Here is a 53,715-nt window from a genome sequence, read left to right as displayed (position 1 = left end):
GTGGCGACCCCGATGCTGACGGTGACGGTGCCCTTTTCGCTGCCGGCATGCGCAAGCCGAAGGTCGCGCACCTTGCCTCTAAGGGTCTCGGCGATGACGAAGGCGCCTCTGGCGTCGGTCTCGGGCAGGACGAGCGCGAACTCCTCGCCGCCATAGCGGGCCGCCGCGTCGGCCGGCCGCCGCGCCGTCGCCTCGATGCAGCGGCTGACGGCGCGCAGGCATTCGTCGCCCGCCGGGTGGCCATAATGGTCGTTGAACCGCTTGAACCAGTCGACATCGATGATGAGCAGGCTGAGGGGTATGGCGTTGCGCCTGCCGCGGGCGAATTCACGCGCCAGCGCATCGTCGAAGGCCCGCCGCGTCAGCAGTTCGGTCAGCCCGTCGCGATGCGCCAGGAGGTTCAGCTTCTCGTTGGCGGCCAGCAATTTCGCCTCGACCTGCTTGGCCTCGGTGATGTCGGAGAACACGCTCAGGCTACCGCCATCGCCGGTCGGCCGGGTCCGCACGTCGAGCCAGCGCCCGTCGGCGAGTTGGACCTGGCGGTGGCTGGCGACCTTCTGCGAGGCCATGATTCTGGCGATCCAGTCTTCGACCGCGTCGGGCGGCGTGATCCCCTCGCCGCGCGCCGCCGAGGCGCGCAGGATATCGCGGTAGTCGGCACCGGGCACCCGTATGTCGGCCGTCTTCGGAAACATGGCGCTATACCGGGCGTTGCAAAGCACCATCTTGTCGTCCGGGTCGAACATCACCAGGCCGTCGGCCATGTGCGTCAGGGCGTCTCCGAGCCTGGCCTGGCTTTCCGCCAGTTCCTCCTCCAAGTGCTTGCGTACGGTGATGTCGCGATTGTGCGTAATCAGCCCGACGATCGCTCCGCTTCTGTCCCGAAAGGGCGCTTTCAATGTCGACAGCCAGCCATTGGTCCCGTCGTCGTGGTGAAGGCGCTGTTCGATGGTGGATGAGGCGCCCGAGGCCAGGACGGCAAGCTCGTCCTGGCGGTATCCCTGCGCCGTTTCGCGTGGAAAGAAGTCGAAATCCGTCTTGCCGATCAGCGCCTTCGCGTTGGCCGCATGCATCAGTTCGGCGGTTGCCGGGTTGGCGGCGATGAACCGTCCTTCGAGATCCTTGACGTTGAGGCAATCGGGCAATGTCTCTACAACGGCCTTGAAGATGCGTCGGGACTGCAATGCATCGAGGCGCCGCCGCTCCTGGTAAAGCGTAAGCCCCGACAGTGCCACCGAGACGAAGATGAGCAAGGTGGAGGGAAGCACCACCTTTGGCAGAACCGTCTGCAGGACGGAATGCGGCAGGACGCTGAGGCCGAGCAGCGATCCGGCCGCGGTCGCCGCGCCAAGGATCATGATGTCGGCCATGGTGGGCGCGCGGCCCCTGAGCGCAAGGTTGCCGCCGACACCGACCAGCATGGTGGCCGCGATCCCGACCGCGCCGGCGAAGGCGCCGATGCCGCCCTCGAAGGTCCGGAAGGCACCGGCCATGACGCCGGCGACGATACCGGCGACGGGACCGCCGAAGAAGCCGGCAATGGCGATCATCGTCGCCCGGAGATCGACCAGCACGCCCGGCTGCAACTGCATGGGAGTCAGCATCAGGACGATGGCGCCGGCGCCCATCAGCAGGCCGAAGGCCGCGGCCTTCACCGGGGCCGGCCTGCGATCCAGCCACACATGCGTGTGGATCCAGACCGAAACGAACATCGCAACGACCGCGAGATTGGCCAGCAATTCGGACCAGGGCGAACCCATGCTTCACGCGTCCATGATGCGTCGGCCAAGCGCGACGCGGCCTCCTGTGGATATGCCGGGCATGGAAACAAACCGTTACAGATCGCGTTTAGATTGTTCGAAAATCGGCTTCCAGAGGTTGCTGGACCTGTCAACGGACCTCATTTGGGTGTGCCATTAGACATCATCGCTATTTCATCACGGGTGGAGCGCAGTCTGGATCGGTGCCCCCTTCACTGACACCGGATTTTCTCATCCACTCGAGAACATCGATCCTGCCGATCAGCGTATATATCCCGCCAGAGCCACAATCGCCGTGCCGCGGAAAAAATTGCTGGACAGGCAACGCGCGGGAAACGATCCCAACAGGGATCAGATTACCCTCAACGACGGCAAAGGCCGGCCCGCCACTGTCACCTGCACATGTATCTCTGACCATCCCATCTGTGGGTACAGCGCCGGCGACAAACTCCTTGAATGGCTTGCACATGAAATGCCGAGCTATGGGATCCGCACAGGCAAACGAGTTTACATCGACGATGGTTTCTCTCTGCAGGCCAATCGAACTCTCCTCGTCGCCTTCGAAGCCGTAACCGGCAACCGTAACGCGACGTGGGAAATTAGGGTAAAAATCGCCAGCACGCTTGATATCACTAAGCAAACCATAAGAACCGCAAATGGGTTCTCGGGCCGAATTGAGGAAAAGATCGATCTCCTTATCAATCACCACCAGCGCCAGATCATCACCCCTTGGTGGGTATGCGTTACAATCGTAGTTGCCAAAACGAGAAACGAACTTGCCGTGGACCCAACGATCCTCAGAAAAAGGGCTATTGGTGATGTCGAAATCACGATCTCCACAAGTGCAATGCGCAGCCGTAAGGACAAATTTTTTCGATACGAGCAGGCCACTGCAAGCACTAAGCTGACCTTTTTGGTAGAATCTCAATCCAACCACCTGGCGGCGGCTGCTCGGCCAGCCTCCAGCTACTTCGATGCCCGTATTGGTCCTATCTGGCGGCGTCACTTTTACGCCGGCAGGCCACTTACCGGGCATAAGCGGACCTTCTCGAGCCGACATCATGGACGTCGAACACAGAAGAACCAGCGCAATCAGCAGAAGCCTAAAGTAAGCTTTCATCAGTGGTTCTCTTGCGCATAACACCGATCACGGGCCAACGGCCAGTATTTGTTACAGTAGGCTATGTCGGCTGTGGTGAGGGCTGCATCCCTGGACCCGTTGCCGCCACTTAGCAGTGCTTGCTTGTATGCCTCCGCATCAGCTGACCCTTCCGAACTTGCGAGCTTCGCGGCAGCAACATTCGCGAGATTGGCCTGGCTGTTCGACTTGGCGGCATCCGCATTTAGAGAGGCGGATTTTGCTCCGGCCGTGCCGGCTGTCGCGGAATCGACGACGGCGCTCACAATGGCAAGCGGGAGTTTTACGGCGGCCAACACCTCGGACGGCTTGTCCACCATCACACTGATGAGTGCGCCGTCCTCGAATTTTATCTCTGTGGAGCGTGTTACGAAAGCAGATCGGTTTATGTCGATCCTATATATTGGCTCGTCATTCGCGAAATCACGCGGGACAAGCATCACTGTTTTCCCATTAAGGACAACATGAACCATCCGAGATGCCGCTCTACGGTAATATATTCCAGGCATAACGCTCTTCGGCAGTCTATAAAGTTGAATAGGAGATCCAGTTGACTTTCCTAAAGATAATAAATCGCACCCTGGGCTCCAGACTCCCGGCCGAAGCTCTACTTCGACACATGATTTACTGCCTTTCAGTATATCGTTGCTTTTTTTGGCAGCCACAGAATCGAATGGGTCAAACGCAACCTCTTGGAGCAATGGTTTGTCCGCTGGTGCAGCGCGGAAATGTGCGGCGATTTTGGCCAGTTCGACGAGTATGTCACCTGTCCTGTCCGTCAACGTAGCCGAGACCGATGCCAGCAGGCCAGTTTTATCGAACGTGACAGTAATCTTGTCGTCCGAGAGGCCGGAGAGAGACAGACCCGTCTCAAGAGCGAGGGCGGAATCCTGAACAGCGATAGGGTCAACAGTAACATTCTCGGCTTTGCCTTCACCAAAGATTTTAACATCCAGAAGGTGTTTTGGAAGGTAGTAAGTGCCCGCTCTTTGTTGCGTGTGCTCTATTTCGTCTCCGCCAACTTTGTAGCTTTGAACAGCAGAGCACGCGCTAAGGCATAACAAAAATCCGGCAAAGCCGGACACCGGACCGTTATTCAGCTTCATTTTTTGGCACCCCCATAGCCAATGGTGGTCAGCCTATTATAAAATCCTTGCCCGTGGCAAGATAGCGCCAAATAAATTTCGACCGTCAACGCTGGTGCGATAAATGAAGCTCAAGGTGCAAATGGCGTGTTTATCTCTTATCAACTTGTTGTACCTGAGCGAGCAGAGCTTTGGTCAGGACGCGCGATCCGATCCCGGTTCAAGCGCTTGGCAACAGCTAGGCGGCGCGGCCGATCACTATACGCTGCCTAGTCGACCAACAATATCCCTCAATCCGCTCGCAACAAACGGATTTGGTTCAGCAGACTCGTTACGGTTGAAAATCACAAACTTTTCGCTACCCGGTGCTCTCGACCAGCGTCTCCCGGCTGGTCCTGATGCAGTAGATATCTCCCGATCGGATGCGGCGATCGGTGGAACGCTTGCGGCACCCGACCGGAATGTCACAATACAGGAACAGGCCAATAGCGTTTTTGATCAATTGACAGGCCTCGCGCAGGCCAGCGTCTTTGCTTCGAAATGGCAAAGAAAGTTTGGCAAGCCAATGCCGGCCAAGATGATGGATTTTTTCGACAACCCCACATTGAAAATCCCAGACTTCTTGCCGAGCGACGATGTGGGCCGCAACACGTTCATCAGCCTGCATGGCCCGTCTCAGCTTGAAGTAGAGCCCGACGTGGCATCTGATCGTATCCTTAAGGGCTACGGGAATCTTGAAACGCCAACTTTGGTGGTCAACAACCTGTCGACACCATCCGCGAAGTCTTCGGCCGCAGACTGTGGCGAAGCTGTCCGGACCTTGCGGCGGGAGGTATCTTATGGTGGAATTTCGAAAAATCTCATCGACGGTTTTAGCGAGATATGCCTATTCGGCGGCCAGAAAGATGACCTCACGGCGCAACAGATGAAACTGGCAAAACGGTGCGCGGAAACCTACAACGCATACATATCAAGTTGTTTCGGAACGGTTGCCGACGATATCACTCAAACGATCAACGAACACGTTGGGGTTATTTACGCTTTTGACACCTCGCAACCGCAGAGACAAAGAATCCTCTGCTCTGGTGCTGCCATAACCAACGCTCGCGTCCTTACCGCGAAACATTGCTTGGCCGGGCTCAGTGGCCTCGGGGCGAATGTGCGGTTAGGTTACATACCCATGTCGATGACCACGCCCGCCTTCGCGGTCAAAAGACTGGAACTGTCGGTCGCCGGCGGCGGATGGGACGCTGTACAGATGGGAGACTTGCCAAGATTCCTGAGCGGCAACCCCGATCTGGACGACTTGGATACCGATGCCTTGGTATTGGTTCTTGACACCGAGAACGATCCGAAATCTCGAATTGAACTGGCAGCGCCCAAGGATTTCGACCATGTTGTTCTTGCCGGCTTTCAGCGATTGGCGGTCAACGCAATACAACTGAAGGCGCGGCTTGAAAACAAGTCAATTCCCTATGACCATGAGCTCATCGAAACCGGGACTTGGCGCCAGGCCTTTCGTTTTGATGGATCGCCCACCTGTCTGGTGATCCATTATACTGACACGGACGCGGCTTTGTTTAAACTTGGGAAACGTTCGATCGGACATTTTTGCCAGTCGCTCGGCAACGCAAGTGGAAGCGCTCTATTCAAACCGGCCGATACCAGCACCCCGATGGAGGTTGTGGCCGTACACTCAAGAGCACTTTATCAGAGCGATCTACCGGGCGGAGATGTACTCGAATCGATGCGTCCGAAGAATGCGGCTTTGGCCGTCGACGCCCCGTTGAGGACTGCTAAGGTCTTCGACAATTGATCATGCCAGGTGAGCCACCGTTCATCTCGGCGGGGCTTCCGCCAGCCATCTTCGCTCTTTCGCCCAAATTGTGCGTGAAGCGTGGGATGTATTCCCATCAGCCCCAGCGCATACCACCGACAAAGTCGATGAACGCCCTGAGGGGCGCCGGTGTGAGGCGGCGGCCGGGATAGTAGAGGAACGGGCCTGAGAATTCCTGCCACCAGGGCTTCAGCACCGGCTCCAGCCGGCCATCGTCGAAATAGGGGCGCAGCCAGTCCTCGAACAGCGAGACGATGCCGCCGCCGGCCACCGCCACCTCGAGCGCAAGCGCCATGGCCGTGCCGGTGCTGACCAGCAGCGGGCCGGTCGGCTCGACGCTCACCACCTCGCCGTCGCGTTCGAACTCCCAGGGCGGCGTCAGGCCGCTGGCGAAGCGGCCGCGCAGGCAGGCGTGACGGAGCAGGTCGCGCGGATGCTCGGGCCGGCCGTGCCGGTCGAGATAGGCCGGCGCGGCGGCGGTGGCGTAGTGCTGCCGGCGCGGGCCGATCGGCACGGCGATCATGTCCTGCTCCAGCCGCTCTTCATAGCGGATGCCGGCATCGCAGCCGCTCGCCAGTATGTCGACGAAACTGTCCTCGGCGGTCACTTCCACGCGAATGTCGGGATAGGCGGCGAGGAAAGGCGGCAACAGGCGCGGCAGCACCAGTTTCGCCGCGACGACCGGCACGTTGAGCCGCAGCGTGCCGGCGGGGCGGCCGCGAAAGCCGTTGACCACGTCGAGCGCCGCCTCGACTTCGCCGAGCGCCGGACCCAGCCGCTCGAGCAGGCGCGCGCCGGCCTCGGTGGGCGCGACGCTGCGCGTGGTGCGGTTGAGCAGCCGCACGCCGAGCCCGGTCTCCAGCCGCCGCACCGTCTCCGAGAGGCTGGAGGCGCTGACATTGCCCACCCGTGCCGCCTCGCGAAAACCGCCGGCGCGCGCCACCGCCATGAACGCTTGTAGGTCGCCGAGATCCGCTGCCATTGTTCGCCTTTTCGCACAGGTTGTGCCGATTGCACCATATTATCGCGCATGCGCGCTTTGTCTACATTGGGCCGATCCACAGGAGATGAGACCATGACTGACATCAGCAAGGCCGGAACCTTCAAACTCGGCGACCGCACCGTAAAGCGCCTCGGCTACGGCGCCATGCAACTGGCGGGACCCGGCGTCTTCGGCCCGCCCAAGGATCGCGACGCAGCCCTTGCCGTGCTGCGCGAGGCGATCGCCTGCGGCGTCGACCACATCGACACATCCGACTTCTATGGCCCGCACATCACCAACCAGATCATCCGCGAGGCGCTGCACCCCTACCCCGCCAACCTCACCATCGTCACCAAGGTCAGCGCCCGGCGCGGCGCCGATGCGTCCTGGCTTCCCGCAATGTCGCCCAAGGAGCTGACCGAGGCCGTGCAGGATAATCTGCGCAATCTCGGGCTTGATGTGATCGAGGTCGTCAACCTGCGCTCCATGCATGGCATCCACGGCCCCGCCGAAGGATCGCTCGAGCCACAGTTGAACACGCTCGCCGAATTGCAGCGCCAGGGCCTCATCCGCCATATCGGCATGAGCAACGTCACAGCGACCCAGATCGCCCAGGGGCGCGGCATCGCCGAGATCGTCTGCGTGCAGAACCAGTACAACATCGCGCACCGCGACGACGACGCGCTGATCGATGCGCTTGCCGCCGACGGCATAGCCTATGTGCCGTTCTTCCCGCTCGGCGGCTTCACGCCGCTGCAGTCGGACACGCTGGCCAATGTCGCCAGGAAACTCGGCGCGACACCGATGCAGGTGGCGCTCGCCTGGCTGTTGCGCCGCGCGCCCAACATCCTGCTCATCCCCGGCACTTCCTCGCTCAGTCATCTCCGCGAAAACCTGACGGCGGCCGAACTCGACCTGCCGGCCGATGCGCTCAAAGTGCTGAACGGCATCGGCGGTGAAGCCGAGCAAGCGGCATAAGGCATTCCTGCTGTCGGCCGGCAGACTACCGGCTGCCGACCCTGGCGATCCGTGTCTGCGGATCGCAATAGATGCCGTAGAGCGTCTGCAGGATTCGCTCGACCTCCAGCGAAGCCAACCGGTAGTAGACCTGCTGGGCGTCGCGCCTCGTATCCACGAGCTTGAGCGCGCGCAACTTTGAAAGCTGCTGCGACAGCGCCGACTGGTTCATCGCAACCAGTTCGGCCAGTTCGTTCACGCTCGTCTCGCCGTCCAGCAGATGGCACAGGATCATCAGCCGTTTTTCATTTGCCATCGCGGCGAGCAGTTCGGACGCTTCGCGCGCCTGCTTGTCCAGGTCGGCTATTTTTATATTGCGCATATGAACACATTATCATATTAAGAGTTACGAATAATATTAGTCTGGCACGGCTGCCTGTCAAGTCGATGGATCGATGCCGATGCTTCGCACCGTCAAGGTCGCTTGATCAGCGTCAAGTCGCAGCCTGCCACAATGGCGCAAAATCAGCCAATCCCGCGCGGGATCAGCAGTGTCGGCGTTGCGCCAAAGCGACGCCGCAACGGAGGAAGAACATGGCGCATATAGTCGTCCTGGGTGCCGGGCTGGGAGGCACCATCATGGCCTACGAGCTTCGCGACGGACTGGCCGGGGAACACCAGGTTTCCGTCGTCAACAATGGCAGCCACTATTCATTCGTACCGTCCAACCCTTGGGTCGCCGTCGGCTGGCGCGACAGGCAAGCGGTGGAAATAGACCTTGCTCCGGTGCTGGCACGGCGCAAGATCGGTTTTCATCCGCAGGGAGCCAGGCGCGTCCACCCGGTCGAGCGCACGGTGGAACTCAAAGACGGCTCATCTGTCTCCTACGACTATCTGGTCATCGCCACCGGTCCCGAACTCGCTTTCGACGAGATCGAGGGCCTCGGGCCGGAGCACAACACCCAGTCAGTCTGCCACATCGATCACGCGCTCAAGGCCAGGACCGCCTTCGACGCGCTCGTCGCCAAGCCGGGCCCGGTCGTCATCGGCGCGGTCCAGGGCGCGTCCTGCTTCGGGCCGGCTTACGAATTCACCTTCATCCTCGACAAGGCGCTGCGCGACGCCAGGGTGCGCGACCGCGTGCCCATGACCTTCGTTACCTCCGAACCCTATATCGGCCATCTCGGCCTCGACGGCGTCGGCGACACCAAGGGCCTGCTCGAGAGCGAGATGCGCCAGCATCACATCAAGTGGATCTGCAACGCCAAGGTCGACAAGGTTGAGCCCGGCAAGATGTTCGTCCAGGAACTCGCCGACGACGGGTCGGTCAGGCAGGCGCATGAACTGCCGCACACCTATGCCATGATGCTGCCGGCCTTTCGCGGCGTGGCGGCGGTGCGCGGCATCGAGGGCCTGACCAATCCGCGCGGCTTCATCCTTGTCGACAAGCACCAGCGCAACCCGGCGTTCCCCGAAATATTCGCGGTCGGCGTCTGCGTCGCCATCCCGCCGATCGGCAAGACACCGGTCCCCGTCGGCGTGCCCAAGACCGGCTTCATGATCGAATCCATGGTCACGGCGACGGCGCACAACATCGGCCGGCTGGTGGAGGGCAAGCAGCCTGACGCCCAGGGCACGTGGAATGCGGTCTGCCTCGCCGATTTCGGCGATTCCGGCGTCGCCTTCGTGGCGCAGCCGCAGATCCCGCCGCGCAATGTCAACTGGTCGTCCTCCGGAAAATGGGTGCATACCGCCAAGGTCGGTTTCGAGAAGTATTTCCTGCACAAGATAAGGGCCGGCAAGTCCGAACCCTTCTATGAGCGCCTCGCATTGCAGGCGCTTGGGATCGACAAGCTCAAGCAGATCAAGGTCGAGGCATCGGCGGAGGTGCCGGGAGCCTGACCGGCGCTAGCCGGCGGCGGGCGAGAGTTGCTGTCGCAAATTCGACGCCGCCTCTTGCGGTCGGTAGTTGTATTCTTATATTTAGATATCATCATATACAAATGGAGATGACAATGTCCCTCGACCGTTCCGTTCTCGCCTTCGCCGGCATCATGGTGCTGCTGTCCGTCGTGCTCACCGCCTTTGTCTCGCCGCTGTTCGTATGGCTGACGGTGTTCGTCGGCTTGAACATGCTGCAGTCGGCGTTCACCGGCTTCTGCCCCGCGGCGATGGTCTTCCGCAAGCTCGGCATCAAGCCGGGATGCGCGTTCTGAGGAAATCCGGATGCGCCTGCCTCTTTTGTTCGCCGCGCTGTTGGCGGCCTCTCCGACGCTTGCCGGCACGCTGACACTGGTGCCGACGACGGTGACCGAATGGAAAGCGGTCTATGGCCGTGTCGAGGCGCGCGACACCGTTCCGGCGCGCGCCCGTATCGGCGGCCTTGTTGTCGATCTGGCCGTCACGGAGGGCGAGCAGGTCAAGGCGGGGCAGAAGATCGCGACCGTCCAGGACGACAAGATCGCGTTTCAGGTCGCCGCTCTGGACGCCCAGCTTCGTGCTCTGCAGGCGCAGCTGGGCACCGCGCAGTCCGAACTTGCCCGTGGCCAGACGCTGGTCGACAAGGGCGTCATGACCGCGCAGCGTCTCGATCAGCTGCGCACCGAAGTCGACGTCGCGCGCAACCAGCTTGCCGCGACCGAGGCGCAGCGATCGGTGATCGTGCAGCAGGGCGCCGAGGGCGATGTTTTTGCTCCCGGCGACGGCCGCGTGCTGACCGTGCCCGTGACGCGTGGCGCGGTCATCATGGCCGGTGAGGTTGTGGCCACCATTGGCGGCGGCGGGGTGTTCCTGCGGCTTGCCGTTCCGGAGCGTTACGCGGCGTCGCTGAGCGAGGGAGCCGCCATCCGTATCAATGCCGGCGGCAAGGAGATCCCCGGCCGCCTCGCCAAGATCTATCCGCAGATCGACAATGGCCGCGTCATCGCCGACGTCGAGGTCGATGATCTCGACACCAATTTCATTGACGCCCGCGTCCTGGTCGAGCTGCCGGTCGCCGAGCGTTCCGCGCTGCTGGTGCCGGCTTCGGCCATCCAGATCCATTCGGGGATCGATTTCGTGCGCGTCGCCGCAGGCGGCGGCAGTGTCGAGCGCGCGGTGGTAACAGGCGAGCGGTCCAGGCGCGCCGACGGCGACTATGTCGAGATCCTGACCGGTCTTGCGGCCGGCGACGTCGTGGTCACGCCATGAAAGGTCCCGCCTCGTTCGGCATTGCCGGCGCGCTGACGCGGGCCTTCATCGCGTCGCCGCTGACGCCGCTGTTCCTGGTCGCCGCCTTCGCCTTCGGGCTGGTGGCGCTGCTCACGCTGCCGCGCGAGGAGGAACCGCAGATCTCGGTGCCGATGGTCGACATCTTCGTGCGCGCCGACGGGCTGAAGGCCGACGACGCCGTCAAGCTGATCACCGAGCCGCTGGAGACGATCGTCAAGGGCATCGACGGCGTCGAGCATGTCTATTCGCAGACGCGAGACGACCAGGCGATTGTCACCGCCCGCTTCATCGTCGGCACCTCGTCGGACACTGCCGTGCTGCGCGTCCACGACAAGGTGCGCGCCAACATGGATCGCATTCCCGTCGGCGTGCCCGAGCCGCTGATCGTCGGCCGCGGCATCGACGACGTCGCCATAGTCACGCTGACGCTGTCGCCGAAGCCGCAGACAGCCGCGCGCATGACAGCCAACGACCTCACCCGCATCGCGCGCGAACTGCGCACCGAGATCGCCAAGATCGACAATGTCGGCCTGACCTATCTGGTCGGCGACACCGGTGAGATCATCCGCGTCAATCCGAACCCTGAAAAGCTCGCCCTTTACGGTGTCACCCTGCAGCAGCTCGCCGCCAAGGTGTCGGGCGCCAACAAGGCCTTTCCCGCCGGACGTGTGCGCGACATGGGCGAGCAGATCGACATCGTCGCCGGCGAGACATTGGCCTCGCCCGACCAGATCGGCAACCTGCTCCTGACCTCGCGTGACAACCGCCCCGTCTATGTCCGCGACGTGGCCGGCGTCGCCTTCGCCGCCGACGCCGGTGATACGCTGGTGTCGACGGTCACCAGGGCCGGCGTTGGTGTCGAGCGCGTGCCGTCGGTCACGCTCGCCATCGCCAAGCGCGCGGGATCGAACGCGGTCGCCGTCGCCGACGCCATTCTGCACCGGGTCGCATTGCTTCAGGGCGGGCTGATATCAGGCGATATCTCGATCGACGTGACGCGCAATTACGGCGAGACCGCCAACGACAAGGCCAATGAGCTCCTCTACCATCTTGGCCTGGCGACGATCTCGATCATCGTGCTGGTCTGGGTCGCCATCGGCCGCCGCGAAGCGATGGTCGTGGCCGTCGTCATTCCGGTGACCATCCTGCTCACGCTGTTTGCCTCGCGCGTCATGGGCTACACGCTGAACCGCGTCTCGCTGTTCGCGCTGATCTTTTCCATAGGCATTCTCGTCGACGATGCCATCGTCGTGATCGAGAACATCTCCCGCCACTGGGCCATGGGCGGCGGCCGCGATCGCCGGCAGGCGGCAATCGAGGCCGTGGCGGAGGTCGGCAACCCGACCATCGTCGCCACCTTGACCGTGGTCGCCGCACTGCTGCCGATGCTGTTCGTCTCGGGAATGATGGGCCCCTATATGAGCCCGATTCCGGCCAATGCCTCGGCGGCGATGATCTTCTCCTTCTTCGTCGCGGTGATGGTGACGCCGTGGCTGATGCTCAAGCTTGCCGGGCGGGCGCCGGTGCATGCCCGTCAGGATCATGGCAATGGCGGCCCGCTCGGCCGCGCCTACACCGCCGTCGCCCGGCCGATCCTGGCCTCGAAGACGGCGAGCTGGGCCTTCCTGCTCGTCGTCGGCGTGCTGACCCTGGGCTCGCTCGCGCTGTTCTACACCGAGCATGTCACGGTCAAGCTCCTGCCCTTCGACAACAAGTCCGAACTGTCGGTGACCATCGACCTGCCGGAAGGGTCTTCCGTCGAAGCCACAGATGCGGTGGCGCAGGCCGTCGCCGCCAGGGTTCTCGAGTTGAAGGAGGTTCGATCGGTCCAGACACATGCCGCGACGGCGGCACCCTTCAACTTCAACGGCCTCGTCCGCCATGCCGTCCTGCGCACCGAGCCGCAGCAGGGCGACGTGGCGCTCAACCTGCTGCCGAAGGCGAACCGTGCCCGCTCCAGCCATGAGATCGCGCTCGACGTCCGCCAGCGCATCGCCACGATCCCCGTACCGCAAGGCACCAGCCTGAAGGTGGTCGAGCCGCCGCCCGGCCCGCCGGTGATGGCGACGCTGCTGGCCGAGATCTACGGACCCGACGGCGAGACCCGCCGCAAGGTCGCCGCCAGGATCGAAACGGCGTTCCGCTCCGTGCCCTTCATCGTCGACGTCGACAATTCCTGGGGACAGCCCGCACGCCGGCTGCGCGCCACGATTTCCACCGACGATGCGGAGTTCTTCCATGTCGAGGAAAGCGACGTCTTCGACACGCTTGCCATCCTCAATGGGGGCAGGACCGTCGGCTATTCGCATCGCGGCGGTGGCCGCCAGCCGATCCCGATCCGCATCGAGCGGCCGAAGGGCGAAAGGACGCTCGACGAGCGCTTCCTGACCACCTCCATTCCGGCCAATGTCCTGCCTGGCGACCGCGGCGTGGTCGAACTCGGCGATGTCGTGCGGGTGACGCCGGAGCGCGCTTCGTTCCCGGTGTTCAGGCACAATGGCCGCGCCGCCGAAATGGTGACGGCCGAGCTTGCCGGCAGCTTCGAGGCGCCGCTTTACGGCATGCTCGCCGTCAGCAAGGCCATCGACGCGCAGGACTGGACCGGACTGCAGAAGCCCGCAATCTCGCTGCATGGCCAGCCGGAGGATGAAAGCCGGCCGACGCTTTTGTGGGACGGCGAATGGGAAGTCACCTGGGTGACCTTCCGCGACATGGGGGCGGCCTTCGGCGTCGCGCTGCTCGGCATCTACATCTTCGTCGTCGCCCAGTTCGGCTCGTTCAAGGTTCCGCTGGTGATCCTGACGCCGATCCCGCTGACCTTCATCGGCATCCTCGGCGGGCACTGGCTGTTCGGGGCGCCGTTCACGGCCACCTCGATGATCGGCTTCATCGCGCTGGCCGGCATCATCGTGCGCAATTCGATCCTGCTGGTCGACTTCATCCGCCATGCGGCGTCGCCCGACAGACCGTTGAGCGAGGTGCTGATCGAGGCCGGCGCGATCAGATTCAAGCCGATCCTGCTTACGGCGCTTGCCGCCATGATCGGCGCGGCGGTGATCCTGACCGATCCGATCTTCCAGGGGCTGGCGATCTCGCTGCTGTTCGGCCTGGCCTCCTCGACGCTGCTGACGGTGCTGGTCATCCCCGCGATCTACCGGGTGCTGCGCACGTAAAAAGGCCGCCGCAGGGGAAAACCTGGCGGCGGCCGAACTGGAGTTGCCGGCCGACCCGCTCGACGTGCTGGACGACATTGCGGACGAAAGACGGGAGCCTGGGGTTTCAAGCTATATTTCCCCGAGCTCTCCCAGCCCCGTAAAGCGCGTTGACGGCTCAGGCAAAACCACATATAGAACCAACTAGTTCCAGAACTGATTGGTTCCGTAATGGCTCATCAAGTCTCGCTCGACGACACATTCGCCGCCCTCGCCGATCCCACGCGCCGGGCGATCCTGGCCCGGCTGCTCGACGGCGAAGCGTCGGTTGCCGAACTGGCGCAGCCTTTCGCGCTCACCGTGCGCGCGGTCTCCAAACATGTCGGCGTGCTGGAACAGGCCGGCCTCGTCACCCGCAGCCGGGCGGCGCAAAAGCATCTCAGCCGCATCGAACTCAAGCCGCTGCGCGACATCGACCGCTGGCTCGACGACTACAGAAAACTCTGGGAAGACCGCTTCGACCGGATGGAGGACCTGCTGCGGCACGGCGCGGACAGGCCGGAATGAGCGCGCCCGCGACCGCCGACCGCAGCTTTGCCATCGAGCGGATCTTCAACGCGCCGGTCGAACGCGTCTTCCGGCTGTGGACCGATCCGCTTCTGGTGGCGCAGTGGTGGGGCATCAGGGACTGCACCGTCCCCTTTTGCGTGCTCGACGTGCGCGTCGGCGGCCGCTGGCGCATCGACATGCTGACCGCGGGCGGCGCGCTCTACCGCAACCAGGGCAGCTATCTCGAAGTCGTCGAGAACGTCAGGCTGAGTTATTGCGACGAACCCGATCCTGAAATCCGTGAATGGGCCGGCAAGCCGCCGGGTCGGAGCCGCCACACGGTGAACTTCACGCCCGACGGCGCGCGCACCCATGTCCATTTCGAGGTGACGCTGGCGACTGCCGCCGACCGCGAACGCCTGCTGGCGCTCGGCATGCGCGGCGGCTGGATGCAGAGCTTCGACCGGCTGGAACAGCTGATAGGCAAGGGAGCCGACCATGCTGGCTGAGAACGCCAAACCGACCACGCAAGCCGTGCTGTCGCGGGATGGAACGCCGATCGCCTGTGAGCGGCGCGGCCAGGGCCATCCGCTCATCCTCGTCGACGGCGCGCTCTGCTCGCGCGCCATGGGTCCGAGCGGCCCGCTGGCCAAGGCGCTGGAAGGCGGTTTCACCGTGTTTCGCTACGACCGCCGCGGCCGTGGCGACAGCGCCGACACCGCGCCCTACACGGTCGAGCGCGAGGTCGATGACATCGAGGCCGTGCTGCGGGCGGCCGGCGGTGAAGCCCATCTCTGGGGCATGTCCTCAGGCGCCATGCTGGCACTGATGGCAGCAGCCCGCCTGCCCGGCATCGGGAGGCTTGCACTCTACGAAGCGCCGCTGATCGTCGACGACAGCCGCGCGACGACGCAAGGCGACTGGGCAACGATCCGGCAAGCCATCGCCGACGACAGGCGCGGCGACGCCGTGAGCGCCTTCCTCAAATCGGTCGGCATGCCCGGCCTGCTGATCGCCGTCATGAAGCTGACGCCGATCTGGCGCAAGCTCAAGGCAGTGGCGCATACGCTGCCTTACGACGGCGCCATCGTCGCCGGCGACCAGCTCGGCAAGCCGCTGGACCGCGCCCGCTGGACCACGCTCGGCGTGCCGACATTGGTGACCGATGGCGGGAAAAGCCCGCCATGGATGCGCCATGGCAACAAGGCGTTGGCGCAGGCGCTGCCCAATGCCCGCCACCAGACGCTGGCAGGCCAGAACCACATGCTGAAACCCGCCGCGCATGCGCCGGTGCTGACGGCGTTCTTCAACGGGCGGCATTGAGCGGCCAGCGCCTTCAGCGCGGTGCGTATGCGGCTTGCGGAGCCGTTGCGGCCCGTGCCATCTGTCTGATGCAACCGCCCATCCGGATGAGCATGGCATCACGATCACCCCCAGCCGGCAGACCCGGCAAGCCGCCCGGCGTCAGCCTCAACCGCGCGCTGTCGAAACTCGGCCTGTGCTCGCGCACGCAGGCGCAGGTGCTGATCGCGGAAGGGCGCGTGCGCGTCGGCGGCAAGGTGGTCCGCGACGCCGCGCTGCGCGTCGACCTGAACCGCGACCGCATCGTCGTCGATGGCGCGCCCGTCATTGCCGAGCGCAAGGTCTATGTGATGCTCAACAAGCCACGCGGGCTGGTCACCACCCGCGACGACCCGCAGCAGCGCGACACCGTCTATGCCTGCCTCGAAGGGCTCGATTTGCCCTTCGTCTCGCCGGTCGGCCGCCTCGACAAGGCCAGCGAAGGCCTATTGCTGATGACCAACGACACGCATTTCGCCAACCGGTTGATGGACCCGGCCTCGCATCTGCCCAAGACCTATCACGTCCAGGTCGGCACGGTGCCTGACGAAGCGATGCTGGAGGCGTTGCGCGCGGGCGTCACCGTCGATGGCGAGACCCTGACCGCCACTTCAATCACGCTTTTGCGCAGCGGCGGCCGCACCGCCTGGCTGGAGATCGTGCTCGACGAGGGCCGCAACCGCCACATCCGCCGCCTGCTCGCCGCGCACGGCATCGAGGTCAAGCGCCTCATCCGCATCGCCATCGGGCGCTTGCCCCTGGGAGACCTCGCCAAGGGAGCGGTGCGGCATTTGACGCCGGAGGAGTTGGCGTTGCTGGAAGGCTGAGCAAGCGTCCGCCCGCCAGACCGCAAGCGGCCAGGTTCATTTTTCCGTCGGGAGTTTGCGCCAGAGCGAGGAGATGGACCGGCGGCCCATCACGCCTTGTTGGTGATCCACATGCTTGGCGCGCCGACCACGCCGGCGCTCGCCATCGTCTCTTTCAATTTTGGGTTCTTGATGAAGGCCTGTGCCTCGGCGACACTGGCGAAATCATGGGTCACGGTGACGTCGTTGGGGTTGTCCGCCGCCTGATAGACGGTCTCTCACGATCGGTAGTCAGTATTTGCACGGTATATTAGTAAATGTTAAATTAAAGACTGGAGCCGCGATTGGTATGCGGCTCGCGACCATTCCGGCGATCGCTCGCCGCCGTGGAGAAACTGGTAATCAGAAACCGGAACACGGGAGGATGAAATGACTTTCAAGCATTGTCTGCTGGCCGTCGTTTTCACGTCACTCTGCATGGGATCTGCTCAGGCCCAGCCTGCGAAAGAAGCCATCGAAGCCGCTAATGCCGAGTTCGTGAAGGCGTACAACAGCAAGGATGCGGCCGGGGTTGCCTCGAAATACACGGATGATGCGGCCGCATTCCCGCCGGATATGGCGCGGGTCGACGGCCGCCAGAATATCCAGAAGCTATGGCAGGGCGCGATGGATATGGGCATATCGGAGCTCACGCTCACGACGCTTGATGTCCAGGAAAGCGGAGATTTTGCGTTCGAGTCCGGGAGTTTCTCCCTCAAGGCGCCGGGCAAGGATTCGAAGCTGGTGGATGCCGCCGGGAAGTATGTCGTGGTCTGGAGGAAGGGTCAGGACGGAGACTGGAAGCTCTACCGGGACATATGGAACTCCGACCCCGGGAAATGAGTCCGCATGCAGCCATCTGGCTGTAGGCCTGAACGCGGGGAATAATGGCGATAAGGGTGATCGGAACGGGCTTTGGCCGGACAGGAACGGACTCGATGCGCGAGGCGCTGACGATCCTTGGCTTCGGCCCCTGTCACCACATGTCCGAAGTCATGGGCAATGAAGACCAGAAGCGGCTTTGGCGTGCGCTGGCGAAGGGCGCGGCGCCAGACTGGAACCAGCTGTTCGCGGGCTACGCGTCCTGCATCGACTGGCCCTCGGCGCACTATTGGCGTGATCTGATTGAGTTCTATCCGAATGCCCGGGTCATCCTGACATACCGATCTCCGGAAAGCTGGTGGGCAAGCTTCGAGAAAACGATCCTCGCGAGTATCAGCCAGAGCACGGATCAGGAATCGCTGGGTCTTGCCCTGATCTCCAGGCAAGTCTTCGACGGCCGGCCGCACGATCGCGCCAATGCCATAGCCGTCTACGAGGCCAACGTAAGGGCGGTCATTGCGACAGTGCCGCCTGGTCGGCTGCTGGTCCACAATCTCGGAGATGGGTGGAAGCCGCTCTGCCTGCATCTCGAAGTGCCGGTGCCGGACAAGCCCTATCCCAATCGCAACAGCACCAAGGACTTTCAGTCGGCTCTTGCACAGAACTAGTTGGCCGTCTGCAAGGAGCGCGTTAGCGGACGTTCCGTACGGCGACCACTGCACGTTTAATTAGCCACAATGTTCACGAATGAGAGCCGCCTGATCCGCGCCCGCGAAAGATTTTCGCCGCCCACCGATGATTTCCACCCGCCCGCGCTGTCGTCATCCATAGGCGCCGGAATTGTCCGGGCCGGAATAGCGAGGTGATCCATGCGATCGTTGCAAGGTCAAAATGTCGTCGTGGTCGGAGGCAGCCGGGGTGTCGGCCGCTCGATCGTGGAAGCCGCGCTCGGCGAGGGCGCAGATGTGCTTGCCGTCGCCCGCGGCGCGGAAGCCCTGAAGGAGCTCGCCTGGGAAGCGTCCGGAGTCAGGACGCTGGCCGCCGACGCCACGCAGGACGCAGCGCCCGATAGGGTGTTCGCCGCGCTGCAGCCGGATGTGCTGGTGATCTGCGCCGGCGCCTTCGCGCCGTCGGCCTGCATCCAGGACCAGAGCTGGGACGATTTCTCGGCGAATTGGGAGACGGACGTCAAGGCATCGTTCCTGTTCTGCAGGGCAGCACTTCAGGGCCGGTTGAAGCCGGGCAGCCGCGTGGTGCTGATCTCCAGCGGCGCGGCATTCAGCGGCGGACCGCCGAACTCCGGCGGCTATTCCGGTGCCAAGCAGATGCAGATGTTCCTTGCCGCCCACAGCCAGAAGGAGGCCGACCGGCTTGGCCTTGGCCTGCGCTTCATGGCGCTGGCGCCGATGCGCATCATGGCCGGCACCGGCGTCGGCCAGCACGGCATTGCGAGCATCTCCGCCTATCTCGGCATCAGCCCGGCGGATTTCCTGGCCAGCATGAGCGATGTGCAGACGCCCGCCGATGTCGGGCGCGCCGTGGTGGCGCTCGCCGGCGGCAAAGTGCCAGGCATCACCTTCACGGTGAGCGGCAGCGGCCTTGCCGCGGCGGCATGAGGCGCGCAGGATGCGAAACGAACTCCGCATGGCAGGCTCGACATGACAGACGCTCCCGGCCCGCTTGAGCTGCTGAGCCCGACAGGCGGGCCGATCCTCGATCGGCCTGCCTTCGAGCGCCTGACGATGGCCCACCGCCGGACGCTGAAGCTGCATTGCTACCGGATGATGGGCTCGCTGCACGAGGCCGACGATCTCGTCCAGGAGACGTTCCTCAAGGCCTGGCGCGGCCGCGCGCAATTCGACGGGCGCGGCTCGCCGCGCGGCTGGCTCTACACGATCGCCACCAACGCCTGCCTCAACGCCATCAAGGCGCGGTCGTCGGCGCACCGCGTCCTCGAAATGCCCGCGCGGCCGCCGAGCGAAGGGCGCGCAGCCGCCGGGCCGGCGGTCGAACTCTCCTGGCTGGAGCCCTACCCCGACGCCGAACTGCCGGACCTTGTCGATGGCGAGCCCGGCCCGGATGCGCGCTACGAGACAAATGAGGCCGTGCGGCTGGCCTTCGTCGCCGCCATCCAACTACTGCCGCCGAGGCAACGCGCCTCCCTCCTGCTGTGCGACGTGCTGGGCTGGTCGGCGCTGGAGACCGCGCAATTGCTGGGCGGTTCGACCGCCTCGGTCAACAGCGCCCTGCAGCGGGCGCGCGCGACGCTTGGCGAGCGCTATCCCGGGGGACGGCCCGAGCAGCGATCGCAGCCCAACCGAGAGGAAGGTGCGCTGCTCGAACGCTATATCAGCGCCTGGCAGGCCGCCAATCTCGACGGCTTCATCGCGCTGCTGCGCGAGGACGCCACCTACCACATGCCGCCATGGCGCGACTGGTACCAGGGACATCAGGCAATCCTCGGTTTCTTCAAAACCGTGTGGGGCAATTTCGCCAGCTACCGCGCCGTGGCGACACGGGCCAACGGCCAGCCGGCAGTCGCGATCTACGCCCGGCGCCATCAGGAGCCGGAATGGCGCGCGCAATCCCTGCATGTCATCGAGCCGGCCGATGGCGGCATCGTATCGCTCACGGTCTATGTCGCCCCGCTCGGCCCTGCCCTGTTCGCCGCCTTCGGCCTGCCGCCGGTCTGGTCCGGACCGGAAGCGTAGCCGTCGCCTCCACTCCTGACGGAAAGCTGGCAGGAGGCCTGGCCTATAGAACGGCCGGGAGCCCGGCCGTGGCTTCAGCGATCAAGGAGCCAATGCATGAATTTCGTCTCTGTCCGCATCATCACCTCGGACGTTCAGCGCCTCGTGCGCTTCTACGGCGAGATCACCGGCATGCCGGTGACGGTCTACACCGAGGATTTCGCCGAACTCGCGACACCTTCCGGCACGCTGGCGATCGGCAGCACGCGCACCTTGATGCTGTTCGGCGGCGACATCGCCCGCCCCGCCGACAACCACACGGCCATCCTCGAATTCCGTGTCGGCGACGTCGATGCCGAATTCATCAGGCTGTCGGACTTCATCAGGGACACGACCGTGCAGAAGCCGACCACCATGCCCTGGGGCAACCGCTCGCTGCTGTTTCGCGACCCCGACGGCAATCTGGTGAATTTCTTCACGCCGGTGACGGCGGAAGCGATCCGGAAGTTCGATAAGTAGGAGGCGGACGCGCGGTTTGAGTTGGTTCAGCGCCTGGCATCGGGGATTGGCTGAAGCCACCCAATGCGCGTTCCCGCGAGTGGGCCGCAGCGATGCCCGCTACTTCAGGTTCCATTTGCGCACGACCGGCTCGCCGAGATCATGCTCGTAGCCGAGCACGCTGATGCTTGCCGTATCGAGCACGAACAGCGCGCCGCCTTCCGGTGGCAGGCCGAGCCAGCGGGCGGCGAGCACGCGCAGGAAATGCGCGCTGGAAAAGATCAGGATCGAGCCGCCAGCTTCGCGAAGCCGTCTGATGATCCTGTCGGCACGGGCGCCGACATCGGCGGCCGTCTCGCCTTGCGGGCAACCGTCGCGAAACACGTTCCAGCCCGGCCGCTCGGCCAGGATGTCCTTGGTGGTGCGCCCCTCATAGGCGCCGTAGTCCCACTCCTGCAGATCATCGTTTCTGACGCTCTCACCGCCAAAGCCAGCCAGCACGCTGGTGTTGTAGGCGCGCTGCGAGGGGCTCGACCACACCGCCGAGAACGACAGGCCTGCGAGCCGCTGCGCCACGCCCCGCGCGGCGGCCTCGCCCGCCACCGTCAGCGGCATGTCGGTGCGGCCGGTATGCTGCCCCGAAAGGCTCCACGCCGTCTCGCCATGCCGGACCAGATGGATTTGCGGATACGCGCTGCTCATACGCTCGGCCCTTCGTTGATGTCGGGCCAAAGCTGTAGCGGTCGGCGCAAGGGAGCGAAAGACCCGGCGACCATCGCGCCAGGCGGTCGGGGCGCAACCGAGCCAAAGCCCACAGGGATACCGGAAGATCGCCGCGGCACGCCCCTCGTCTGGCCCTGATCCACATGACGCTGGCCCTGTGAGCAGCCCGGCGGCGCAACTATATCAGCAGGGAGCCACCAAGGCTCCCGCCCCCAAGGGCGCCAACCCTTGCACAACAGGTCAGATCATCATGTACAAACATCTGCTCATCGCCACCGACGGGTCGGAACTGGCCGACAAGGGCGTTGCCCATGGCCTCACATTGGCAAAAGGCATCGGCGCCGCCGTCACCTTCGTCACCGTCTCGGAACCGTTCCCCATCTTGGCCTGGGGCGGCGCGATGGCCGGCTACGCGGCGGGCGACGAACTGCTCGTCTACCAGGAAGAGGCGCGTAAATATGGCAAGGAGGTTCTGGCCAAGTGCAAGGCCTCGGCCGACGCGGCCGGCTTGTCCGCTGAGGTGGTCCATGTCGAGGACAAACGGCCCGCCGAGGCGATCCTGGAACTGTCGCAGGCGCAGGGCTGCGACCTGATCGTGATGGCCTCGCATGGCCGCCGCGGCCTGGGCAAGCTGCTTCTGGGCAGCCAGACTGCGGAAGTGCTGTCCTACACCGCGATTCCGGTTCTGGTCGTTCGGTAATAGATCGGCCGGCGCTCATGCCCTTGAGGTCAACGCGGCAGGATTTATATTGTACGGATTCAATCCGTACCGTATTATCATGAGCAAAGGGGATACCTATGCCGCGCAACGTCAGTGACAACGGTCGAATCGATTTTCGGATTGCGCCCGAAGCGAAAGCTGTGATCGCTCGTGCGGCGGCCTTGTCGAATGTCGGCCTGACCGAGTTCGTCACGCGTTCGGCACTGCGTGACGCCCAAGCCACGATCGAGCGCGCGGAACATCTTGCGCTATCAGAACGGGACAGTCTGCGTATCCTCGACCTGCTTGAGAACCCACCCTCCCCGACCAACCGTCTTATCCGCGCCGCCAAGGCCGGTCAGACCCTCGCGTGAGCTCCACCGCGTGGCAGGAAGCGCCGATCGGGAAACAGCATGACCGGGCCGCCTTCGACTGCGGCGACGCGGACCTCAACACCTATTTGCAGCGCTTCGCCCGTCAAAACCATGAAAGCGGTGGCGCGAAAACTTTCGTTGCCGTTACGACGCAAGATCCTTCGCGCATCCTAGGGTTCTATTCTCTCAGCCCGGCTTCGATCGACTTTGTCCGGACGCCGGCCATCGCCAGACGCGGCCTTGGCCGCTATGAGGTGCCGGTCTACCGTCTAGGTCGGCTCGCAGTGGATCGTTCGATACAAGGCCGCGGCCTCGGCGGCGGTTTGCTGCTCGCTGCCGGAAAGCGCTGTATGGCAGTCGCGGAGGAAGTCGGCGGCGTTGCCTTGCTGATCGATGCCAAAGGGGATCAGGCGGCACGCTGGTATGAGGGTTACGGTGCGGTCCGTCTCGACGACGCGCCGTTGTCCCTGATCCTGCCTTTCGCCGTTATCGCCAAGGCGATAGCTGCGTTCTGAACGCCTGCGGCGGTGCTGGTGGTTCGCTAAGCCTGGCCCTTGGAGGCAGAATCCGGCATGCGTCAGCTATTCGTTTAGCCGTGCCGAAGGGAAACAACGAATGGCGCATGAGGATCACACCAGGGTAATCCCCGGGAGAACGCCGCAATCGGCGGCCATGCTGGCGGACGTCAAACGGGCGATGGCGATCACCGCCCGTCTCAACCGGTTGACGTTCAACGACGCGGACGAGGTCCGCGCCCTGTTCAGCGAACTCATCGGCAGGAAGGTCGACGACAGCTTCCTGCTGATCCCGCCCTTCTACGCGACCGGCGGGGCCGACACCCGCGTTGGCCGCAATGTCTTCATCAATCAGAACTGCACGTTTTATGATCTTGGCGGGCTCGACATTGCCGACGATGCGCTTATCGGGCCGAATGTCAGCCTCATCACGTCAGGCCATCCGCTCGAACCGTCGCGGCGCCGTGCCTTCACGACAGCAAGGCCGATCGTCATCGAGCGCAATGTCTGGATCGCCGCCGGCGCGACGGTCATCGGCGGCGTGACCATCGGCGAAAATTCCGTCGTCGCGGCGGGCTCGGTGGTGACCAGGGACGTTCCCGCGAACACGCTCGTCGGCGGCAACCCGGCGCGGGTTATCAGGTCGATTGCCGAGTGAGTCCACCTCACATCAGCGCCTCCAGCGCGAGATACACCCCCAGCGCCAGCAGCCGGACAAGGAACACCTTTCGAAAAGTCTCGACGCTCATCTTCTGGCGCAGCGCCTGGCCGATGAACATGCCGCCCAGCGCCGGCAGCAGCGCCAGGATCGACCCCGTCAGTTGCGCCGTCGGCGACGCGAAAGCCCCTGTCCTGAACAGACCGAGGGCAAGCGCCGCCGTCGAGACGGTGAAGGACAGGCCGAGCGCCTGGATGAGATCTTCCTTTTCCAGCCGCATCGACTGCAGATAGGGCACCGCCGGAATGACGAAGACGCCGGTGGCGCCGGTGACCAGCCCTGTCGCCACGCCGACCAGGGGGGACATCAAGGCCTCGTGGCGCACCGGCGTGGTGAAGTCAAGCCTGAGCAGGCCGAGAATTGCGTAAAGCACAAGCGCCGCGCCGAGCCCCGCCGAGGCCGCGCCGGCATGCGCGCCGGTGAGCACCCCTGCCGCGGCGACGGTGCCCAGCATGATGCCGGCCATCATCGTCCACAGCCGCCTGCACAGGCCGCCGAAGGCGGGGCCGGTGAACAGCTGCCAGAGATTGGTGACCAGCGACGGGATCAACAGCAAAGCGGCGGCCTCGGCCGGCGGCATCGTCACCGCCAGCAGGCCCATCGCCACGGTCGGCAGGCCCATGCCGACGACCCCCTTGACGAAACCGCCGGCGAGGAAAACGGCGCCGATCCAGGCGATGATGCCGGCGCTCAGCATGCCCACGGGATCAATCATGCAGCAGCATGTCAGCCGCATCGGCATCCGGTTTTGCCGGCACGGCATCATGGCTGGCGGGAACCGCCGTCGTGCATCCGCGCAGGCCAGGCTGCGCCTGCGCCATGGCAAGCGAGGCCACGGCGACCGCCAGCACGATCGCCATGCCTTCAAGAATTCCGAGCCGGCCTGTCGCTTTTTCGCCCATCGCAAACCTCCATCGCAAAAGATTTGACGGACATCCGGCCCGCGCACAATGTGGAAGTTGCGCTGCCAGCCTTCGTCCAGGCCGAAGGCTGGGGCCAACATCATGCACGTCGCAGGGAGCAAGAAATGCGCTTCGATCTCACCGATCTCCGGCTGTTCCTGCTGGTGGCCGAGCGCGGCAGCATCACCCACGGCGCCCAGCTTGCCGGGCTGGCGCTGGCCTCGGCGAGCGCCCGCATCAAGGGCATGGAGGAGCGGCTCGGTGCGCCGCTTCTGGAGCGCCGCCGCCGTGGCGTGGTGCCGACTGCCGGCGGCCAGGCGCTGCTGCACCATGCGCGGGCCGTGCAGAACCAGATCGAGGCGATGGCCGGCGACCTCGGCGCCTATGCCGGCGGCCTGCGCGCCCGCGTGCGGCTGATGGCCAACACCGCCGCCACGGCCGAACTTTTACGCGACACCTTGCCGGCCTTCCTGGCGGCCCATCCCGGCATCGACATCGATTTGGAGGAGCGCCCCAGCCACGAGATCGCCGAGGCGGTGGCGAGCGGTGCGGCCGATCTCGGCATCGCCGCGACCTGGGCCGGCCTTGCGCATCTCGAACAGAAACCGTTCTTCATCGACCGGCTGGTGGTGATCGCCGCGCGCAACTGGCCGGGGCTCGCCGGCCTGCGTGCCGCCAGCCTCGCCGGCATGCTGGGCGAATCCTTCGTTGGCCTCGGCCTCGGCCACGCCCTGCAGGAGCACGTCACCCGCCAGGCCGCCCGGCTGGGCGGCCATCTGCATATCCGCATCCGCGTGCCCGGGCTCGACAATGTCTGCCGGCTGGTCGCGCAAGGCGCCGGCATCGCCATCGTGCCGGAAAGCACCGCCCGACATTCGGCTCGCACGCTGCGCAGCCTGCGGCTGACCGACGACTGGGCGACCCGCCAGCTCAATCTGTGCGCCCGCAGCTTCGACGAACTGACGCCGCAGGCAAAGCTTCTGGCCGCGGCGCTTGATCCCGCCTCCCGCATGGGGAGGAGATGATCATAGCCCATAAATGATACGGGCCTTGCTGTTATTAAAAATTTCCCCTATGGTCTTTTCACATAAGAAAGAAAATCGCATCTATTTATCTCATTTGTGAAAGACGGGCACTTTGCGGGAACATCTCGATCTGACCGATCGGCGGCTGGTCAAACAGCTGTCGCAGGACGCCCAGCCGGGCATCAACCGCCTTGCCGAGATCTTGGCGATTTCGGTGCCGACGGTGCGGTCGCGGCTGCGCAATTTGCTCGACCGCAATTTGCTCAAGATCGTCGGCCTGCTGAACCTCACCGAGCGGCCGGAACTGATCTCGGCTATTGTCGGCATCAATGCCCAGGGGCGCGGCCGGGCCCGCGAACTGGCGCAGCGCATTTCCGAACTGCCATTCGTCAACTCGGCTTCGGTGGTCACCGGACGCTTCGACATCATCGTCGACGTGACGGTGGCCGGTGACGTCGCCGATCTCTATCGCGTCACCAGCGAACTGATCCCGGGCGCCGGCGAGCCGGGCGAGGTCGTGCGCAGCGAAACCTTCGTCGTCATGGCGTCCTGCAACAAATGGGTCAGCCTGCCCGAAGGCTGCTGGTCGGACGACCGCAAGGAGCCGGCATGAGGATAGCGGTTCTCGGCGGCCTCGGCCTGCAAGGCCGCGCGGCCATCGCCGATCTCGTCGCCAGTGGTGTCGAGGAGGTGATCTGCGTCGATACCGCGCCGGATGGCGCGGCCCGGCTGGCTGATCTGACCGACCTTTCCCGCGTGCGTTTCGTCATGCCCAAGGGTGCGATCGGACCGGCGCTTGCCGGTGTGCTGGCGGACGCCGACGCCGTCATCGATTTGCTGCCGCAGCCGCTGATGCGCGAGGCGGTGCAAGCCGCCATCGCGACCCGCACGCCGCTGGTCACCACCAATTATGCCAAGACCATCGCCGACCTGGCGCCGGAAGCCGAACGGGCCGGTGTATCGATCATGACCGAATGCGGGCTCGATCCCGGCATCGACCTCGTGCTTTACGCCCGCGCCGCAAAACAGTTCGACGCGATCGCATCAATCGATTCCTATTGCGGCGGCATTCCCGAGCCGAAGGCGATGGCCAAGCCGCTTTGCTACAAGGTGAGCTGGAACTTCGACATGGTCCTGGTCAGCCAGAACCGCGACAGCGTGATGATCGAGGACGGCAAGCGCGTCGCCGTGCCCGCAGCCCGCCAACACGACAGTCCTTTCATCCAGGAGATCGAGGTCGCCGGCCTCGGCCGGCTGGAAGCCTTCCCCAATGGCGATGCGCTGCATTATGTCGAGATGCTTCCCGCGGCCAAAGGGCTGCGCCGCTCCGGCCGCTACACGTTGCGCTGGCCCGGATGGTCGGCCTTCTGGGCGCCGCTGAAGGAACTCGGCTTCCTCTCCGAGGACAAGGTGCCCGGCACCTCCATCAGCCCGCGCGAATTCCTCGGCCGGCTGCTCGGCCCGCAACTGCAATATGGCCCCGGCGAGAAGGACCTTTGCGTGATGCGCAATGTCTTTTCCGGCCTCCAAGGCGGCCGCGCCAAGACCGTGACATCCGATTTGATCATCGAGCGCGACCTGGCGTCGGGCCTGTTCGGCATGAGCCTCGGCGTCGGCTACCCCGCCAGCATCGTGGCGCAGATGCTGGCGCGGCGCGAGATCACCACGCCAGGCCTTTTGAACCCGCTGCTCGACGTGCCCGACGAAGCCTTCTTCGACGAATTGGCCAAACGCGGCATCAAGGTTGCCGAGACGGTGGCCTGGGACTGAGGATTTTCGAACGGCCCGCCGGCAAACGGCGTCGCCGCTCAAAAAAGAGCCCAAGGGAATCCGCGGGCAAACAACAACAGGGAGGAATGCCAGAATGAAGATTGCCAGACTTTTCATCGCCGGAAGACTTTTCATCGCCGGACTTGCGCTCGCGGGCCTGACCGCTGCCGCCAGCGCCGGAACGCTGGACGAGATCACCAAGCGCGGCGAATTGCGCGTCGCCGTGCAGACGCAAGGACCGCCCTTCTCGCTGGTCGGCGCCAATGGCGAACGCACCGGCAGTTCGGTCGAACTCGCCGAACTGATGGCCAAGGAAATGGGTGTGAAGATCACCTTCCTCGACTTCGACTGGGACGGCCTGATCCCGGCGCTCTTGTCCGGCAAGGCCGATCTCCTGGTCGCCGACATGACGCCGACGCTGGCGCGCGGCATGAAGGTCGCCTTCACCACGCCTTACATGTACACGGGCAGCACCGTCTTCACCAAGGCCGACAGCAAGTTCAAGACCACCGAGGACTGCAAAGCCAAGGGCACCAAGATCGCCGTGCTGCTCGGCGCCACCGGCGAGAAGGAAGCCGAGGCCGCCTTCCCCGATGCCGACATCAAGAGCTACAAGGGCGGCGGTCCGCTGCTGCTCGACGCGGTCAACAACGGCCAGGCCGATTGCGGCGTCAATGACGTCTCGGCGGTCAAGGGCCAGTCGACCGCCTACCCGGCCGGCACCTTCACCATCATGCCGGACCTCTTGTCGAAGGAGCCGCTTGCCTTCGCCACCCGCTATGACGAGCCGGACCTGCTGGTCTGGATGAACCTGTTCCTCAACCAGGTCACCATCGACGGCCGCCTGCAGAAGAACCTCGACTACTGGGTCAATTCCGACGCCTGGAAGAAAGACCACTAAATTGGGTGAGTAGGCAGTAGTGAGTAGTGAGTAGCCATTCGGCGCACTTCTCTACTGCCTACTGCCCTACTGCCTACTCACTACTCGCACCGCCGCGCGCTCATGCTCGAAAATTTCAGTTTCCGCACCATCGTCGAATACCTGCCGCTGTTCGGGCAGGGCCTGGTCACGACTGTCTGGCTATCGGCGATCTCCTTTGTCGGCGCGCTCCTCGTCGGCATCGTGCTGTGCGCCATGAATTTGCAGCGCGGCTGGCTGTTTCGCGCGCCGGCCAAGGCCTATATCGACGCGGTGCGCGCCACGCCCTTGCTGGCGCAGCTCTATTTCCTCTATTTCGGCCTGCCCCGGCTCGGCTTCGTGCTGCCGGAACTCGTCGTCGGCATCCTCGCTTTGTCATTGAACAGCGGCGCCTATATCGCTGAAATCATTCGCGCCGGCATCCTGTCGATCCCGCGCGGCCAGGTCGAGGCCAGCGTCGCCTCCGGCATGACCTACACGCAGCGCATGCGCCTGGTCGTCCTGCCGCAAGCCTTCAAGGTGACGATCCCGCCGCTGCTCGGCCAGGCGATCGTGCTGGTCAAGGATTCCGCGCTTCTGTCGCTGATCTCGGTCGCCGAGCTGACGCGCGCCGGGCAGTTGCTCGCCTCCGATCGTTTCATGCCGGCGGAAGGCTTTCTCACCATCGCCGCCTTCTATTTGCTGCTCTACTACGGCCTGAAGGCACTGGCCGGTCTCTCCGGCCGCTGGCTCGGCACGGCGGGGGCGCGGACATGATCTGGCAACAATTCGTCAGCCTCGCCGGCTCTTATCCGCTGGCCCTGCGCGGCCTCGGCATGACCGTGGTGCTGTCGCTGATCAGCCTGGTGCTCGGCACGTTGCTCGGCTTCGGTCTCGGCATCTTGCGCACCGGCGGCAACCGGCTGATCTCAGGCGTCATCGGCGCCTGGGTCGACCTCATCCGCGGCACGCCGTTCCTGGTGCAGATCTTCCTGATCTTCTTCATCCTGCCGGAGTTCGGCATCGAGCTCGACGCCTTCACCGCCGGCATCATCGCGCTGACCAACCTTGCCGCCTGCTTCATCTGCGAGATCGTCGCCGCCGGCATCCGCTCCGTTCCATCAGGCCAGGTCGAGGCGGCGCTGGCGTCCGGCCTGTCGCGCTGGCAGCGCATGCGCCAGGTGGTGCTGCCGCAGGCGATGCGCATCGTGCTGCCGCCGCTGGTCGGGCAATATGTGCTGTTGATCAAGGATTCTTCCGTCGTCTCGGCCATCGGCCTGACCGACCTCACCCGCGTCGGCTGGCTGGTGGTGCAGCGTGTGCCGAACGGCCTGCTGGTCTTCTTCCTCGTCGGCGTCGGCTATTTCATCGTCTGCTATCCGCTGATCATGCTGGCCCGCCGGCTCGAACGCCGCATGGGCGCGGCGCATGGCGAGGTGCAGCTGTGACATCGAACCCCAAAGGGCCAAGCAATATGACCAAAGCGGGCATGACCGAACCAGGCCTGACCCAACCAGGCCTGACCCAACCAGGTCTGACCAAGACCGGCATGATCGACTTTCGCGACGTCAACAAATGGTTCGGCGCGCTCAACGTGCTCAGGGATATCACGCTCAGCGTCGAGCCGCGCGAAGTGGTCGTCGTCTGCGGTCCGAGCGGCTCGGGCAAGAGCACGCTGATCCGCTGCATCAACGGCCTGGAGACAATCAAGGACGGCCACCTCATCGTCGACGGCCAGCGTATCGGCGACCCCGCCACCAACATGACGCAGTTGCGCACCGAGATCGGCTTCGTCTTCCAGTCCTTCAACCTCTACCCGCACAAGACCGCGCTCGAAAACGTCACGCTGGCCCCCATCCACGTCCGCAAGATCCCGCGCGCCGAGGCCGAACAGGCCGGGCGCGAACTGCTGGCCAAGGTCGGCTTGGCCGACAAGGTCAACGCCTATCCGGCACAGCTCTCCGGCGGCCAGCAGCAGCGCGTGGCGATCGCGCGTTGCCTCGGCATGCGGCCCAAGATCATGCTGTTCGACGAACCGACTTCCGCCCTCGACCCGGAAATGATCTCCGAAGTGCTCGACGTCATGGTGGCGGTCGCCGAGGAAGGCATGACCATGATGGTGGTGACGCACGAGATGGGCTTTGCCCGCAAGGTCGCCCAGCGCGTCGTGTTCATGGATGCTGGCGCCATCGTCGAAAGCGGCACGCCCGACGAGTTCTTCTCACACCCCAAGACCGACCGCAGCCGCGCCTTCCTGAGCAAGATTCTCAGGCATTGACGGCGGCGACCGTCGGCTTTGCGGTGCAACCGATCTGTAAGCCGTTAGGGCCATCGTACCGGGCGAGCGGCTGCCCTTCCGCTGCGGGCGAAAGGGCAAACCGTCTGGGATGGGCGGCTCAGGCCGCCGTCGGGTAATCCGTATAGCCCCTGGCGTCGCCGCCGTAGAACGTCGCCTTGTCGGGGACGTTCAGTTCGGCATTGCGCTTCAGCCGGCTGACCAGGTCGGGATTGGCGATGAACAGCTTGCCGAACGCGACCAGGTCGGCATAGCCGTCCCCGACGGCCTTTTCGGCCAGTTCCTTGTCGTAGCCATTGTTCACCAGCCAGGCACCGGTGCCGCCGGCCTTGTGATAGGCGGCCTTGAGTTCTTCGTAATCGAACGGCTGGTCGCCCTGGCTGAAGTCGCGCGCGCCGCCGGTCGCGCCTTCGACGATGTGGATATAGGCAAGGCCACGGCTGCCCAGGCCCGCCACCACATGGTTGAACAGCGGCTGCGGATCGGCATCCGAAGTGTCGTTGGCGGGTGTCACCGGCGACAGCCTGATCCCGGTCCTGCCGGCGCCGACTGCGCCCGTGACCGCGTCGACCACCTCGAACAGGAAGCGCGTCCGGTTCTCGATCGACCCGCCATACGCATCGCCGCGATGGTTGGTGCCCGAACGCAGGAACTGGTCGATGAGATATCCGTTGGCGCCATGGATCTCGACGCCGTCGAAACCCGCCACCTCGATCGCCGCCTTGGCGGCGCGGCGGAAATCATCGACGATGCCGGGGAGTTCGGCCGCATCGAGCGCGCGCGGCTCGGAGGTCTCGGCGAACTCGCCGCTGCCATCCGGCTTGACCAGGAACGTCTTGGAGTTTGCGCGGATCGCCGACGGCGCCACCGGCTTGCCGCTGCCGGGCTGCAATGTGTTGTGCGAGATGCGCCCGACATGCCAGAGCTGCACCACGATCTTGCCGCCGCCTCTATGGACGGCGTCGGTGACACGCTTCCAGCCGGCCAGCTGGTCCGCGCCATAGAGGCCGGGCACGTTGGCATAGCCCTGGCCCTGATGGCTGATGGCGGTGGCTTCGGTGACGATAAGACCAGCCGTGGCGCGCTGGCTGTAATAGGTCACCGAGAGGTCGCCGGGCACCGCATTGGGCGAGCGATTGCGCGTCAGCGGCGCCATGACGATGCGGTTCGCCAGCGTCAGGTCGCCGGCCCGCAAGGGATCAAACAGGGTAGTCATGAGAAATGCCTTTCATGCATTCGGGGGGAGGATCGTCAGAGATCGGACAAGGCGGCCTGAAAGGCGGCGATGGTTTCTTCGTTGCGCTTGTAGAACACCCATTGGCCGACCCGACGCGTTGTCACGAGGTCGGCCGATGCCAGCGTCGCCAGATGCGCCGAGACGCTGGACTGCGCCAGGCCGCGATGGTCGAACTGGCTGGCGCAGACACCCATCTCGAGCGGATGCGCCTGCGCGGCGAAGTGCTGTTCAGGCTCCTTCAGCCACGCCAGGACATCGCGTCGAAACGGATGCGCCAGTGCCTTCAATATGATGTCGCGGTCCATCTTCACCTCGCATCGATCTCACCCGATATATAGATCGGGTAGAGTCGATATGGCAGGAAATCCATGCCAATTTCGAAGGCAATCGGAGCAAGTTGGTCTCAGGACACGGCACGAAGCCGCAAATAGCGCCGCCGGGCGCCAGCCTCCGCGGCGAATGCGCCGCCATCCCGTCAGGTGACCGACAGCACCTTGCCGGTATCGTGCTGGCGCACGAAATCCACATGGCTGCCGTCCCAGTGGTAAGAGTAGTGCCGGCCTTGTACCGGCACGGGGATGACGTCGGGCCAGAAGATGCCGATGCATTGCCCGTCGGGCATACGCACGCTGTTCCAGACAAGTCCATCGCTGCCCCCTGCCCGCAGCGCCCGCCCCTCCGCCTGCGAGGCGGTGTAATCGTCGGGGTCGAGCACGCCGGGCACGGCGTTGACGTCGTCGAGGTCGCGGTCGACGCTGCCGATCAGCACGCGAAAGTCCGCCGTCCAGCCCGGATCCTCATTGGTGGCGCGCATGAAGTTCTGGTGGTGGTGGATGGTTTCGGCCAGCGCCACATCCTCGCTGTCGCCGGCATAATAGAGGCCGTAGCTGCCATCCGAGAAGCGGCCGGGCCGCAGCGTCGAACAATGCACGAAGGGCGCCATCACGAAGCTGGCGCCGGGGCCGGACACCCGCCTTGCCGCCGCGACCTTGCCGAGATCGCCGATCTCCAGCCGGATGCGCGGGTTGGTCTTCTCCTCGACGGCGGCCAGCGCCTCCCAGTCACGCGGATCGGCAATGTCCTCGAACAGGTCGATCGGCGGATGGATGGAGCGGATGATGCGAAACGTCTGGGGCCAGTGGACGCGGCGCCGGACCGCGAGCCCACTCACCATGCACCACGCTCCGCATCGAGCCATTCGCGCATGGCGGCAAGGTCGGAGATTTCGCCGCGCAGCATCAGGTCGAGCGCCGACTGGCCGCCGAACGTGGCATTGGGCTTGCGGATCCAGGCATAGCCGCGCGCCGGCTCGGTGAAGAGATAGCGCAGGCCCTTGTGGATGCCCATCAGATGCGCCATGCGCGTGCGCAGGTCGCGGTCGATCCGGCCGATGCCGCCTTCCTTCCAGCGTGCCCAGGTGCGCGCCGACATGCCGCCGAGCAGGATGCAGGCCTCGATGTCGGTGAGGTTCCACGCCTTGAACAGATTGACCGTGGTGCGCGCCAGCGCGCCGGCCTCTTCTTCCGAAATGGCTGACCCGACCGCGGCCGGCGTCGTGACGATGGACTGAAGCTGCATGTTGCTCACCCTGCTATTGGCAGAGATATAGCATGTATTTGCCAATTGGCAAGGATGAGACCTTAACAGACTTGGGTTCCTCGCCCCCACGAAGTGGGGGAGAGGTGGATCGGCGAAGCCGAGACGGAGCGGGGGATGGCGCGGCCCTAGGTGATTGAGCAGAAACATCCAGCGCCGCAGCCCCCTTTCCGACCGCTTCGCGGCCACCTCTCCCCCGCTTTGCGGGGGCGAGGAACCCAATTCCTGGAAGGTCGATGCTAAGGCCCTGCCTACTCCGCTGCCTCATACCCGGCGATGCCCTTGATCTCGAGGAAATCCTCGAGCCCGTATTCGGCGTATTCGCGGCCGTTGCCCGACTGCTTGTAGCCGCCGAAGGGCAGGCCGGCGTCCCAGGCCGGATAGTTGATGTAGACATTGCCGGAGCGCATGCGTGCCGCCACGTCGCGGGCCTTCTGGATGTCCTTGGCCTGGATGTAGGAGGCAAGGCCGTAGACGGTGTCGTTGGCCTGTTCGACCGCCTGTTCGACCGTGTCGTAGGGCAGGATCGCCAGCACCGGCCCGAAGATTTCCTCGCGCGCGATGCGCATGTCGTGGGTGACGTCGGCAAACACAGTCGGCCTGACATAGTAGCCGCGGTTGAGTTCGGCCGGGCGGCCGGGGCCGCCGGCGACCAGCGTCGCCCCCTCGTCGATGCCGGCCTGGATCAGGTCCTGGATCTTGTCGAACTGGATCTGGCTGACGACGGGGCCAAGCTTGGTGTTGGCGCCATCGGCGGGGCCGACCACGAACTTTTCCGCCGCCGCCTTGGCATAACCGGCGGCCTCGTCATGGCGGTCGCGCGGCACGAACATGCGGGTCGGCGCATTGCAGGACTGGCCGCTATTGCCGAAGCAGCCGGCGACACCCTTGGTGACGGCGCGGGCGAGGTCGACATCCGGGAACAGGATGTTGGCCGACTTGCCGCCCAGTTCCTGGTGCACGCGCTTGACCGTGTCGGCGGCGGCCTTGGCCACCAATATGCCGGCCCGCGTCGAGCCGGTGAACGACATCATGTCGACGTCGGGATGGCTGGAGAGCGCCTGGCCGACGCCGGGGCCGTCGCCGTTGACGAGATTGAACACGCCCTTCGGCACGCCGGCCTCATCGATGATCTCGGCGAAGATGATGGCGTCGAGCGGCGCGATTTCCGACGGCTTCAGCACCATGGTGCAGCCGGCGGCAAGTGCCGGGCCGGCCTTGCAGGTGATCTGGTTCAGCGGCCAGTTCCACGGCGTGATCAGGCCGACGACGCCGATCGGTTCCTTGACGATGAGCGAGGACCCCTTGACGTGACGAAACTGGAAGGTCCTCAGCGTCTCCGCCATCTTCTCCAGATGCGCCAGCCCGACGCCAACCTGGCTGTCGAGCGCCATCTGGCGCGGCGCGCCCATTTCGCGCGACACGGCAAGCGCCAGGTCCCTGGAGCGCTTCTTGTAGACCTCGATGACGCGGTTCAGCATGTCGAGGCGTTCATCGACCGAGGTGAAGCCGAACGTATTGAAGGCGCGCCTGGCGGCGGCCACCGCCTTGTCGACATCGGCCTTGGAACCCAGCGAGATCCGCGCGAAAACATCCTCGTTCGACGGATCGATGACATCGAGCGTGTTGGGCACGACAGGATCGACCCACGCACCGTCGATGTAGAACTGCAGATTGTGTGACATGGTTTTCTCCTTGGGGTGCCGCAAGGCCGTTCCGGCCGTCATATCCGATCAGAAATAACGATGCACAAACGCCGCTGTCAAACACAACCCCCGAAATGGTTGAGCCAGCGCGCCAGTCATTGAGCCAGAGGCGTTGGGCCAGAGAACCCAGCCGTTTTCCATGGCCTGGGATGGACTACAGCAGCGTGTGTCCTGCCTCGACCAGATGCCGTCGCGCCGCGTCCTGATCCCCGGCCTTCACCAGCAGGTGATCGCCGTCGAAGGTGGACACCAGGAAGATGCCCAGTCCGTTTTCCGACAGCGGCTGGATGACCGACAGCACGATGCCGGTTTCGTCGAAAGCAAAGGGCCCCTGCAATTTGAAGGCGACCCAGTCGCCGTCGTGCTTGACCGCGCCTGGGACTCGATCCTGCAGGCACGTGATCGAAAGCTCGTCGTCGGTCCGGGTGATGCTGACGAAGCCCGGCCCGTCCGCCCAGCCGGGAATGCCGTCGCCCGACCCGAGCCGCGAAATCGCGTACGGCCCGGGAAGTTGCCTCAATTTGACCTTGGCAGCCATCGTCGTATCCATGCCTCCGATTTGTCCGTTATCGCGTCAATTTCTTGCTCATATAGACCGTCATGCCGCCCATGAACGGCTCCTCCCGGTCGATCGTATAGCCATGCTTTTTGTACAACAACACATTGGCCTCGAAGGCGCCATTGGTCAGCAGGCGCAGCTCCTGGCGGCCTGCTTCGAGCGCCTTCCACTCGGCCCGCTCCAGCAGCAGCCGGCCGATCCCCCTGCCCTGCGCCGGCGGCGCGACGCAGACATTCTCTATCCACAGATGATCGTCGGCCAGCATGGTTTCGATCATGCCGACGATGTGGCCGCCGTCGACGGCGAGCTCGAACGGATGCTCGGCAACGGCCTTCCCGTAGTCGGCGCGCATCGGCAGCGGCTCGCGGCCGATCACCGGCACCCATTTGCCATAGGCCGCGCGCACAATGTCCCTGATCGCGGCGGTGTCACCGGTTTCGGCCGGCCGAAACCGGATGGAAGAATTTGTCATCACAATGCTCCAGATATGCAAAACCCCGCCGGCGTTGTCGCGGGCGGGGCTGGAAACGAACGAACCGGATCTATCCTGCCGGCCTTTGTCGTCGCGCAATCAGCTTGCCGCTCCGCAATGGGCGGCGTCGCGTGCTGTTTGTGGGCGCGAGAGCGAACACGACGCCAAGCTGGAACATGAGGCGCGGGGCGTCAAGGCTTGGGGATTAGCCCAGACTTTCGAACTTAGTGCTCTTGCGCCGTCGGCCTGAACAGGATCTCGTTGATGTCGGCCTCATCGGGCCAGCTCATGGCGAACTCGACCGTCCTGAAGGAATCCGCCGGATGGCTACACGGTCACAGAGCGCGCGCACGCTTCAGCGGTCGATCCTCGCCGCCTGTTGCGGCGAATAGCGCTCGCCCTGCACGGCAATTGCCGAGACCGCGTTTTCGATGTCGGCAAGATCCTGCGCCGTCAGCGCGACCGAGGCCGATCCAATGTTCTCCTCGAGGCGGTTGAGCTTCGTCGTGCCGGGGATCGGAACGATCCAGGGTTTTTGCGCCAGCAGCCAGGCGAGCGCGACCTGCGCCGGGGTCACCTTCTTTTGCGCCGCGATGGCGACGATCGCATCGACCAGCGCCTGGTTCGCCCTGCGCGCCTCTTCCGCGAAACGCGGCACGGTGTTGCGGAAGTCGCTGCTGTCGAACCTGGTATCGGCATTGATGGCGCCGGTCAGGAAACCCTTGCCCAGCGGGCTGAAGGGCACGAAGCCGACGCCCAGTTCTTCGAGCACCGGCAGGATCGCCTCCTCGGGTTCGCGCCACCACAGCGAATATTCGCTTTGCAGGGCGGCGACCGGCTGCACCGCATAGGCGCGGCGGATGGTGCGCACGCCGGCTTCGGAGAGGCCGAAATGCTTGACCTTGCCTTGGCCGATCAAGTCCTTCACCGCGCCCGCCACCTCTTCGATCGGCACGACCGGATCGACGCGGTGCTGGTAGAGCAGGTCGATCCGGTCGGTCCTCAGCCGCTTGAGCGAGGCCTCGACGACCTCGCGAATATGCTGCGGCCGGCTGTCCATGCCCTCATGTCCGGCCGTACCGGCGATGTCGATGCCGAATTTGGTGGCGATCACCACCTGGTCGCGGATCGGCTGCAGCGCCTCGCCGACGACCTCCTCGTTCTTGAACGGCCCATAGACCTCCGCCGTGTCGAAGAAGGTGATGCCGCGCTCGAAGGCGGAACGGATCAGGCGAACGGCATCCGGCGTCTCCATCGGCGCCCCGTAGGACTGGCTGATCCCCATGCAGCCGAGCCCGATGGCCGAGACTTCGAGGCCGCTTGTTCCAAGTGTGCGCTTTTGCATCTTCAATTCTCCTTCGGTGTGATCCGCACCGTGGCGGCGCGGGCGCGCGCCGCGATCATCGGTGCGAGATAAGGGCTGGCTGCGTATTTCGCGCGGTAGGCGTCATCGATGCGGGCGTTGACGGTTCCCTCGACTGCTTCGAAGGTAACGTCCCTGGTCAGGCCCCCGGCAGTTATACGTCCGGCCTTCTGCCTGATCGCGGCCTGATACCAGCGCGACTGCCGGCCGTTGTAGCCGCGCACATAATGCGCGCCGTCGACGACGACCGACCAGATCCAGGTCGGCGTGCCCAGGGTCACGCCGTCATCGCGCAAAGGCGAAATATGCAGATCGTCGGTTGCCGCGATCCTCCCGAGTTCATCCTTCGACCAAGGCATTTCCTATTCCTTTTTCTCGGCATCCGCCTGTTCGAAAACCTTCCGGGCGACGCCGATCGCCGTGCTTGCAACCGGCCATCCGGCGTAAAAGGCGATATGCGTGATGGTTTCGATGAGTTCGTCGCGGGTGACGCCATTGTCGAGTGCCCGCTTCATGTGGAAAGGCATCTCGTTGATCCGGTAGTTCGAGATCAGGCTGGCGACGGTGACGAGGCTGCGGTCGCGCGGCGAAAGGCCGGGCCGTTTCCAGACATCTCCGAACAGCACCTCGTCGGTGTATCTGCCGAGCGCGGGCGCGATATCGGAGAACGGATTCCTGTGCGGCACTGGTTTATCGATCATGGTGGTTTCCTTCGTTGCGGCATCGGTCCAAGCGAAGCGCTGATGCTTGCTCAGACCCCGTATTGTTCGTCGGTAACATGCTCCATCCAGTCGACGACCTTGCCTTCGAGGGCCTCGGCGATGGCAATGTGGGTCATCGCTGTTGTCGGTGCCGCGCCATGCCAGTGCTTCTCGCCGGCCGCGAACCAGACGATGTCGCCGGGGCGAATAGGCTCGATCGGGCCGCCCTCACGTTGGACCAGGCCGGCGCCCGACATGACGATCAGCGTCTGGCCGAGCGGATGGGTGTGCCACGCGGTGCGCGCGCCGGGTTCGAAAGTCACGGTGGCGCCGCCGACGCGGGCCGGCTCGCTGCCCTTGAACGGTGCGTCGATGCGCACCGTGCCGGTGAAATAGTCGGCTGGACCTTTTGCGGAAGGCTGCGAGCCGCTTCGCTTGATGTCCATGGTTTCTCCTTCTCGACGCCAGGCAGCACGCTGCCCCAGGCCTTCAAGGCCGCCGAGTTCGGGCAGCCAATTGTGATGGCGTCTATTTAGCGCCTGCGATTGGCCTGGATTAGATGCTATACCCGGCATGTACTTATGAGGAAAACTCATCAATGCCGCGAGACAATCTGAACGAGCTGGCCGCTTTCCTCGCCGTCGCGCGCGAAAAAAGCTTCACGCGGGCGGCGGCACAGCTCGGCGTCTCACAATCGGCGCTCAGCCACACGGTGCGCGCGCTGGAGGAGCGGCTGGGCGTGCGGTTGCTGACCCGCACCACGCGCAGCGTGGCGCCCACCGAGGCCGGCGAGCGCCTGGTGCGCTCCGTCGGGCCAAGGCTCGACGAGATCGAGGCCGAGCTCGCCGCGCTCAGCGCCCTGCGTGAAAAGCCCGCCGGCACCATCCGCATCACTGCCGGCGAGCACGCCGCCGAGGCGGTGCTGTGGCCGGCGATCGCGCGGCTTATGCCGGACTATCCCGACCTCAAGGTCGAGATCATCGTCGACTACGGCCTGACCGACATCGTCGCCGAGCGCTATGACGCCGGCGTGCGGCTTGGCGAACAGGTGGCGCACGACATGATCGCGGTGCGCATCGGCCCCGACATGCGCATGGCCGCGGTTGCATCGCCCGCTTATTTCGCCCGGCAGCCGAGGCCGCGCACGCCGCAGGAACTTACCGCCCACAACTGCATCAACCTGCGCCTGCCGACCTATGGCGGGCTCTATGCCTGGGAATTCGAAAAGGCCGGGCGCGAACTGAAGGTGCGCGTCGAAGGCCAGCTGATCTTCAACACGGCGGGGTTGCGCATGAATGCGGTGCTGGCCGGCCTTGGCCTTGCCTACCTGCCGGAGGATCAGGTGCGCGCGCATCTTGCCGACGGCCGGCTGGTGCGGGTGCTGGCAGACTGGTGCCCGCCCTTCCCTGGCTACCATCTCTACTACCCCAGCCGTCGCCAGGCGACGCCTGCCTTCTCGCTGCTGGTCGATGCGCTGCGCTATCGCGGCTAGAACGTCTGGACTGCGCCCGCGGTCGTTCTATTTTCCTGCCGGAACGCGATTGAAGAAACCCCGGAGCCGTCGCGGTGACAGAAACCGACCTCTATCGTGGCTATATCGACTGCCTCAACAATCAGGATTGGGCGCGGCTGCATCTCTTCGTCCATGACGAGGTGCACTACAACAGTGAGCGCGTCGGCCTATCGGGTTACCGCGCCATGCTGGAGCGGGATTTCCGGGAAATTCCTGATCTCTATTTCGATGTCCAGCTGCTGATTGCCCAACCACCGTTCATAGCCAGCCGCCTGCAGTTCAACTGCACGCCGAAGGGAACCTTCTTCGGCCTGCCCATCAACGGCCGCAAGGTCTCGTTCAGCGAGAACGTTTTCTATGAATTTCTGAACGATCGGATCAGGAACGTCTGGTCGGTGATCGACAAGGCGGCCATCGAAGCACAGCTTTGATGAGGCCAGCTCCCCTCTCCCCATTCCACAGGGAGTTGAGGACTGATCCGCGCAGCGGACGAAAAGCCAATTGCTTGGCTTTTCGAAAGACGAACGGCCGGCAGGCGGATGAGAGGCAGCGCCAACGTTGGTCAGCGCCGATCGTTCGCAAAAATCGATCATTCTGACCATAACAATTCGTTGGAAAGATCGTTTGAGGAATGGCATTCCTCCGGCATACATGTCTGGAGAATCGCATTGTCATCCGCCACCCGCGTCGCGAACGATATTTCGAAAAGCATGATTTCCACCGACCTCGCCGCAGGCCGCAAGCGGCTCGATTCGGTGTGGAACGGCATTATCCCCGGCATCGTGCTGGTGGCGATGATCACGGCCGTCGCCTTCTCGGCGCACAATGTCTCCGGCTTCGCTTTGTTCAGCCCGATGATCCTGGCCGTCGTTGCCGGCATGGTCTATTCCAACGTGCTCGGCACGCCGGCGCACGCCAAGGCCGGCATCGCCTTCTCGCAAAAGCGCCTGCTGCGCTTCGCCATCGTCCTGCTCGGCTTCCAGCTGACGCTCGGCCAGGTCGTCTCCATCGGCGCCGGCGGTGTCGGCATTGTCGCGGCGACGCTTGGCGCCACCTTCCTCTTCACCGTCACGCTCGGCCGGCTGATCGGCGTCGACGCCAAGCTGGCGCAGCTGATTGCCGCCGGCACCTCGATCTGCGGCGCCTCGGCCATCGTCGCCACCAACATCGTCACCGATGCGCGCGACGAGGACGTCACCTATGCCGTCGCCTCGATCACGCTGTTCGGCACCGTCGCCATGCTCGCCTTCCCGCTGCTCGCCCCCGCGCTCGGCCTCGACCAGCACGCTTTCGGCCTGTGGGCCGGCGCCTCCATCCATGAGGTGGCGCAGGTCATCGGCGCCGGCTTCCAGAACGGCACCCAGTCCGGCGAGATCGCCACCGTGGCCAAGCTGACGCGCGTTGCCATGCTGGCGCCGACGGTCATCGCACTCGGCCTGATGGCACGGCGCGGCAGCCGCGACCAATCGGCGGCACGGCCGCCCATGCCGTGGTTCGTCGCCGCCTTCGTCGCCGTCGTGGCGTTGAACAGCCTGGTCACCGTGCCCGCCGAAGTGAAGTCGGCCATGGCGCTCGCCACCACCATCATGCTGACCATGGGGCTGGCCGCCATGGGTCTGCAGGCCGACATTTCGCAGCTGCGGTCGCGCGGCCTGCGCCCGCTGGCGCTCGCCTTCTGCGCCTTCCTGTTCATCGGCGGCTTCAGCCTGATGCTGGTGAAGTTCGCCTAGCTCGCCAAGCCTCCCGTGAGAATTCGGATGCTGGCGGCCGCAGGGACGTCGGCTGGGTTGCCTGGCCGCATCTCACTCCAGTTTCCGACGCGCTCTTTCCTTGCGCCAGCACAACGACCGACCAACCGGCTCTGCTACGGTCGAAGTATGGGGAGAACCACGAAGGAGACGCCATGCGGATCGATCCGAACATGTCCATGGACGACGTCATGCGACGATGGCCAACAAGCGTTGCCGTGCTGATCCGGCACGGGATGCACTGCGTGGGCTGCCACATCGCTCCCTTCCATTCGATTGCCGAGGCCTGCCGGGATCATCGAATTGACGAAGCCGATTTCCTGAAAGGTCTTGAACGCGCCGTCGCCGGCGGGCCGGTCAGCCGTCCCGATGCTCCGCCAGCATCACCAGGCGATGCGCGTCGGTGACGGTGACACGCTGGCGGCCGCTGACGATGATCCCGCGTTCCTCCCAGGCGCTCAGCAGCCGGCTCACCGTATGCAAGGTCGTCCCCGTCATCTCGGCGATGTCCTGGCGAGAGATCGGGAAGTCGATCTCGATGCCGGCATCGGTCTTGCGCCCCGTCTGCTTCACCAGCCGCAGCAGCGCACTGGCAACGCGTTGCTCGACCTGTTCGGTGGCCAGTTCCATCACGCGCGCCTGCGTGTCCTGCAGCCTCGCGCCGACCGTCTTGAATGTTCCCGCGGTAAGAACGGGAAACCGGGACGACAGGTCCGGCCACACGGCATTCGGCCAGACCAGAACCACGCAGTCGACCGCCGCGATCGCGGTTGCCGGATAGGTCAGCCGGCCGAGTGCGGCGGCAACGCCGAATATTTCGCCCTCACTGATGTAGCGGGCGATCACCTGGCGCCCGTCGGGCGTGGTCCGCACGACGCGAATATGTCCCGCCAACAGCACGTAGAATGAACGCGCCTCGGCCTCCTGCTCGAAAATCGCGGCTTCTTTGGCAAACCGCACGGACCGGGCATCCCTCAGAATGCTGTCCAGCTCCGCGGGCCCCAGGCCCTCGAACAGCGAAAGCCTCGCGATGATCGATCGGTCAAGCGGCAACCCCAAACCCTCGCTGCACACGGCTCCAGATGACGCCGGCAGCCAGTCTATATTTCGTGCGCCAGTTTGCGCCAGCGCAAATCGCCTGTCCGTGCTGTCGGCTAGAAGGCTGCAACGGTTTGAGCCGTGATGCACCGAAGAAAGGACTTTACCCATGAAATTCCACCTGATTGCCGCGGCCGCCGCCCTGCTCGCCCTCGCCGGCGTCGCAAACGCCGAAGAGCACGTCGTCCAGTTGCTGACCAAGGGAGACAAGGGATCCATGGTCTTCCAGCCCGATTTCATCAAGGCGGCCCCTGGCGATACGGTCAAGTTCGTGCCCGGCGACAAGACCCACAATGTCGAAACCATCAAGGGAATGCTTCCCGACGGCGCCCAGGAAATCAAAAGCAAGATGGGTGAAACCACCACTGTCACCATGACGCAGGAAGGCGTCTACGGCGTCAAATGCAGCCCGCATTACGGGATGGGCATGGTGGCGCTGATCGTGGTCGGCAAGCCCGTGAATCTCGACGCGGCGCAGGCCGTCAAGCAGGTCGGCAAGGCCAAGACCGTGTTCCCCACGCTGTTTGCTCAGGTGGCGAAGGCGAACTGATCGAGGCCGACGGCCGGGCGGACAGACAGGTTCGTCCGCGCTCGACATTGGAATTGCGAAGTCTTGTGGGAGTGGCGGCGGCTTCGGCACCGTCACTCCCACGGCGTTTTGGCGCCCGGCGGGTATCTCCATTCGCCCGCGATTGCCGGTCTCCGAACAGCCGTCGTTGCCTCCCAGATGAACCAGATCAAGGCAAACTAAATTTCAAATTTGCGCCAGCGCAAAGAAGTCCTGGTGGAAAGGCTTATTCTCCAGGCATCGAACGGTTCAGAAAAGGAGCGGGAAATGCTTACGAGACGCGAAGCACTGTTGGGGTCTGTTCTTGCGGCTGCGGCCGTCGCGACGGTCGGCTCCATGCCGGCCATGGCCAGCGCCAAGGAAGTCGCCGGCTTGCCGCGGGAAAAGGTGACATTGGTCGCGCCGCCTTTCGTCCATGCCCACGACCAGGTGGCCAAAGGCGGTCCCAAGGTCGTCGAATTCACGATGACCATCGAAGAGAAGCCGATGGTGATAGACGCCGACGGCACCCAGCTCAACGCCATGACCTACAATGGCTCGATTCCGGGGCCCCTGATGGTCGTGCATGAGGGTGACTATGTCGAGCTCACGCTGATCAACCCCGACACCAACACGCTTGCCCACAACATCGACTTCCATGCCGCCACCGGCGGGCTCGGCGGCGGTGCGCTGACCCTGGTCAATCCCGGCGAGCAGACGACGCTGCGCTTCAAGGCGACGCGCTCGGGGACCTTCGTCTACCACTGCGCGCCCGGCGGTCCGATGATCCCCTGGCATGTCGTTTCGGGCATGAACGGAGCGATCATGATCCTGCCGCGTGACGGGCTCAAGGACGACAAGGGCAAGTCGGTCCGCTATGACCATATCTATTACATCGGCGAAAGTGACTTCTACATTCCCCGCGACGAGCAGGGTAAATTCAAGAAGTATGACTCGGCCGGCGACAATTACGATGACACGGTGAAAGTCATGCGTGGCTTGATCCCCACCCATGTCGTGTTCAACGGCAAGGCGGGATCGCTGGCCGGCGAAAACGCCATGAAGGCCAAGGTCGGCGAGACTGTCCTGATCGTCCATTCGCAGGCCAATCGCGACACGCGTCCGCATCTGATTGGTGGACATGGCGACCATGTGTGGGAACAGGGCAAGTTCGCGAACCCGCCGGCAAAGGACCTCGAAACCTGGTTCATTCGCGGGGGTTCGGCCGGCGCAGCCCTCTACACATTCCTGCAGCCGGGCGTCTACGCCTACGTCAACCACAATCTGATCGAGGCGGTGGAACTCGGCGCGACCGCGCATTTCACGGTCGACGGAAGCTGGGACGACGACCTGATGATGCAGGTCGAAGCGCCAAGGGCGATTACGTCCTGATTGCCGCCTCGGGTCCTAAGGTAGACGCGGCCTTGCGCCAATCCTGCAGGGCCGCGAACGCGGGAAAACTGCAATGCCCCTCAATCCCATCCTGGCTCTCGGAGGTCTGGCTTGCGCCCTGTTCACGCTGGGCGCGACGGGCGCCGTCGGCTGGCGCCCGGCGCCGGATCAGGAACTCCTGATACGCTCCGAACTCATCACCCTCGCGCCCGGATCGTTCGCCCATCCGCTGCCAGGCGAATTCCTCAGGCAGAACCACCCGGTCAGTGCTCCCGTGGTCCGGGCAACGGTGGCGGAGCCTTTCGAGATCATGAAATACCAGGTAAGCGCTTCGGACTACCGGCGCTGCGTCATGGCCGGCGCCTGCAAGCCGGCCGATGGCCGCGGCAGCGGCAATGTTCCGGTTACTGGCGTCAGCCATATCGATGCCGAGGCCTATGCCGACTGGCTATCGGCCGAGACCGGATCGGCATGGCGCCTGCCGACGGACATGGAATGGGCCTATGCAGCGGGCGAACGCTTTCGCGGTGACATCGAGGCTGGCGAGACCGACCCCAACAATCCGGCGCAGCGCTGGCTCGTCCAATATCGCACCGAGGCTTCGCTTGGACGAAAATCCGACCCCGAGCCGAGAACCAGGGGCGGATTTGGACCCAATTCCAAGGGGGTGGCCGACATTGCCGGCAATGTCTGGGAGTGGACGTCCACCTGTTACGTCCATACGACGGAAGCCGCCGACGGCGCCGGCGTTGCAAGCTCGATCGACAATTGCGGCGTTCATGTCGTGGAAGGTTTCCATCGCACCTATATGTCGAACTTCATCAGGGACGGGAAAAGCGGCGGTTGCGCCGTCGGCACGCCGCCCGACAATCTGGGATTCCGCCTTGTGCGCGACCGGCTCAATCTCGTGCAAGCCGCCATCCGGTGGCTGGGCATTTCCTGATCACGACAACAACAGGGCTTCTGCAATGACATTGAAATCGTCGCAGGCGGATCATGCGCGTCCGGCCCCGGAGAAGCCGTTGCATCATGCAGGCGTCGATCGGGCTGCGATCGGCCGGCTCGTTCGCGAATTCTATGCGCGACTGCGCAAGAACGAACGTCTCGGACCGATCTTCGCGCGCGAGATTCCCGGCGACTGGGAACCGCATCTCGAGAAGATGACCGACTTCTGGTGCTCGGTCATCCTCAAGACGGGTGACTATCATGGCCGCCCGGTGCCGGCGCACCTGAAGCTCGGGGACGTGACCGAGGCCGATTTCGATATCTGGCTGGCCATGTTCAGCCGGACGGCCGCCGAACTCTTTGGCCCGGAAATCGCCGCGGTGTTCGTCGACCGGGCCGAACGGATCGCGACGAGCCTGAAGCTGGCGATGTTCTTCCGCCTGGGCGATCGTGCCTAGAACCTCCGGCTCGGAACAGAACGGGCGCTCAGTCCTCGAACGAACTCGCGGCCGCATAGATCGCCGCCAGCGTCTCGATGCCGGCCTGGTCTTCCTTGTCGAAGCGGCCGGGCAGCGGGCTGTCGAGATCGAGCACGCCGAACACGCCTTCATCGTCCTCGAGCAGCACCACCAGTTCCGAGCGCGAATCGGCGTCGCAGGCGATATGGCCCGGGAAATCATGCACGTCCTTGATCAGCATCGAGGTGCCGAGTTGGACCGCCGTACCGCACACGCCCTTGCCGACCGCGATGCGCACGCAGGCCGGCTTGCCCTGGAAGGGTCCCAGCACCAGCTCCTCGTCCGAGGCCAGGAAATAGAAGCCGGCCCAGTTGAGGTCCGGCACCATCTGGAAGATCAGCGCCGCGGTGTTGGCGGCATTGGCGATCGAGTCGCTCTCGCCTTCGAGCAGCGCTTTCAACTGAGCGGCGAGGTCGCGATAGAAAGCGGCCTTGTCCGAGGTGTCGATGGCCTTGGCCGCGAACATGGCTTGTCTCCCAATTCAGAATCGCGGTTGCGTTTCCGCAAGCTCTCTGCACCAAACGACCACGCGACGATACTAGCTTGAATTCCAGTCGCCGCGAAAGTCGCAAGAAGATGCCCTGTCCGACACTCGGCAGCACGGCATCGAACCGTGCTGCCGTGATCAAGAAGGCAAGTCCATCAGCCGGCGGGTTTGTACGCGCCGGCTGCCTTCTTGGCGGCCGCGAGCACCGCCTTCATGTCGAGTTCTTCCAGTACAACCATCTCGGTCAGCGAGCCGCTCGCTCGCACCGCAAGGGACATGCCAATCCCCGCTGACTGGTCCGGCACCTCGCCATTGACAACGACGTCATAGATGCCGCGCGTGAACATCACGCTGCTCACCTTGCCGCCAACGCTTTCAAAAAGCGCCTTGACCGCGGCCTGCCTGTCCGAGCCTTCCATCAACCCTTTGGCGGCATGAGGCGCATAGTTTGCCAAGATAGTCACTTTCATGGGTATTTCCTCCAAATGTCATTGTCTCGTGCTGCCCCACAATTCGAGCGGCACGGAGTGATTTATTTTTCGGAACAATCGCAGGCGCCCTGGGACGCGTTGGCGGCCAAGGGCACGCTGCCGGGCAAATATGCGCTCAAGCTAATATAATGACAATACCGAACACGCCGATAGCGCCGACAGGAAGGTGCCTGGCTGGGCCACGCTCGGCCAACGGCATCGAGCTCGCGCCATTGACGCGCGATGTGGTGCTGAGATTGAACGGCCAGTAGCGTCGGGCGCGGCTTTACATCGGGCGCTTGGGCTCGCCCTTTTGTGGTGCGGCCGTGTCGGAATCCGATTTCTAGTGCTTGTCGGCGGCAATCCTGCGGATGCGGTCGAAGCGGTTGTCCTCGGTGGTTTCGGTCGTGACGACCGTCTGCGGCTTCCGCGCGAACACGATCATGGATCGATCTCATCGGCTAGAGGCCTGCGCGCCGGGAGAAAATCCCCCGGCGGCAAGATCCGGCTCCTGAAGCCGGCTCGGATTCAGGTCAGGCTGAAAGGTGACTTCTATGAACCACCCTCCAAGGCCGGCTGCATCCTTAGTAGCCGCCCATGCCGCCGCCGCCACCCGCCGGTGCCGCATCCTTGGCCGGGATGTCGGTGATCATCGCTTCGGCGGTGATCAGAAGCGCTGCGATCGAGCCGGCGTCCTGCAGCGCGGTGCGCACCACTTTCGCCGGGTCGACGATGCCGGCCTTGATCATGTCGACATAGGTCTCGTTCTGGGCGTCAAAGCCCTGATTGTGATCCTTGCCGTCGGCGAGCTTGCCGACGACGATGGAGCCCTCGACGCCGGAATTCTCGGCGATCTGGCGGATCGGCGCTTCAAGCGCCCGCAGCACGATCGAGATGCCGGCGGTGACATCGGCATTGGCGCCGTTGAGGCCCGATAGTGCCGACCTTGCACGCAGCAGGGCGACGCCGCCGCCGGGCACGATGCCTTCCTCGACCGCCGCGCGCGTCGCGTTCAGCGCGTCGTCGATGCGGTCCTTCTTTTCCTTGACTTCCGACTCGGTGACGCCGCCGACGCGGATGACGGCAACGCCGCCCGACAGCTTGGCCAGCCGCTCCTGCAGCTTTTCCTTGTCGTAGTCGGAGGTCGTCTCCTCGATCTGGCCCTTGATCTGGGCGACGCGCGCCTGGATGGTGGCCTTGGTGCCGGCGCCGTCGACAATCGTGGTGGTGTCCTTGTCGATCAGCACGCGCTTGGCGCGGCCGAGCATCTCGACGGTGACGTTGTCGAGCTTGATGCCGAGATCCTCGGAAATCATCTGGCCTGCGGTCAGCACCGCAATGTCTTCCAGCATCGCCTTGCGGCGATCGCCGAAGCCCGGGGCCTTGACGGCCGCGACCTTGAGGCCGCCGCGCAGTTTGTTGACGACCAGCGTGGCCAGCGCCTCGCCCTCGACGTCCTCGGAGATGATCAGCAGCGGCCTGCCGCCCTGCACCACCGCTTCGAGGATCGGCAGCATAGCCTGCAGATTGCCGAGCTTCTTCTCGTGGATGAGCACATAGGGCTCTTCCAGCTCGACACGCATCTTGTCGGCATTGGTGACGAAATACGGGCTGAGATAGCCGCGGTCGAACTGCATGCCCTCGACGACATCGAGTTCGGTTTCGGCGGTCTTGGCTTCCTCGACGGTGATGACGCCGTCATTGCCGACCTTGTCCATCGCCTTGGCGATCATCTCGCCGACGGTTACATCGCCATTGGCGGCGATGGTACCGACCTGCGCGATCTCGGCCGACGACTTGACCTTCTTCGCCTTGGCCTTGATCTCGACGACAACGGCGGCGACCGCCTGGTCTATGCCGCGCTTCAAGTCCATCGGGTTCATGCCGGCGGCAACCAGCTTGGCGCCTTCGCGCAGGATCGAGGCGGCGAGCAAGGTGGCGGTGGTGGTGCCGTCACCGGCGAGGTCGTTGGTCTTCGAGGCCACTTCCCGCACCATCTGCGCGCCCATGTTCTCGAACTTGTCGGCAAGCTCGATTTCCTTGGCGACGGTGACGCCGTCCTTGGTGATGCGCGGCGCGCCATAGGCCTTGTCGATGATGACGTTGCGGCCCTTGGGGCCGAGCGTGACCTTCACCGCATTGGTGAGGATCTCGACGCCGCGCAGCATGCGGTCACGCGCGTCGGTGGCGAATTTGATTTCCTTGGCAGACATTTTTTCAATCCCGTTCGAATTTGGAGTGGACGAACCCCGCGCGGAAGGCGCGGCGCTCCAGTCAGGCGGCCTTCTTGGCTTCGACGCTCTTCTCGATGACGCCCATAATGTCGGCTTCCTTCATGATCAGAAGGTCCTCGCCGTCGATCTTGACCTCGGTGCCCGACCATTTGCCGAACAGGATCAGATCGCCGGCCTTGACGTCAAGCGGCACAAGCGCGCCGTTTTCGTCGCGTGCGCCGGGGCCGACGGCGATGATTTCGCCTTCCTGCGGTTTTTCCTTGGCATTGTCGGGAATGATGATGCCGCCCTTGGATTTGGTATCGCCTTCGGCGCGCCGGATAACGACGCGGTCGTGGAGTGGCCGAAACTTCATGAAAACTTCTTTCTGGGGCCGGCTTAGGCGGCCGCGCCCTTCCTATAGGCGCTTTGGCACTCGATAGATAGGAGTGCCAAAAATTATTCGCAGGGCGATTAAATATTGAAAAGTATTATTTCGGCCTGCCGTTTCGTGATATCCGGAGGCGGTCAAATAATTCAAAAAATTGAATTTTGCCGGTCGGATGCCTATTTATCGGACAAGTTCATTTTCTCGATTCCAGCCCCAAGGAGATTTATGCGATGACTGACGGCAATCAGACGATCATGGAAAAAGCTGAAGCCCGCTTCGTCGACAAGCAGAAGAAGACGGCGGAGCGCAACAAGGCAACCGCCGAGTACATGTCCGAGGCGCGGGCCAGGGAGATCAAGACCGCAAAGCTCAGGACATTGCGCCTGGCCAAGGAAGAGGCGGATCGCGTCGCCGAAGCCCTGAACCCGACGCCGAAGAAGAAGCGGGCGACCAAGAAGGCCGCCGCAACGGAGGCAAAAACATGAGCCTGACCTTCCCCAACCGCAGCCGCAGCTATGACGAAGCCGGCAAGCGCATCCGCTTCGTCGGCCATGACGGCATGTTCCAGATTTCCTTCTCGGTTGCCGTCGATGCGATGAGCAAGATCCAGCCGCGAACCAGCGCCGATGAAGCGGGCTACCTCGCAACGTTCGACACCGAGAGCAGCGTCATCCGCGATGTTGCGTCGAAGGCCTACGGCCGTACGCGCAAGAGCATGTATGTGCTGACATCCGACGACTTCGGCTGATCAGCCGAGGTCCATGTCCTCGATCATCGTCCGTATCTTCGCGGCTTTTTCGAAATGGTCGAGGCGGTGGGTCCTGATCCACCATTCCGCTGCTTCCATCAGCAGTTCGGGGTCGTCATTCCTGTTGGCGAAAAACGCGTAGAACGACAGGCCGACGGCGGGCCCTTTCTCGGAAATCTTGCGGTCGCAGACCTCCAGTATCTTTTGCCTCAGGCTCGCTCTCACGGGAATCCTTCTTGTTTTGGTGTTGCGGGCCTTGGCCCACCCCGGAACGTTCAACCCTTGCGCTCCGCCCTCTCCTGATGTCGCCTACATTCATCTGCACGACCATGTCCTCGGCCTCGCGCGGGCTCATGCCGACCATCATCTCTTGCCTGATCACGCCTGGCTGGCCAGTCAAGACATCGACGATGGCCCAGATCTGCGGCAGATCCATGCGCAGTGTGCCAGAAGGTCGGGCACAGATTCTCGGCTGTAGGGTTTTTGGAGGCCTCGCCTCGGGATCGAACCGAGGCTTCAGAGATTTGCCGTCTCCAGCGTAGCCGCTCCGCCACGAGGCCATGGCAACCGAACTAACGGGGAAATGCTTGCGGAAACGTTAAGGCCCAACGGCCGTTCTGTCGGTACTTTGGAAAATGTCGCCTGGCGTCGCTCTTCGGCAGACCCTTGCGGCGAAGCGATCACGGACGTCAACTTTCCCCTTGAACGATCTCCCGATCTGGCTTAGCCTCGACTTGAGAAAAGGTTTTTCCAAACAGTTCCGATCGGGCTCGGCCATTGGCCGGGCCATGCTCCGGCCTGTAAGAGAAAACCTTTTCCCAACTCAGGATTCTCGATGGCATCGGACGATCAGCCTGTTCCGGTTTTCCCCAAGCCCGTCACCTTGCGTGACGTGGCGGCGCGGGCCGGCGTCAGCGTCGCCACGGCCTCGAAGGCGCTCAACGACCAGGGGCGCATGACCGCCGAGACGCGCGAGCGCATCCGCGAGACGGCGCGGAGCCTGGGCTTCCGGCCCAACAGCCTGGCGCAGAGCCTGCTCAGACGCCGCTCCTTCACCGTCGGCCTGCTCACCAACGATACTTATGGCCGCTTCTCGCTGCCGCTGATGTCGGGCATTTCGGACGCGCTGGTCGACAATGGCGTCTCGGTGTTCCTGTGCAATGTCGAGGAGGATCCGCGGCTGGGCCAGTTGCATGTCGAGGCCATGCTCGACAAGCGCGTCGACGGCATCATCGCCACCGGCAAGCGCATCGACCGCCATCTGCCCGTCGATCTCGCCAATCTGCGCATCCCGGTGATCTATGCCTTTACCCAGCCCGATCCCGACGCCGTCGCCTTCGTCTCGGACGATGCCGGCGGCGCGCGGCTGGCGGTCGAACATTTCTGCCGGCTTGGGCGCAGGCGCATCGCCCATGTCAGCGGGCCGGCGAGCTTTGCCGTGGTGCACGCCCGCGCCCAGGCCTATCGCGACGTGCTCGCCGAAAACGGGCTGCCGGTCACCGCGCCGCTGCTCGGCGCCTGGTCGGAAGCCTGGGGGCATGAAGCGGTGGCGCAATTGTTCGACGGCAAGAGCGAACGGCCCGACGCCGTTTTTTGCGGCAACGACCAGATCGCGCGCGGTGTCATCGATGCCTTGCGCGAGCGCGGCCTCGACGTTCCAGGCGATGTCGGCGTCATCGGTTTCGACAATTGGGAGATCGTCGCCGAAGCGACGCGTCCGCCGCTGACCTCGGTCGACATGAACCTGGTCGCCCTCGGGCGCGAGGCCGGGCTGACCCTGCTTTCCCTGGTCGGCGGTCAGCCCGCCGCGCCGGGCATTCGAAAACTGCCGTGCCGGCTGGTGGTGCGTCAGTCCTGTGGCCGCCCACCGGACGGCTGAAAACGCAGCGCCGCGTGACCGCGCCAAGCCGCGCACCGCGGCCAACCCTTGGAGGAGGAGAACATGAGGAACGTGATTGCCAAACTGGCCCTGGCCGCTGCCGTACTGGGCGGTGGTCTCGGCGCTGCCGCCGCCGACACCGCCAACATCTGGGTGCGCGCCGACGGCTCGAATTTCATGCCGCGCATCGTCGATGCCTACAACAAGGCGCATAAGGACCAGATCAAGCTCGACATCATCCCCAATGCCGAGATCATCCCGAAATATGGCGCCGCCGCCGCCGGCGGGACAGCGCCCGACGCGCTGTCGCTCGACCTGATCTACACCCCTTCATTCGCCGCCGCCGGGCAGTTGGAGGACATCACCGACTGGGCCAAGTCCCTGCCCTATTTCGCCAGCCTGTCGCCGGCGCATGTCAAGACCGGCACCTACAAGGACCACATTTACGGCCTGCCTTTCTCGGCCGACGCCTCGGTGCTGATCTGGAACAAGAAGCTGTTCAAGCAGGCCGGCCTCGACCCTGAAAAAGGCCCCGCCAACTGGGCCGAAATCGCCGCCGACGCCGAGAAGGTCAACGCGCTTGGCGGCAACATCAAGGGCTTCTACTTCTCCGGCAATTGCGGCGGCTGCAACATCTTCACCTTCACCCCGCTGATCTGGGCCTCGGGCGGCGACATCCTCAGCGAAGACGGCTCCAAGGCGACGCTGGACAGCCCGCAATTGCGCGGCGCCATCGATCTCTACCGCTCGATGGTCAAGAAGGACCTGGTGCCGGCAGGCGCGCAGACCGACACCGGCGCCAACTTCTTTGCCGCCTTCGCCGCCGGCAATATCGGCATCTCGCCCTCCGGCGCCTTCGCCATCGGCGCGCTCAACACCCAGTATCCCAATGTCGATTACGGCGTCACCTTCCTTCCGGGCAAGGATGGCGGCTGGTCGTCCTTTGCCGGCGGCGACAATTTCGTCGTCACCAAGGGCACCAAGAAGCTCGCCGTGGTGAAGGAGTTCCTGGATTTCGCCTATTCGCTGGAAGGCCAGACCATCCTCGCCAAATATGGCAGCCTGCCGGTGCGCGGCGACATCGCCAAGGACGCGCTGAAGGATCTCGATCCGCGCTACCAGGTCGCCGCCGAGGCCATGGCCAAGGGCAAGACGCCCTATTCGGTGGTGTTCAACGACCTGATCAACTCCGCCAACGGCCCCTGGACGCAGATGATCAACGAGGTCTTCTTCGGCGACGATGTCGATGGCGCCATCGCCAACGCACAGGAGACCATGCAGTCGATCATCGACCAGGCGCCGCAGAAGTAGCGGCCGCCTGCCTCCCTACCTCCCAACAAGGGGG

General features: G+C 64.0%; 64 protein-coding genes and 1 pseudogene (1 of these 65 only partly in view). 38 read left to right on the top strand and 27 right to left on the bottom strand.

Features of this window, described 5'->3' with window-relative positions:
- From FJV83_RS27325 to FJV83_RS27315, 3 genes are all read right to left on the bottom strand, one after another.
- Positions 1-1,760 carry the 5' portion of a diguanylate cyclase gene (locus FJV83_RS27325; protein ID WP_142885464.1) on the bottom strand. It extends 154 nt beyond the left edge of the window, so only the first 1,760 of its 1,914 coding nucleotides appear in the window; the start codon lies at positions 1,758-1,760; the stop codon falls past the left edge of the window.
- A gap of 169 nt (positions 1,761-1,929) precedes the next feature.
- Positions 1,930-2,880 (bottom strand): trypsin-like serine protease, encoded by a 951-nt coding sequence (locus FJV83_RS27320; RefSeq protein ID WP_095776059.1) that lies wholly within the window; start codon positions 2,878-2,880, stop codon positions 1,930-1,932.
- Positions 2,880-4,004 (bottom strand): hypothetical protein, encoded by a 1,125-nt coding sequence (locus tag FJV83_RS27315; RefSeq protein ID WP_142885463.1) that lies wholly within the window; start codon positions 4,002-4,004, stop codon positions 2,880-2,882. The genes FJV83_RS27320 and FJV83_RS27315 overlap by 1 nt, the downstream gene beginning before the upstream one ends.
- A 103-nt stretch (positions 4,005-4,107) precedes the next feature.
- On the opposite strand from FJV83_RS27315, the gene FJV83_RS27310 reads away from it, so the two are divergent.
- Positions 4,108-5,799, top strand: coding sequence for a hypothetical protein (locus FJV83_RS27310; RefSeq protein ID WP_142885462.1), 1,692 nt, complete (start codon positions 4,108-4,110; stop codon positions 5,797-5,799).
- Between the two features lie 97 nt (positions 5,800-5,896).
- Here the strand turns inward: FJV83_RS27310 and FJV83_RS27305 are convergent, their stop codons facing one another.
- On the bottom strand, positions 5,897-6,802 hold the full coding sequence (locus FJV83_RS27305; RefSeq protein ID WP_142885461.1) for a LysR family transcriptional regulator: 906 nt from the start codon (positions 6,800-6,802) through the stop codon (positions 5,897-5,899).
- A gap of 93 nt (positions 6,803-6,895) precedes the next feature.
- Between FJV83_RS27305 and FJV83_RS27300 the strand changes: the two genes are divergently transcribed.
- The gene (locus FJV83_RS27300) at positions 6,896-7,780 is read left to right on the top strand and encodes an aldo/keto reductase family oxidoreductase (protein ID WP_142885460.1); all 885 of its coding nucleotides are present in this window, start codon (positions 6,896-6,898) and stop codon (positions 7,778-7,780) included.
- Positions 7,781-7,805: 25 nt separating this feature from the next.
- On the opposite strand, the gene FJV83_RS27295 is transcribed toward FJV83_RS27300, so the two are convergent.
- A complete protein-coding gene (locus tag FJV83_RS27295; protein WP_095793869.1) occupies positions 7,806-8,141 on the bottom strand; it encodes a metalloregulator ArsR/SmtB family transcription factor in 336 nt (111 codons plus the stop codon).
- 212 nt (positions 8,142-8,353) lie between these two features.
- Here FJV83_RS27295 and FJV83_RS27290 point away from each other — a divergent pair, with 212 nt between their 5' ends.
- The 8 genes from FJV83_RS27290 to FJV83_RS27255 all read left to right on the top strand — a co-directional run bounded on the left by FJV83_RS27290 (position 8,354) and on the right by FJV83_RS27255 (position 16,838).
- Positions 8,354-9,661 carry an FAD/NAD(P)-binding oxidoreductase gene (locus tag FJV83_RS27290; protein WP_142885459.1) on the top strand — a complete coding sequence of 436 codons (1,308 nt, stop codon included), beginning with the start codon at positions 8,354-8,356 and terminating at the stop codon, positions 9,659-9,661.
- A gap of 113 nt (positions 9,662-9,774) precedes the next feature.
- The gene (locus FJV83_RS27285) at positions 9,775-9,975 is read left to right on the top strand and encodes a DUF2892 domain-containing protein (RefSeq protein WP_095776080.1); all 201 of its coding nucleotides are present in this window, start codon (positions 9,775-9,777) and stop codon (positions 9,973-9,975) included.
- A gap of 10 nt (positions 9,976-9,985) precedes the next feature.
- Positions 9,986-10,948, top strand: coding sequence for an efflux RND transporter periplasmic adaptor subunit (locus FJV83_RS27280; RefSeq protein WP_142885458.1), 963 nt, complete (start codon positions 9,986-9,988; stop codon positions 10,946-10,948).
- On the top strand, positions 10,945-14,142 hold the full coding sequence (locus FJV83_RS27275) for an efflux RND transporter permease subunit (protein WP_142885457.1): 3,198 nt from the start codon (positions 10,945-10,947) through the stop codon (positions 14,140-14,142). The genes FJV83_RS27280 and FJV83_RS27275 overlap by 4 nt, the downstream gene beginning before the upstream one ends.
- 210 nt (positions 14,143-14,352) lie before the next feature.
- Positions 14,353-14,688 carry a metalloregulator ArsR/SmtB family transcription factor gene (locus tag FJV83_RS27270; RefSeq protein ID WP_095789224.1) on the top strand — a complete coding sequence of 112 codons (336 nt, stop codon included), beginning with the start codon at positions 14,353-14,355 and terminating at the stop codon, positions 14,686-14,688.
- On the top strand, positions 14,685-15,179 hold the full coding sequence (locus FJV83_RS27265; RefSeq protein WP_142885456.1) for an SRPBCC domain-containing protein: 495 nt from the start codon (positions 14,685-14,687) through the stop codon (positions 15,177-15,179). The genes FJV83_RS27270 and FJV83_RS27265 overlap by 4 nt, the downstream gene beginning before the upstream one ends.
- Positions 15,169-15,993 (top strand): alpha/beta hydrolase, encoded by an 825-nt coding sequence (locus tag FJV83_RS27260; RefSeq protein WP_142885455.1) that lies wholly within the window; start codon positions 15,169-15,171, stop codon positions 15,991-15,993. The genes FJV83_RS27265 and FJV83_RS27260 overlap by 11 nt, the downstream gene beginning before the upstream one ends.
- Positions 15,994-16,085: 92 nt before the next feature.
- Positions 16,086-16,838 (top strand): pseudouridine synthase, encoded by a 753-nt coding sequence (locus FJV83_RS27255; protein WP_142885454.1) that lies wholly within the window; start codon positions 16,086-16,088, stop codon positions 16,836-16,838.
- 89 nt (positions 16,839-16,927) lie between these two features.
- Here FJV83_RS27255 and FJV83_RS37575 read toward each other — a convergent pair whose 3' ends face one another.
- Positions 16,928-17,053, bottom strand: a complete 126-nt coding sequence (locus FJV83_RS37575; RefSeq protein ID WP_281408791.1) for a hypothetical protein — start codon at positions 17,051-17,053, stop codon at positions 16,928-16,930.
- Between the two features lie 193 nt (positions 17,054-17,246).
- Here FJV83_RS37575 and FJV83_RS27245 point away from each other — a divergent pair, with 193 nt between their 5' ends.
- The 5 genes from FJV83_RS27245 to FJV83_RS27225 all read left to right on the top strand — a co-directional run bounded on the left by FJV83_RS27245 (position 17,247) and on the right by FJV83_RS27225 (position 20,887).
- The gene (locus FJV83_RS27245) at positions 17,247-17,699 is read left to right on the top strand and encodes a DUF4440 domain-containing protein (protein ID WP_142885453.1); all 453 of its coding nucleotides are present in this window, start codon (positions 17,247-17,249) and stop codon (positions 17,697-17,699) included.
- A gap of 44 nt (positions 17,700-17,743) precedes the next feature.
- Positions 17,744-18,346: a sulfotransferase family protein gene (locus tag FJV83_RS27240; protein ID WP_095790438.1), complete on the top strand. Its 603-nt coding sequence runs from the start codon at positions 17,744-17,746 to the stop codon at positions 18,344-18,346.
- Positions 18,347-18,547: 201 nt separating this feature from the next.
- On the top strand, positions 18,548-19,294 hold the full coding sequence (locus tag FJV83_RS27235; protein WP_142885452.1) for an SDR family NAD(P)-dependent oxidoreductase: 747 nt from the start codon (positions 18,548-18,550) through the stop codon (positions 19,292-19,294).
- Positions 19,295-19,336: 42 nt separating this feature from the next.
- Positions 19,337-20,389, top strand: a complete 1,053-nt coding sequence (locus tag FJV83_RS27230) for a sigma-70 family RNA polymerase sigma factor (RefSeq protein WP_142885451.1) — start codon at positions 19,337-19,339, stop codon at positions 20,387-20,389.
- Between the two features lie 96 nt (positions 20,390-20,485).
- On the top strand, positions 20,486-20,887 hold the full coding sequence (locus FJV83_RS27225) for a VOC family protein (protein WP_142885450.1): 402 nt from the start codon (positions 20,486-20,488) through the stop codon (positions 20,885-20,887).
- Positions 20,888-20,986: 99 nt separating this feature from the next.
- Here FJV83_RS27225 and FJV83_RS27220 read toward each other — a convergent pair whose 3' ends face one another.
- Positions 20,987-21,568: a histidine phosphatase family protein gene (locus FJV83_RS27220; protein ID WP_095790442.1), complete on the bottom strand. Its 582-nt coding sequence runs from the start codon at positions 21,566-21,568 to the stop codon at positions 20,987-20,989.
- Positions 21,569-21,839: 271 nt separating this feature from the next.
- Here FJV83_RS27220 and FJV83_RS27215 point away from each other — a divergent pair, with 271 nt between their 5' ends.
- From FJV83_RS27215 to FJV83_RS27200, 4 genes are all read left to right on the top strand, one after another.
- Complete coding sequence (locus FJV83_RS27215; protein ID WP_142885449.1) at positions 21,840-22,289, top strand: universal stress protein; 450 nt, start codon at positions 21,840-21,842, stop codon at positions 22,287-22,289.
- 98 nt (positions 22,290-22,387) lie between these two features.
- The gene (locus tag FJV83_RS27210; protein WP_095790444.1) at positions 22,388-22,663 is read left to right on the top strand and encodes a DUF1778 domain-containing protein; all 276 of its coding nucleotides are present in this window, start codon (positions 22,388-22,390) and stop codon (positions 22,661-22,663) included.
- On the top strand, positions 22,660-23,178 hold the full coding sequence (locus tag FJV83_RS27205) for a GNAT family N-acetyltransferase (protein ID WP_142885448.1): 519 nt from the start codon (positions 22,660-22,662) through the stop codon (positions 23,176-23,178). Before FJV83_RS27210 ends, FJV83_RS27205 begins: the two co-directional genes overlap by 4 nt.
- A 100-nt stretch (positions 23,179-23,278) precedes the next feature.
- The gene (locus FJV83_RS27200) at positions 23,279-23,836 is read left to right on the top strand and encodes a sugar O-acetyltransferase (protein ID WP_142885447.1); all 558 of its coding nucleotides are present in this window, start codon (positions 23,279-23,281) and stop codon (positions 23,834-23,836) included.
- Between the two features lie 7 nt (positions 23,837-23,843).
- Here the strand turns inward: FJV83_RS27200 and FJV83_RS27195 are convergent, their stop codons facing one another.
- A complete protein-coding gene (locus tag FJV83_RS27195; RefSeq protein WP_142885581.1) occupies positions 23,844-24,593 on the bottom strand; it encodes a sulfite exporter TauE/SafE family protein in 750 nt (249 codons plus the stop codon).
- Positions 24,594-24,603: 10 nt separating this feature from the next.
- A complete protein-coding gene (locus FJV83_RS27190) occupies positions 24,604-24,798 on the bottom strand; it encodes a hypothetical protein (RefSeq protein WP_095790446.1) in 195 nt (64 codons plus the stop codon).
- A gap of 125 nt (positions 24,799-24,923) precedes the next feature.
- Between FJV83_RS27190 and FJV83_RS27185 the strand changes: the two genes are divergently transcribed.
- The 7 genes from FJV83_RS27185 to FJV83_RS27155 all read left to right on the top strand — a co-directional run bounded on the left by FJV83_RS27185 (position 24,924) and on the right by FJV83_RS27155 (position 30,769).
- Complete coding sequence (locus tag FJV83_RS27185) at positions 24,924-25,823, top strand: LysR substrate-binding domain-containing protein (protein ID WP_142885446.1); 900 nt, start codon at positions 24,924-24,926, stop codon at positions 25,821-25,823.
- A gap of 112 nt (positions 25,824-25,935) precedes the next feature.
- A complete protein-coding gene (locus tag FJV83_RS27180) occupies positions 25,936-26,436 on the top strand; it encodes an Lrp/AsnC family transcriptional regulator (RefSeq protein WP_010910740.1) in 501 nt (166 codons plus the stop codon).
- Positions 26,433-27,593, top strand: a complete 1,161-nt coding sequence (locus tag FJV83_RS27175) for a saccharopine dehydrogenase family protein (protein WP_142885445.1) — start codon at positions 26,433-26,435, stop codon at positions 27,591-27,593. The genes FJV83_RS27180 and FJV83_RS27175 overlap by 4 nt, the downstream gene beginning before the upstream one ends.
- 94 nt (positions 27,594-27,687) lie before the next feature.
- Positions 27,688-28,494 carry an ABC transporter substrate-binding protein gene (locus FJV83_RS27170; protein WP_142885444.1) on the top strand — a complete coding sequence of 269 codons (807 nt, stop codon included), beginning with the start codon at positions 27,688-27,690 and terminating at the stop codon, positions 28,492-28,494.
- 102 nt (positions 28,495-28,596) lie between these two features.
- Positions 28,597-29,268, top strand: a complete 672-nt coding sequence (locus FJV83_RS27165) for an amino acid ABC transporter permease (RefSeq protein ID WP_095790448.1) — start codon at positions 28,597-28,599, stop codon at positions 29,266-29,268.
- Positions 29,265-29,939, top strand: a complete 675-nt coding sequence (locus FJV83_RS27160; RefSeq protein WP_142885443.1) for an amino acid ABC transporter permease — start codon at positions 29,265-29,267, stop codon at positions 29,937-29,939. Before FJV83_RS27165 ends, FJV83_RS27160 begins: the two co-directional genes overlap by 4 nt.
- Positions 29,940-30,040: 101 nt before the next feature.
- The gene (locus FJV83_RS27155; protein ID WP_185973350.1) at positions 30,041-30,769 is read left to right on the top strand and encodes an amino acid ABC transporter ATP-binding protein; all 729 of its coding nucleotides are present in this window, start codon (positions 30,041-30,043) and stop codon (positions 30,767-30,769) included.
- Between the two features lie 118 nt (positions 30,770-30,887).
- Here the strand turns inward: FJV83_RS27155 and FJV83_RS27150 are convergent, their stop codons facing one another.
- The 12 genes and pseudogenes from FJV83_RS27150 to FJV83_RS27095 form a co-directional block, all read right to left on the bottom strand.
- Complete coding sequence (locus FJV83_RS27150; protein ID WP_095774897.1) at positions 30,888-32,003, bottom strand: alkene reductase; 1,116 nt, start codon at positions 32,001-32,003, stop codon at positions 30,888-30,890.
- 35 nt (positions 32,004-32,038) lie between these two features.
- Positions 32,039-32,329 carry a metalloregulator ArsR/SmtB family transcription factor gene (locus tag FJV83_RS27145; RefSeq protein WP_032931173.1) on the bottom strand — a complete coding sequence of 97 codons (291 nt, stop codon included), beginning with the start codon at positions 32,327-32,329 and terminating at the stop codon, positions 32,039-32,041.
- A 170-nt stretch (positions 32,330-32,499) separates the two neighbouring features.
- Complete coding sequence (locus FJV83_RS27140) at positions 32,500-33,198, bottom strand: RES family NAD+ phosphorylase (protein WP_095790451.1); 699 nt, start codon at positions 33,196-33,198, stop codon at positions 32,500-32,502.
- The gene (locus FJV83_RS27135) at positions 33,192-33,602 is read right to left on the bottom strand and encodes an MbcA/ParS/Xre antitoxin family protein (protein ID WP_142885442.1); all 411 of its coding nucleotides are present in this window, start codon (positions 33,600-33,602) and stop codon (positions 33,192-33,194) included. Before FJV83_RS27135 ends, FJV83_RS27140 begins: the two co-directional genes overlap by 7 nt.
- Positions 33,603-33,871: 269 nt before the next feature.
- Entirely contained in the window at positions 33,872-35,305 is a 1,434-nt protein-coding gene (locus FJV83_RS27130; protein ID WP_142885441.1) for an aldehyde dehydrogenase family protein, read from the bottom strand.
- A gap of 175 nt (positions 35,306-35,480) precedes the next feature.
- Positions 35,481-35,864, bottom strand: a complete 384-nt coding sequence (locus tag FJV83_RS27125) for an ACT domain-containing protein (RefSeq protein WP_142885440.1) — start codon at positions 35,862-35,864, stop codon at positions 35,481-35,483.
- A 28-nt stretch (positions 35,865-35,892) separates the two neighbouring features.
- On the bottom strand, positions 35,893-36,360 hold the full coding sequence (locus tag FJV83_RS27120; protein ID WP_142885439.1) for a GNAT family N-acetyltransferase: 468 nt from the start codon (positions 36,358-36,360) through the stop codon (positions 35,893-35,895).
- 221 nt (positions 36,361-36,581) lie between these two features.
- A pseudogene (locus FJV83_RS37110) lies at positions 36,582-36,677 on the bottom strand (oxidoreductase); the annotation flags it as partial.
- Positions 36,678-36,712: 35 nt separating this feature from the next.
- A complete protein-coding gene (locus FJV83_RS27110; RefSeq protein WP_142885438.1) occupies positions 36,713-37,702 on the bottom strand; it encodes an aldo/keto reductase in 990 nt (329 codons plus the stop codon).
- A 2-nt stretch (positions 37,703-37,704) separates the two neighbouring features.
- Positions 37,705-38,079 (bottom strand): DUF2255 family protein, encoded by a 375-nt coding sequence (locus FJV83_RS27105; protein WP_142885437.1) that lies wholly within the window; start codon positions 38,077-38,079, stop codon positions 37,705-37,707.
- 3 nt (positions 38,080-38,082) lie between these two features.
- Entirely contained in the window at positions 38,083-38,421 is a 339-nt protein-coding gene (locus FJV83_RS27100; protein WP_142885436.1) for a carboxymuconolactone decarboxylase family protein, read from the bottom strand.
- A 50-nt stretch (positions 38,422-38,471) separates the two neighbouring features.
- Entirely contained in the window at positions 38,472-38,867 is a 396-nt protein-coding gene (locus FJV83_RS27095) for a cupin domain-containing protein (protein WP_095793888.1), read from the bottom strand.
- A 152-nt stretch (positions 38,868-39,019) separates the two neighbouring features.
- Between FJV83_RS27095 and FJV83_RS27090 the strand changes: the two genes are divergently transcribed.
- From FJV83_RS27090 to FJV83_RS27075, 4 genes are all read left to right on the top strand, one after another.
- On the top strand, positions 39,020-39,913 hold the full coding sequence (locus FJV83_RS27090; RefSeq protein ID WP_142885435.1) for a LysR family transcriptional regulator: 894 nt from the start codon (positions 39,020-39,022) through the stop codon (positions 39,911-39,913).
- 74 nt (positions 39,914-39,987) lie between these two features.
- Positions 39,988-40,365 (top strand): ester cyclase, encoded by a 378-nt coding sequence (locus FJV83_RS27085; protein WP_142885434.1) that lies wholly within the window; start codon positions 39,988-39,990, stop codon positions 40,363-40,365.
- Positions 40,366-40,602: 237 nt separating this feature from the next.
- The gene (locus FJV83_RS27080; RefSeq protein ID WP_142885433.1) at positions 40,603-41,664 is read left to right on the top strand and encodes a YeiH family protein; all 1,062 of its coding nucleotides are present in this window, start codon (positions 40,603-40,605) and stop codon (positions 41,662-41,664) included.
- A 173-nt stretch (positions 41,665-41,837) separates the two neighbouring features.
- Positions 41,838-42,089, top strand: coding sequence for a DUF1858 domain-containing protein (locus tag FJV83_RS27075; protein ID WP_142885432.1), 252 nt, complete (start codon positions 41,838-41,840; stop codon positions 42,087-42,089).
- Here the strand turns inward: FJV83_RS27075 and FJV83_RS27070 are convergent.
- The gene (locus FJV83_RS27070) at positions 42,040-42,735 is read right to left on the bottom strand and encodes a Crp/Fnr family transcriptional regulator (protein ID WP_142877951.1); all 696 of its coding nucleotides are present in this window, start codon (positions 42,733-42,735) and stop codon (positions 42,040-42,042) included. The genes FJV83_RS27075 and FJV83_RS27070 overlap by 50 nt on opposite strands.
- A gap of 154 nt (positions 42,736-42,889) precedes the next feature.
- Here FJV83_RS27070 and FJV83_RS27065 point away from each other — a divergent pair, with 154 nt between their 5' ends.
- From FJV83_RS27065 to FJV83_RS27050, 4 genes are all read left to right on the top strand, one after another.
- On the top strand, positions 42,890-43,330 hold the full coding sequence (locus FJV83_RS27065; protein ID WP_095774909.1) for a pseudoazurin: 441 nt from the start codon (positions 42,890-42,892) through the stop codon (positions 43,328-43,330).
- Between the two features lie 285 nt (positions 43,331-43,615).
- Entirely contained in the window at positions 43,616-44,719 is a 1,104-nt protein-coding gene (nirK, locus tag FJV83_RS27060; RefSeq protein WP_142885431.1) for a copper-containing nitrite reductase, read from the top strand.
- A 73-nt stretch (positions 44,720-44,792) separates the two neighbouring features.
- Positions 44,793-45,662: an SUMF1/EgtB/PvdO family nonheme iron enzyme gene (locus tag FJV83_RS27055; RefSeq protein ID WP_095790461.1), complete on the top strand. Its 870-nt coding sequence runs from the start codon at positions 44,793-44,795 to the stop codon at positions 45,660-45,662.
- A 25-nt stretch (positions 45,663-45,687) separates the two neighbouring features.
- Complete coding sequence (locus tag FJV83_RS27050; protein WP_142885430.1) at positions 45,688-46,122, top strand: group III truncated hemoglobin; 435 nt, start codon at positions 45,688-45,690, stop codon at positions 46,120-46,122.
- 28 nt (positions 46,123-46,150) lie between these two features.
- Here the strand turns inward: FJV83_RS27050 and FJV83_RS27045 are convergent, their stop codons facing one another.
- From FJV83_RS27045 to FJV83_RS27030, 4 genes are all read right to left on the bottom strand, one after another.
- Positions 46,151-46,648, bottom strand: a complete 498-nt coding sequence (locus tag FJV83_RS27045) for a GAF domain-containing protein (RefSeq protein WP_095774912.1) — start codon at positions 46,646-46,648, stop codon at positions 46,151-46,153.
- A gap of 176 nt (positions 46,649-46,824) precedes the next feature.
- Positions 46,825-47,139 (bottom strand): GYD domain-containing protein, encoded by a 315-nt coding sequence (locus FJV83_RS27040; RefSeq protein ID WP_095774913.1) that lies wholly within the window; start codon positions 47,137-47,139, stop codon positions 46,825-46,827.
- 584 nt (positions 47,140-47,723) lie between these two features.
- Positions 47,724-49,352, bottom strand: a complete 1,629-nt coding sequence (groL, locus tag FJV83_RS27035) for a chaperonin GroEL (protein WP_095793896.1) — start codon at positions 49,350-49,352, stop codon at positions 47,724-47,726.
- Positions 49,353-49,413: 61 nt separating this feature from the next.
- The gene (locus FJV83_RS27030) at positions 49,414-49,728 is read right to left on the bottom strand and encodes a co-chaperone GroES (RefSeq protein WP_095774915.1); all 315 of its coding nucleotides are present in this window, start codon (positions 49,726-49,728) and stop codon (positions 49,414-49,416) included.
- A gap of 245 nt (positions 49,729-49,973) precedes the next feature.
- Between FJV83_RS27030 and FJV83_RS27025 the strand changes: the two genes are divergently transcribed.
- Together FJV83_RS27025 and FJV83_RS27020 are read left to right on the top strand one after the other, a co-directional pair.
- The gene (locus FJV83_RS27025; protein ID WP_142885429.1) at positions 49,974-50,228 is read left to right on the top strand and encodes a hypothetical protein; all 255 of its coding nucleotides are present in this window, start codon (positions 49,974-49,976) and stop codon (positions 50,226-50,228) included.
- On the top strand, positions 50,225-50,491 hold the full coding sequence (locus tag FJV83_RS27020) for a DUF1488 domain-containing protein (RefSeq protein ID WP_095774917.1): 267 nt from the start codon (positions 50,225-50,227) through the stop codon (positions 50,489-50,491). The genes FJV83_RS27025 and FJV83_RS27020 overlap by 4 nt, the downstream gene beginning before the upstream one ends.
- On the opposite strand, the gene FJV83_RS27015 is transcribed toward FJV83_RS27020, so the two are convergent.
- Entirely contained in the window at positions 50,492-50,716 is a 225-nt protein-coding gene (locus FJV83_RS27015) for a DUF6500 family protein (protein ID WP_095790466.1), read from the bottom strand.
- Between the two features lie 610 nt (positions 50,717-51,326).
- Here FJV83_RS27015 and FJV83_RS27005 point away from each other — a divergent pair.
- Both FJV83_RS27005 and FJV83_RS27000 read left to right on the top strand, forming a co-directional pair.
- Positions 51,327-52,370, top strand: coding sequence for a LacI family DNA-binding transcriptional regulator (locus tag FJV83_RS27005; RefSeq protein WP_095774919.1), 1,044 nt, complete (start codon positions 51,327-51,329; stop codon positions 52,368-52,370).
- Between the two features lie 63 nt (positions 52,371-52,433).
- A complete protein-coding gene (locus FJV83_RS27000; protein WP_095774920.1) occupies positions 52,434-53,681 on the top strand; it encodes a sugar ABC transporter substrate-binding protein in 1,248 nt (415 codons plus the stop codon).
- Positions 53,682-53,715: the final 34 nt, after the last annotated feature.

Source organism: Mesorhizobium sp. WSM4307 (assembly GCF_007003945.1).
Lineage (GTDB): Bacteria > Pseudomonadota > Alphaproteobacteria > Rhizobiales > Rhizobiaceae > Mesorhizobium.
Note: the sequence above shows the minus strand (reverse complement) of the source record. Positions and strands in the feature narration are given on the sequence as shown.

Bases quoted from the DNA above. Each gene is read 5' to 3' on its own strand.
- FJV83_RS27320 (WP_095776059.1), bottom strand. From the start codon at position 2,880: ATGAAAGCTTACTTTAGGCTTCTGCTGATTGCGCTGGTTCTTCTGTGT.
- FJV83_RS27315 (WP_142885463.1), bottom strand. From the start codon at position 4,004: ATGAAGCTGAATAACGGTCCGGTGTCCGGCTTTGCCGGATTTTTGTTA.
- FJV83_RS27310 (WP_142885462.1), top strand. From the start codon at position 4,108: ATGAAGCTCAAGGTGCAAATGGCGTGTTTATCTCTTATCAACTTGTTG.
- FJV83_RS27305 (WP_142885461.1), bottom strand. From the start codon at position 6,802: ATGGCAGCGGATCTCGGCGACCTACAAGCGTTCATGGCGGTGGCGCGC.
- FJV83_RS27300 (WP_142885460.1), top strand. From the start codon at position 6,896: ATGACTGACATCAGCAAGGCCGGAACCTTCAAACTCGGCGACCGCACC.
- FJV83_RS27295 (WP_095793869.1), bottom strand. From the start codon at position 8,141: ATGCGCAATATAAAAATAGCCGACCTGGACAAGCAGGCGCGCGAAGCG.
- FJV83_RS27290 (WP_142885459.1), top strand. From the start codon at position 8,354: ATGGCGCATATAGTCGTCCTGGGTGCCGGGCTGGGAGGCACCATCATG.
- FJV83_RS27285 (WP_095776080.1), top strand. From the start codon at position 9,775: ATGTCCCTCGACCGTTCCGTTCTCGCCTTCGCCGGCATCATGGTGCTG.
- FJV83_RS27280 (WP_142885458.1), top strand. From the start codon at position 9,986: ATGCGCCTGCCTCTTTTGTTCGCCGCGCTGTTGGCGGCCTCTCCGACG.
- FJV83_RS27275 (WP_142885457.1), top strand. From the start codon at position 10,945: ATGAAAGGTCCCGCCTCGTTCGGCATTGCCGGCGCGCTGACGCGGGCC.
- FJV83_RS27270 (WP_095789224.1), top strand. From the start codon at position 14,353: ATGGCTCATCAAGTCTCGCTCGACGACACATTCGCCGCCCTCGCCGAT.
- FJV83_RS27265 (WP_142885456.1), top strand. From the start codon at position 14,685: ATGAGCGCGCCCGCGACCGCCGACCGCAGCTTTGCCATCGAGCGGATC.
- FJV83_RS27260 (WP_142885455.1), top strand. From the start codon at position 15,169: ATGCTGGCTGAGAACGCCAAACCGACCACGCAAGCCGTGCTGTCGCGG.
- FJV83_RS27255 (WP_142885454.1), top strand. From the start codon at position 16,086: ATGGCATCACGATCACCCCCAGCCGGCAGACCCGGCAAGCCGCCCGGC.
- FJV83_RS27245 (WP_142885453.1), top strand. From the start codon at position 17,247: ATGACTTTCAAGCATTGTCTGCTGGCCGTCGTTTTCACGTCACTCTGC.
- FJV83_RS27240 (WP_095790438.1), top strand. From the start codon at position 17,744: ATGGCGATAAGGGTGATCGGAACGGGCTTTGGCCGGACAGGAACGGAC.
- FJV83_RS27235 (WP_142885452.1), top strand. From the start codon at position 18,548: ATGCGATCGTTGCAAGGTCAAAATGTCGTCGTGGTCGGAGGCAGCCGG.
- FJV83_RS27230 (WP_142885451.1), top strand. From the start codon at position 19,337: ATGACAGACGCTCCCGGCCCGCTTGAGCTGCTGAGCCCGACAGGCGGG.
- FJV83_RS27225 (WP_142885450.1), top strand. From the start codon at position 20,486: ATGAATTTCGTCTCTGTCCGCATCATCACCTCGGACGTTCAGCGCCTC.
- FJV83_RS27220 (WP_095790442.1), bottom strand. From the start codon at position 21,568: ATGAGCAGCGCGTATCCGCAAATCCATCTGGTCCGGCATGGCGAGACG.
- FJV83_RS27215 (WP_142885449.1), top strand. From the start codon at position 21,840: ATGTACAAACATCTGCTCATCGCCACCGACGGGTCGGAACTGGCCGAC.
- FJV83_RS27210 (WP_095790444.1), top strand. From the start codon at position 22,388: ATGCCGCGCAACGTCAGTGACAACGGTCGAATCGATTTTCGGATTGCG.
- FJV83_RS27200 (WP_142885447.1), top strand. From the start codon at position 23,279: ATGGCGCATGAGGATCACACCAGGGTAATCCCCGGGAGAACGCCGCAA.
- FJV83_RS27195 (WP_142885581.1), bottom strand. From the start codon at position 24,593: ATGCTGAGCGCCGGCATCATCGCCTGGATCGGCGCCGTTTTCCTCGCC.
- FJV83_RS27190 (WP_095790446.1), bottom strand. From the start codon at position 24,798: ATGGGCGAAAAAGCGACAGGCCGGCTCGGAATTCTTGAAGGCATGGCG.
- FJV83_RS27185 (WP_142885446.1), top strand. From the start codon at position 24,924: ATGCGCTTCGATCTCACCGATCTCCGGCTGTTCCTGCTGGTGGCCGAG.
- FJV83_RS27175 (WP_142885445.1), top strand. From the start codon at position 26,433: ATGAGGATAGCGGTTCTCGGCGGCCTCGGCCTGCAAGGCCGCGCGGCC.
- FJV83_RS27170 (WP_142885444.1), top strand. From the start codon at position 27,688: ATGAAGATTGCCAGACTTTTCATCGCCGGAAGACTTTTCATCGCCGGA.
- FJV83_RS27165 (WP_095790448.1), top strand. From the start codon at position 28,597: ATGCTCGAAAATTTCAGTTTCCGCACCATCGTCGAATACCTGCCGCTG.
- FJV83_RS27160 (WP_142885443.1), top strand. From the start codon at position 29,265: ATGATCTGGCAACAATTCGTCAGCCTCGCCGGCTCTTATCCGCTGGCC.
- FJV83_RS27155 (WP_185973350.1), top strand. From the start codon at position 30,041: ATGATCGACTTTCGCGACGTCAACAAATGGTTCGGCGCGCTCAACGTG.
- FJV83_RS27150 (WP_095774897.1), bottom strand. From the start codon at position 32,003: ATGACTACCCTGTTTGATCCCTTGCGGGCCGGCGACCTGACGCTGGCG.
- FJV83_RS27145 (WP_032931173.1), bottom strand. From the start codon at position 32,329: ATGGACCGCGACATCATATTGAAGGCACTGGCGCATCCGTTTCGACGC.
- FJV83_RS27140 (WP_095790451.1), bottom strand. From the start codon at position 33,198: ATGGTGAGTGGGCTCGCGGTCCGGCGCCGCGTCCACTGGCCCCAGACG.
- FJV83_RS27135 (WP_142885442.1), bottom strand. From the start codon at position 33,602: ATGCAGCTTCAGTCCATCGTCACGACGCCGGCCGCGGTCGGGTCAGCC.
- FJV83_RS27130 (WP_142885441.1), bottom strand. From the start codon at position 35,305: ATGTCACACAATCTGCAGTTCTACATCGACGGTGCGTGGGTCGATCCT.
- FJV83_RS27125 (WP_142885440.1), bottom strand. From the start codon at position 35,864: ATGGCTGCCAAGGTCAAATTGAGGCAACTTCCCGGGCCGTACGCGATT.
- FJV83_RS27110 (WP_142885438.1), bottom strand. From the start codon at position 37,702: ATGCAAAAGCGCACACTTGGAACAAGCGGCCTCGAAGTCTCGGCCATC.
- FJV83_RS27105 (WP_142885437.1), bottom strand. From the start codon at position 38,079: ATGCCTTGGTCGAAGGATGAACTCGGGAGGATCGCGGCAACCGACGAT.
- FJV83_RS27100 (WP_142885436.1), bottom strand. From the start codon at position 38,421: ATGATCGATAAACCAGTGCCGCACAGGAATCCGTTCTCCGATATCGCG.
- FJV83_RS27095 (WP_095793888.1), bottom strand. From the start codon at position 38,867: ATGGACATCAAGCGAAGCGGCTCGCAGCCTTCCGCAAAAGGTCCAGCC.
- FJV83_RS27090 (WP_142885435.1), top strand. From the start codon at position 39,020: ATGCCGCGAGACAATCTGAACGAGCTGGCCGCTTTCCTCGCCGTCGCG.
- FJV83_RS27075 (WP_142885432.1), top strand. From the start codon at position 41,838: ATGCGGATCGATCCGAACATGTCCATGGACGACGTCATGCGACGATGG.
- FJV83_RS27065 (WP_095774909.1), top strand. From the start codon at position 42,890: ATGAAATTCCACCTGATTGCCGCGGCCGCCGCCCTGCTCGCCCTCGCC.
- nirK (WP_142885431.1), top strand. From the start codon at position 43,616: ATGCTTACGAGACGCGAAGCACTGTTGGGGTCTGTTCTTGCGGCTGCG.
- FJV83_RS27055 (WP_095790461.1), top strand. From the start codon at position 44,793: ATGCCCCTCAATCCCATCCTGGCTCTCGGAGGTCTGGCTTGCGCCCTG.
- FJV83_RS27050 (WP_142885430.1), top strand. From the start codon at position 45,688: ATGACATTGAAATCGTCGCAGGCGGATCATGCGCGTCCGGCCCCGGAG.
- FJV83_RS27045 (WP_095774912.1), bottom strand. From the start codon at position 46,648: ATGTTCGCGGCCAAGGCCATCGACACCTCGGACAAGGCCGCTTTCTAT.
- FJV83_RS27040 (WP_095774913.1), bottom strand. From the start codon at position 47,139: ATGAAAGTGACTATCTTGGCAAACTATGCGCCTCATGCCGCCAAAGGG.
- groL (WP_095793896.1), bottom strand. From the start codon at position 49,352: ATGTCTGCCAAGGAAATCAAATTCGCCACCGACGCGCGTGACCGCATG.
- FJV83_RS27030 (WP_095774915.1), bottom strand. From the start codon at position 49,728: ATGAAGTTTCGGCCACTCCACGACCGCGTCGTTATCCGGCGCGCCGAA.
- FJV83_RS27025 (WP_142885429.1), top strand. From the start codon at position 49,974: ATGACTGACGGCAATCAGACGATCATGGAAAAAGCTGAAGCCCGCTTC.
- FJV83_RS27020 (WP_095774917.1), top strand. From the start codon at position 50,225: ATGAGCCTGACCTTCCCCAACCGCAGCCGCAGCTATGACGAAGCCGGC.
- FJV83_RS27005 (WP_095774919.1), top strand. From the start codon at position 51,327: ATGGCATCGGACGATCAGCCTGTTCCGGTTTTCCCCAAGCCCGTCACC.
- FJV83_RS27000 (WP_095774920.1), top strand. From the start codon at position 52,434: ATGAGGAACGTGATTGCCAAACTGGCCCTGGCCGCTGCCGTACTGGGC.